General features: G+C 53.3%; 49 protein-coding genes, 4 tRNA genes, 1 rRNA gene and 1 pseudogene (1 of these 55 running past the window's edge). 21 read left to right on the top strand and 34 right to left on the bottom strand.

Annotated elements, in window-relative coordinates; all coding sequences use genetic code 11:
* Positions 1–171, top strand: partial view of a DUF1471 domain-containing protein gene (locus tag ACI2J2_RS13985; RefSeq protein ID WP_404760305.1) — the 3' portion only. 105 nt of this gene lie to the left of the window's left edge; 171 of the gene's 276 nt are visible here — the last part of the coding sequence; the start codon falls outside the window, past its left edge; its stop codon occupies positions 169–171.
* On the opposite strand, the gene ACI2J2_RS13980 is transcribed toward ACI2J2_RS13985, so the two are convergent.
* The 16 genes from ACI2J2_RS13980 to nnr all read right to left on the bottom strand — a co-directional run bounded on the left by ACI2J2_RS13980 (position 168) and on the right by nnr (position 18,959).
* Entirely contained in the window at positions 168–566 is a 399-nt protein-coding gene (locus tag ACI2J2_RS13980; protein ID WP_209634290.1) for a DUF350 domain-containing protein, read from the bottom strand. The genes ACI2J2_RS13985 and ACI2J2_RS13980 overlap by 4 nt on opposite strands.
* Before the next feature lie 87 nt (positions 567–653).
* The gene (locus ACI2J2_RS13975; protein WP_404760304.1) at positions 654–2,288 is read right to left on the bottom strand and encodes an isovaleryl-CoA dehydrogenase; all 1,635 of its coding nucleotides are present in this window, start codon (positions 2,286–2,288) and stop codon (positions 654–656) included.
* Positions 2,289–2,421: 133 nt separating this feature from the next.
* Positions 2,422–3,153 carry a 23S rRNA (guanosine(2251)-2'-O)-methyltransferase RlmB gene (rlmB, locus tag ACI2J2_RS13970; RefSeq protein ID WP_037422563.1) on the bottom strand — a complete coding sequence of 244 codons (732 nt, stop codon included), beginning with the start codon at positions 3,151–3,153 and terminating at the stop codon, positions 2,422–2,424.
* 59 nt (positions 3,154–3,212) lie between these two features.
* On the bottom strand, positions 3,213–5,696 hold the full coding sequence (gene rnr, locus ACI2J2_RS13965; RefSeq protein ID WP_209634286.1) for a ribonuclease R: 2,484 nt from the start codon (positions 5,694–5,696) through the stop codon (positions 3,213–3,215).
* 59 nt (positions 5,697–5,755) lie between these two features.
* Complete coding sequence (gene nsrR / locus ACI2J2_RS13960) at positions 5,756–6,181, bottom strand: nitric oxide-sensing transcriptional repressor NsrR (protein WP_061807511.1); 426 nt, start codon at positions 6,179–6,181, stop codon at positions 5,756–5,758.
* 224 nt (positions 6,182–6,405) lie between these two features.
* Positions 6,406–7,704, bottom strand: a complete 1,299-nt coding sequence (locus ACI2J2_RS13955; protein ID WP_209634285.1) for an adenylosuccinate synthase — start codon at positions 7,702–7,704, stop codon at positions 6,406–6,408.
* A gap of 97 nt (positions 7,705–7,801) precedes the next feature.
* Positions 7,802–8,002, bottom strand: coding sequence for a DUF2065 domain-containing protein (locus ACI2J2_RS13950; protein ID WP_020824909.1), 201 nt, complete (start codon positions 8,000–8,002; stop codon positions 7,802–7,804).
* Between the two features lie 63 nt (positions 8,003–8,065).
* Positions 8,066–9,073, bottom strand: coding sequence for a protease modulator HflC (gene hflC, locus ACI2J2_RS13945; RefSeq protein ID WP_037426474.1), 1,008 nt, complete (start codon positions 9,071–9,073; stop codon positions 8,066–8,068).
* A gap of 3 nt (positions 9,074–9,076) precedes the next feature.
* Positions 9,077–10,336, bottom strand: a complete 1,260-nt coding sequence (gene hflK, locus ACI2J2_RS13940) for an FtsH protease activity modulator HflK (protein WP_209634284.1) — start codon at positions 10,334–10,336, stop codon at positions 9,077–9,079.
* A 202-nt stretch (positions 10,337–10,538) separates the two neighbouring features.
* The gene (hflX, locus tag ACI2J2_RS13935) at positions 10,539–11,819 is read right to left on the bottom strand and encodes a ribosome rescue GTPase HflX (protein ID WP_037426478.1); all 1,281 of its coding nucleotides are present in this window, start codon (positions 11,817–11,819) and stop codon (positions 10,539–10,541) included.
* Positions 11,820–11,914: 95 nt separating this feature from the next.
* Positions 11,915–12,223: an RNA chaperone Hfq gene (gene hfq, locus ACI2J2_RS13930; protein ID WP_012004894.1), complete on the bottom strand. Its 309-nt coding sequence runs from the start codon at positions 12,221–12,223 to the stop codon at positions 11,915–11,917.
* A gap of 114 nt (positions 12,224–12,337) precedes the next feature.
* Positions 12,338–13,279, bottom strand: a complete 942-nt coding sequence (gene miaA / locus ACI2J2_RS13925) for a tRNA (adenosine(37)-N6)-dimethylallyltransferase MiaA (RefSeq protein ID WP_265556249.1) — start codon at positions 13,277–13,279, stop codon at positions 12,338–12,340.
* Positions 13,272–15,137, bottom strand: coding sequence for a DNA mismatch repair endonuclease MutL (gene mutL / locus ACI2J2_RS13920; RefSeq protein ID WP_209634282.1), 1,866 nt, complete (start codon positions 15,135–15,137; stop codon positions 13,272–13,274). Before mutL ends, miaA begins: the two co-directional genes overlap by 8 nt.
* Positions 15,138–15,159: 22 nt before the next feature.
* A complete protein-coding gene (gene amiB / locus ACI2J2_RS13915) occupies positions 15,160–16,956 on the bottom strand; it encodes an N-acetylmuramoyl-L-alanine amidase AmiB (RefSeq protein WP_404760303.1) in 1,797 nt (598 codons plus the stop codon).
* A gap of 7 nt (positions 16,957–16,963) precedes the next feature.
* On the bottom strand, positions 16,964–17,434 hold the full coding sequence (gene tsaE / locus ACI2J2_RS13910) for a tRNA (adenosine(37)-N6)-threonylcarbamoyltransferase complex ATPase subunit type 1 TsaE (protein ID WP_037426487.1): 471 nt from the start codon (positions 17,432–17,434) through the stop codon (positions 16,964–16,966).
* A 13-nt stretch (positions 17,435–17,447) separates the two neighbouring features.
* The gene (nnr, locus tag ACI2J2_RS13905; protein ID WP_404760302.1) at positions 17,448–18,959 is read right to left on the bottom strand and encodes a bifunctional ADP-dependent NAD(P)H-hydrate dehydratase/NAD(P)H-hydrate epimerase; all 1,512 of its coding nucleotides are present in this window, start codon (positions 18,957–18,959) and stop codon (positions 17,448–17,450) included.
* Here nnr and queG point away from each other — a divergent pair.
* Positions 18,958–20,097, top strand: a complete 1,140-nt coding sequence (queG, locus tag ACI2J2_RS13900) for a tRNA epoxyqueuosine(34) reductase QueG (RefSeq protein ID WP_209634279.1) — start codon at positions 18,958–18,960, stop codon at positions 20,095–20,097. The genes nnr and queG overlap by 2 nt on opposite strands.
* Positions 20,098–20,395: 298 nt before the next feature.
* Here queG and ACI2J2_RS13895 read toward each other — a convergent pair.
* From ACI2J2_RS13895 to orn, 6 genes and pseudogenes are all read right to left on the bottom strand, one after another.
* Positions 20,396–20,471: transfer RNA gene (locus tag ACI2J2_RS13895), tRNA-Gly, on the bottom strand.
* Between the two features lie 54 nt (positions 20,472–20,525).
* Positions 20,526–20,601, bottom strand: a tRNA-Gly gene (locus ACI2J2_RS13890).
* A gap of 317 nt (positions 20,602–20,918) precedes the next feature.
* Positions 20,919–24,254, bottom strand: coding sequence for an autotransporter outer membrane beta-barrel domain-containing protein (locus ACI2J2_RS13885; protein WP_404760428.1), 3,336 nt, complete (start codon positions 24,252–24,254; stop codon positions 20,919–20,921).
* Positions 24,255–24,329: 75 nt separating this feature from the next.
* Positions 24,330–24,410, bottom strand: a pseudogene (locus ACI2J2_RS13880) (ESPR-type extended signal peptide-containing protein); the annotation flags it as partial.
* 584 nt (positions 24,411–24,994) lie between these two features.
* Positions 24,995–25,070 (bottom strand) — tRNA-Gly (locus tag ACI2J2_RS13875).
* A gap of 201 nt (positions 25,071–25,271) precedes the next feature.
* Complete coding sequence (gene orn, locus ACI2J2_RS13870) at positions 25,272–25,817, bottom strand: oligoribonuclease (protein ID WP_061807516.1); 546 nt, start codon at positions 25,815–25,817, stop codon at positions 25,272–25,274.
* 183 nt (positions 25,818–26,000) lie between these two features.
* Here orn and rsgA point away from each other — a divergent pair, with 183 nt between their 5' ends.
* From rsgA to mscM, 3 genes are all read left to right on the top strand, one after another.
* On the top strand, positions 26,001–27,050 hold the full coding sequence (gene rsgA, locus ACI2J2_RS13865; protein WP_209634275.1) for a small ribosomal subunit biogenesis GTPase RsgA: 1,050 nt from the start codon (positions 26,001–26,003) through the stop codon (positions 27,048–27,050).
* Between the two features lie 76 nt (positions 27,051–27,126).
* Positions 27,127–28,023 (top strand): archaetidylserine decarboxylase, encoded by an 897-nt coding sequence (gene asd, locus ACI2J2_RS13860; RefSeq protein ID WP_209634273.1) that lies wholly within the window; start codon positions 27,127–27,129, stop codon positions 28,021–28,023.
* A gap of 13 nt (positions 28,024–28,036) precedes the next feature.
* Positions 28,037–31,384, top strand: coding sequence for a miniconductance mechanosensitive channel MscM (gene mscM, locus ACI2J2_RS13855; RefSeq protein ID WP_209634271.1), 3,348 nt, complete (start codon positions 28,037–28,039; stop codon positions 31,382–31,384).
* Between the two features lie 187 nt (positions 31,385–31,571).
* Here mscM and epmA read toward each other — a convergent pair whose 3' ends face one another.
* Positions 31,572–32,549 (bottom strand): elongation factor P--(R)-beta-lysine ligase, encoded by a 978-nt coding sequence (gene epmA / locus ACI2J2_RS13850; RefSeq protein ID WP_209634269.1) that lies wholly within the window; start codon positions 32,547–32,549, stop codon positions 31,572–31,574.
* Positions 32,550–32,934: 385 nt separating this feature from the next.
* Between epmA and frdA the strand changes: the two genes are divergently transcribed.
* The 5 genes from frdA (at position 32,935) to blc (ending at position 36,859) form a co-directional block, all read left to right on the top strand.
* Positions 32,935–34,731, top strand: a complete 1,797-nt coding sequence (frdA, locus tag ACI2J2_RS13845) for a fumarate reductase (quinol) flavoprotein subunit (RefSeq protein WP_209634267.1) — start codon at positions 32,935–32,937, stop codon at positions 34,729–34,731.
* Positions 34,724–35,458: a succinate dehydrogenase/fumarate reductase iron-sulfur subunit gene (locus tag ACI2J2_RS13840; protein WP_265556256.1), complete on the top strand. Its 735-nt coding sequence runs from the start codon at positions 34,724–34,726 to the stop codon at positions 35,456–35,458. The genes frdA and ACI2J2_RS13840 overlap by 8 nt, the downstream gene beginning before the upstream one ends.
* A gap of 15 nt (positions 35,459–35,473) precedes the next feature.
* A complete protein-coding gene (gene frdC, locus ACI2J2_RS13835; RefSeq protein WP_209634263.1) occupies positions 35,474–35,866 on the top strand; it encodes a fumarate reductase subunit FrdC in 393 nt (130 codons plus the stop codon).
* 12 nt (positions 35,867–35,878) lie between these two features.
* A complete protein-coding gene (gene frdD, locus ACI2J2_RS13830; protein WP_404760301.1) occupies positions 35,879–36,238 on the top strand; it encodes a fumarate reductase subunit FrdD in 360 nt (119 codons plus the stop codon).
* 87 nt (positions 36,239–36,325) lie between these two features.
* Positions 36,326–36,859, top strand: coding sequence for an outer membrane lipoprotein Blc (blc, locus tag ACI2J2_RS13825; RefSeq protein WP_209634261.1), 534 nt, complete (start codon positions 36,326–36,328; stop codon positions 36,857–36,859).
* On the opposite strand, the gene sugE is transcribed toward blc, so the two are convergent.
* The 4 genes from sugE to efp form a co-directional block, all read right to left on the bottom strand.
* Positions 36,853–37,170 (bottom strand): quaternary ammonium compound efflux SMR transporter SugE, encoded by a 318-nt coding sequence (gene sugE / locus ACI2J2_RS13820; protein ID WP_037425920.1) that lies wholly within the window; start codon positions 37,168–37,170, stop codon positions 36,853–36,855. The genes blc and sugE overlap by 7 nt on opposite strands.
* 195 nt (positions 37,171–37,365) lie before the next feature.
* The gene (locus ACI2J2_RS13815; protein ID WP_044553925.1) at positions 37,366–37,497 is read right to left on the bottom strand and encodes an entericidin A/B family lipoprotein; all 132 of its coding nucleotides are present in this window, start codon (positions 37,495–37,497) and stop codon (positions 37,366–37,368) included.
* A gap of 122 nt (positions 37,498–37,619) precedes the next feature.
* Positions 37,620–37,748, bottom strand: a complete 129-nt coding sequence (locus tag ACI2J2_RS13810) for an entericidin A/B family lipoprotein (protein WP_232103375.1) — start codon at positions 37,746–37,748, stop codon at positions 37,620–37,622.
* A 74-nt stretch (positions 37,749–37,822) separates the two neighbouring features.
* Entirely contained in the window at positions 37,823–38,389 is a 567-nt protein-coding gene (gene efp, locus ACI2J2_RS13805; RefSeq protein WP_209634259.1) for an elongation factor P, read from the bottom strand.
* Positions 38,390–38,431: 42 nt separating this feature from the next.
* Here efp and epmB point away from each other — a divergent pair, with 42 nt between their 5' ends.
* A complete protein-coding gene (epmB, locus tag ACI2J2_RS13800) occupies positions 38,432–39,460 on the top strand; it encodes an EF-P beta-lysylation protein EpmB (protein WP_209634257.1) in 1,029 nt (342 codons plus the stop codon).
* A gap of 78 nt (positions 39,461–39,538) precedes the next feature.
* On the opposite strand, the gene ACI2J2_RS13795 is transcribed toward epmB, so the two are convergent.
* The 4 genes from ACI2J2_RS13795 to ACI2J2_RS13780 form a co-directional block, all read right to left on the bottom strand.
* A complete protein-coding gene (locus tag ACI2J2_RS13795) occupies positions 39,539–39,883 on the bottom strand; it encodes a DUF4156 domain-containing protein (RefSeq protein ID WP_037425914.1) in 345 nt (114 codons plus the stop codon).
* Between the two features lie 238 nt (positions 39,884–40,121).
* Positions 40,122–41,768 (bottom strand): chaperonin GroEL, encoded by a 1,647-nt coding sequence (gene groL, locus ACI2J2_RS13790; RefSeq protein WP_037425911.1) that lies wholly within the window; start codon positions 41,766–41,768, stop codon positions 40,122–40,124.
* A gap of 45 nt (positions 41,769–41,813) precedes the next feature.
* On the bottom strand, positions 41,814–42,107 hold the full coding sequence (locus ACI2J2_RS13785) for a co-chaperone GroES (protein ID WP_004952634.1): 294 nt from the start codon (positions 42,105–42,107) through the stop codon (positions 41,814–41,816).
* A gap of 185 nt (positions 42,108–42,292) precedes the next feature.
* On the bottom strand, positions 42,293–42,784 hold the full coding sequence (locus ACI2J2_RS13780; RefSeq protein ID WP_037425908.1) for an FxsA family protein: 492 nt from the start codon (positions 42,782–42,784) through the stop codon (positions 42,293–42,295).
* 346 nt (positions 42,785–43,130) lie between these two features.
* Between ACI2J2_RS13780 and aspA the strand changes: the two genes are divergently transcribed.
* The 6 genes from aspA to ACI2J2_RS13750 all read left to right on the top strand — a co-directional run bounded on the left by aspA (position 43,131) and on the right by ACI2J2_RS13750 (position 49,098).
* Positions 43,131–44,567 carry an aspartate ammonia-lyase gene (gene aspA, locus ACI2J2_RS13775; RefSeq protein WP_209634255.1) on the top strand — a complete coding sequence of 479 codons (1,437 nt, stop codon included), beginning with the start codon at positions 43,131–43,133 and terminating at the stop codon, positions 44,565–44,567.
* Between the two features lie 247 nt (positions 44,568–44,814).
* Positions 44,815–46,116, top strand: a complete 1,302-nt coding sequence (locus ACI2J2_RS13770; RefSeq protein WP_209634253.1) for an anaerobic C4-dicarboxylate transporter — start codon at positions 44,815–44,817, stop codon at positions 46,114–46,116.
* 125 nt (positions 46,117–46,241) lie between these two features.
* On the top strand, positions 46,242–46,565 hold the full coding sequence (gene cutA / locus ACI2J2_RS13765) for a divalent cation tolerance protein CutA (protein ID WP_265556258.1): 324 nt from the start codon (positions 46,242–46,244) through the stop codon (positions 46,563–46,565).
* The gene (locus ACI2J2_RS13760; protein ID WP_404760300.1) at positions 46,541–48,247 is read left to right on the top strand and encodes a protein-disulfide reductase DsbD; all 1,707 of its coding nucleotides are present in this window, start codon (positions 46,541–46,543) and stop codon (positions 48,245–48,247) included. The genes cutA and ACI2J2_RS13760 overlap by 25 nt, the downstream gene beginning before the upstream one ends.
* A 40-nt stretch (positions 48,248–48,287) precedes the next feature.
* Complete coding sequence (locus ACI2J2_RS13755; RefSeq protein WP_209634249.1) at positions 48,288–48,863, top strand: transcriptional regulator; 576 nt, start codon at positions 48,288–48,290, stop codon at positions 48,861–48,863.
* A 159-nt stretch (positions 48,864–49,022) separates the two neighbouring features.
* A tRNA-Phe gene (locus tag ACI2J2_RS13750) sits at positions 49,023–49,098 on the top strand.
* 402 nt (positions 49,099–49,500) lie between these two features.
* Here the strand turns inward: ACI2J2_RS13750 and ACI2J2_RS13745 are convergent.
* Complete coding sequence (locus tag ACI2J2_RS13745; protein ID WP_209635255.1) at positions 49,501–50,247, bottom strand: sulfite exporter TauE/SafE family protein; 747 nt, start codon at positions 50,245–50,247, stop codon at positions 49,501–49,503.
* 189 nt (positions 50,248–50,436) lie between these two features.
* Between ACI2J2_RS13745 and actS the strand changes: the two genes are divergently transcribed.
* A complete protein-coding gene (actS, locus tag ACI2J2_RS13740; RefSeq protein ID WP_209634246.1) occupies positions 50,437–51,189 on the top strand; it encodes an amidase activator ActS in 753 nt (250 codons plus the stop codon).
* Positions 51,190–51,255: 66 nt separating this feature from the next.
* Here actS and gltP read toward each other — a convergent pair whose 3' ends face one another.
* The gene (gltP, locus tag ACI2J2_RS13735; protein WP_404760299.1) at positions 51,256–52,572 is read right to left on the bottom strand and encodes a glutamate/aspartate:proton symporter GltP; all 1,317 of its coding nucleotides are present in this window, start codon (positions 52,570–52,572) and stop codon (positions 51,256–51,258) included.
* 811 nt (positions 52,573–53,383) lie between these two features.
* Here gltP and acs point away from each other — a divergent pair.
* The 3 genes from acs to actP all read left to right on the top strand — a co-directional run bounded on the left by acs (position 53,384) and on the right by actP (position 57,395).
* Positions 53,384–55,342 carry an acetate--CoA ligase gene (acs, locus tag ACI2J2_RS13730; RefSeq protein ID WP_404760298.1) on the top strand — a complete coding sequence of 653 codons (1,959 nt, stop codon included), beginning with the start codon at positions 53,384–53,386 and terminating at the stop codon, positions 55,340–55,342.
* Positions 55,343–55,434: 92 nt separating this feature from the next.
* Positions 55,435–55,746 carry a DUF485 domain-containing protein gene (locus tag ACI2J2_RS13725; RefSeq protein ID WP_044553908.1) on the top strand — a complete coding sequence of 104 codons (312 nt, stop codon included), beginning with the start codon at positions 55,435–55,437 and terminating at the stop codon, positions 55,744–55,746.
* Positions 55,743–57,395 (top strand): cation/acetate symporter ActP, encoded by a 1,653-nt coding sequence (gene actP / locus ACI2J2_RS13720; RefSeq protein WP_265557188.1) that lies wholly within the window; start codon positions 55,743–55,745, stop codon positions 57,393–57,395. Before ACI2J2_RS13725 ends, actP begins: the two co-directional genes overlap by 4 nt.
* Before the next feature lie 190 nt (positions 57,396–57,585).
* Here actP and rrf read toward each other — a convergent pair.
* A 5S ribosomal RNA gene (gene rrf / locus ACI2J2_RS13715) occupies positions 57,586–57,671 on the bottom strand; the annotation flags it as partial.

Below are 57,671 nucleotides of genomic sequence, written 5' to 3'. Positions count from 1 at the left end.
AGCGAAATTGCTGAAATCACCCTAAATAACCTGTCCGGCTCACCTCAGGATGTAGAACAACTGATAGCCCGTAAGGCCGATGAACACGGGGCCAGCTATTATCGAATCCTGAAGATGGAAGAACAGGCGCACCAACCTGGCTGGCGCGCCTCGGCAATACTCTATCTTTAATAGGTCATGCAAGCCGCATTCAGTACGCCGCCGCTGATCGAAACGCCCCCCAGGAAAATCCCGGCGGCCACGTGATTAGATTCAATCTTGTCACTGATCCGCGGCATGTAAATTTTCACCGCCGCAAACAGCAGCAGTTGCACCACTAAAGCCACGACACCCCATAGCAAGTAGTCCAACAGACTGACAGAGTTGATCGCCGCACTGGCCAGCGGGATCACATAACCCAGGCAAGCACCAATGAAGCCGAAAGCAGCAGACTGATTGTCGGCCTTAATCAACGCCCATTCGTCGTGTGGTGTAATGCGGGTATAAACAAACAAGAACACCAGAACCATGGCAAAGCCACTGAAGAAATAAGAGGCGAATGCCGCCAACGCGCTAAGAATATCCATGTCATGCTTCCTGATCAGAGGTCAGTATCCCTTACGGGCCAAGTGCTGAATTAAAAAGCTTTTCTCGTTCTGGCGCCACTGTTTTCCCTAGCCTCCCATCGCTCGGGTAAACAGCGTTTCGCACAGCCGGTCTGGTAACGCCCTTTCACCACGGGCATCGAGCATCATTTGACACCAGGCCTCTGCCAACGGGGGGGAACTGTGTCGCAGAAGCTGTGCCGCAGCGAACAAATTGAATAATGTCCCAGTAACCGCGCGTCCTTGCTCTTCATGCGGTTTACGCATCAGCTGGAGCACCCGCCGCCACTGATGATCATAATGGCGGTTTTGTCCCTTCACTTCGCCAAGCTCGCGTTCCAAAGCCTCCTGCACCGCCGGCAGTTTTCCCCATGCCCGCATCACGTCCAGGCACATGATATTGCCTGACCCTTCCCAGATGCTGTTTACCGGCATTTCACGGTACAGTCGCGGCAACTCACTCTCTTCGCAGTAACCGATTCCTCCTAACGCCTCCATGGCTTCACCAACAAAAGGGATGCCTTGTCGGCAAACTTCAAATTTCGCTGCTGGGGTCATCACACGGCACAGCGCCTGCTCCAAAGGCGCACCGGTACCCACGCTGTCGTAGGCACGCGCCAGTCGCATCAAGGCCGCTGTCTGTCCCTCTAACCGCAACGCCATCCGCGCTAACACCTGGCGCATCATCGGCTGTTCGATCAGTGGCTTGCCAAACGCCTGTCGCTGCAAAACATGATATAGCGCTACCGATAAGCCACGCCGCATCAAACCGTGGCTGCCCAATGCACAGTCAAAACGGGTCAGCCCGCCCATTTTCAGGATATGCCGTACGCCATCGCCCTCCTCACCCACCAGCCAGGCGATGGCATCCTGGAATTCAACTTCACTGCTAGCATTGGAGCGGTTGCCGAGTTTGTCTTTGAGACGTTCCAGCCGTATTGCGTTGCGCGTACCGTCAGGCAGGATCCGCGGCAGAAAGAAGCAAGACAGCCCGCCTTCCGCCTGTGCCAGCACCAGGTGCGCATCACTCTGTGGCACCGAGAAAAACCATTTGTGCCCCACGAGCCGGTAAGCTTCACCCGGGCCACGTGCAGCCAGCGGCGTGGCCGTTGTGGTATTGCTTAATACATCGGACCCACCTTGTTTTTCGGTCATCCCCATACCAATCAGTAATCCGCGTTTTTGTCCGCCAGGCAACAAATGGGCGTCATATCGATCAGACAGCAGCGGCGTCAGCCAAGTCTGGAACTCCGCGGGTAATGAACGTTGCAGTAATGGAATTGCACCAAAAGTCATGGTCACCGGGCACAACGTGCCGGCTTCAACCTGGGCGTGTAACACAAAACGCGCGGCACGTGCCACAAATGACCCCATGCGCGCATCCTCTTCCCACGGCAGATTGTGCACGCGGTTAGCGATCAAGCCTTGCATCAGGATATGCCAGGCAGGATGAAAACGGACATCATCCAGCCGCTGGCCGGTGGTGTCATAGCGCAGCAGTTCGGGCGGGTTGACGTTGGCCAACCGCCCCAGTTCCAGCGACTCCTGAGTACCCAACTGTTGGCCTAACGAAGCCAGCACGTCGGCATCCCAACCGGCTTGCTCACGCTGTATTGCCTCAAGCAGCGGCGTGTCGGACAGGAAGAGATTACTGTTACCCAGTGGCTTCGGCTGATTAAAAACGGTGTGTGTATTCCAGACCATGAGCTTGCTCCCTGATAAAAGCGTCAGGAGTAATTATGGTCGTCAGGGCGATTTCTGCCGCAGGTGAGATCACAGGGTGGGAAATGAGAAGGTAATAAGGGCGCAATGCCTACATTGCGCCCTTATGGGTAAATCAACTGCGCTGACGTACTGCTTCGAACAAACAGATGCCGGTAGCAACAGACACGTTCAAGGAAGAAACCGTTCCTGCCATCGGGATACTGATCAACTCATCACAGTGTTCACGGGTCAGACGGCGCATACCTTCGCCTTCTGCCCCCATTACCAGCGCCATCGGGCCCGTCATTTTGCTCTGGAACAGCGTGTGATCGGCTTCACCAGCAGTACCAACCACCCAGACGTTCATCTCCTGCAACAAACGCAGCGTACGTGCCAGGTTGGTGACACGGATCAACGGGACATTTTCCGCCGCGCCGCAGGCCACTTTCTTGGCGGTTGCGTTCAATTGAGCGGAACGATCGCGAGGGACGATCACCGCATGTACACCGGCAGCGTCAGCACTGCGCAGACAGGCACCGAGGTTATGTGGGTCGGTCACGCCGTCCAATACCAACAGGAATGGCGTATCCACGCTTTCCAGCAGCGCCGGCAAATCATTTTCCTGATACTGACGCCCTTCACGCACCCGGGCAATAATCCCCTGATGCACTGCGCCTTCAACTTTATCGTCCAGCCACTGGCGGTTCGCCACCTGGATAACAATACCGGTCGCTTCCAGCTCAGCAATCAGCGGCTGCAAGCGGCGGTCATCTCGCCCTTTGAGGATAAACACTTCCAGGAAGCGTTGCGGATCGTTATCTAACAGGGCTTTGACGGCATGGATACCGTAAATAATTTCGCTCATGATGCTCTTTTAACTGTGCGGCTGGCGTTTGCCTGCCGGTGATAATAACGTGTGGCAGGTTAAGCCTGCTCAGCACCTTTCTTCTTGCCGGCGCGTTTGGCCTTAGTCGCCGCCGCTATTTTCCGGGTTTTATCGGACACTTTCTTGGCTTTCGCCTTTTTGTCTTTCTTCACCTTGTCGGCAGGCTTGGCGTCATCTTTACGGAAAGCGCTGTCAGGTTCGAAGTTAGCCGGTGTCTTGCCACCACGACGTTTACGCGGTGCTTGCGTACGGCCTGCGCCTGCGCCGCCACGTAGGGTGCGTTGGCCGCCCTTGGCACGATCGCGTTCAGTTTTGCCTTCACCGCGTGGTTTACGGGTGCTGGAGACCAACGCAAAGTCAATTTTGCGCTCATCCATATGCACTGCTTCCACGCGGATCTCCACGGTATCGCCCAAGCGATAAACCACACCTGAGGATTCGCCAATCAGTCGCTGGCCGATATTATCGTAGCGATAGTAATCATTATCCAGCGATGACACATGCACCAGGCCATCGATAAACAGATCGTTCAAACGGACGAAGAACCCAAAGCCCGTCACGCTGGCAATAATACCGCTGAACACTTCCCCGACGTGATCCTGCATAAAGTCGCATTTTAACCAGTCAGCGACATTACGTGTCGCTTCATCGGCGCGACGTTCAGCCATCGAACAGTGCTCGCCCAGTTGCAGCATCTCTTCGAACTCACTGTGCCAGCCGCCTGTCGGGGTCCAGCGCTCTTTCGGCTGACCATGCTCTTTAGCCAGCACATATTTAATCGCACGGTGCAGTGCCAGATCGGGGTAACGACGGATCGGCGAAGTGAAGTGACCATAAGAAGCCAACGCCAAACCAAAGTGGCCGCGGTTTTCAGGATCGTAGATCGCCTGCTTCATGGAGCGCAACAACATGGTTTGCAGCATTTCATGGTCAGGACGTTCGGACACTTCATCCATCAAGGTCGCGTAGTCTTTCGGTTGCGGCTTGTTGCCGCCACCCAGTGTCAGACCCAACTCACTCAAGACGCTTCGCAGTGCCGTAATGTGATCGTCGCTTGGACGGTCGTGCACACGGAACAGCGCCGGCTCGTTGTGCTTCTCAACAAAGCGCGCAGCGGCAACGTTCGCCATGATCATACACTCTTCGATCAGTTTATGAGCATCGTTACGTACCGTTGGCTCAACGCGCTCGATACGACGCTCGGCGTTGAAGATAAACTTGGCCTCTTCCGTTTCGAAAGCAATGCCCCCGCGTTCGGCACGCGCTTGATCCAACACCTTGTACATCGCATGCAGTTCCTGCAGGTGTTTGACCAACGGATGATAATGCTCACGCAGCTCCTGATCGCCCTGCAGAATGTGCCAGACTTTGTTGTATGTCAGGCGAGCATGCGAGCTCATCACCGCTTCATAGAACTTGGATGTCGACAGACGCCCCTGGGCGGAGATGGTCATCTCACACACCATACACAGGCGATCTACCTGCGGGTTAAGCGAACACAGGCCGTTGGACAGCACTTCCGGCAGCATAGGGATAACCTGCGACGGGAAGTATACCGACGTTGCACGGTTACGTGCTTCGTCATCCAGCGCTGTACGCGGACGAACATAATAGCTGACGTCGGCAATGGCGACCCACAGGCGCCAACCCCCGCCACGTTTTTTCTCACAGTAGACCGCATCATCAAAATCGCGCGCATCTTCACCGTCAATCGTTACCAGCGGCAGATGACGCAGGTCAACACGGCCTTTTTTGGCCGCTTCAGGCACCTGCTCGCTAAGATCGGCAACCTGTTTTTCCACCTGTGGTGGCCAAACATGCGGGATTTCGTGGGTACGCAGCGCGATATCCACCGCCATGCTGGTGCCCATTTTATCGCCGAGGATCTCAACGATCTTGCCAACCGCTTTAGTACGACGGGTCGGGCGTTGGGTCAGTTCAACCACCACCATAAAGCCCATGCGTGCACCACTCACCGCATCGGCTGGGATCAGGATATCAAAGCTCAGGCGACTGTCGTCTGGTACGACAAAGCCAGTTCCGGCATCCATAAAGAAACGGCCAACGATTTGGCTGGTTTTCGGTACCAATACCCGCACAATACGGGCTTCGCGGCGACCCTTGCGATCTGCGGCCATTGCCTGCGCCAGCACCACATCACCGTGGATCGCCATTTTCATCTGCTCGGCGGACAGATACAGGTCGTCTTTGCTGCCTTCAATGCGCAAGAAACCGAAGCCATCACGGTGGCCAATAACGGTACCCCGCAGCAGATCCAGGCGTTCCGGCAGCGCATAGCACTGGCGGCGGGTAAATATCAATTGGCCGTCACGTTCCATTGCACGCAGACGACGGCGTAATGCCTCTAAAGGCTCTTCCCCGGTTAAATTCAGTTCTTTGGCCAGCTCTTCGCGGCTGGCCGGCGTTTCTCTTTTCGCCAGATGGGCCAGAATGAATTCACGGCTCGGGATTGGGGATTCATATTTTTCTGCTTCTCGTTCCAGGAATGGATCTTGTGACATTGCGGTTCCTCCGTTGTCATCAGCAGGGTGTCGCTGAGCCTTGTCTTCTCAGCAACGCTTTATTCGACAAGCAATAGCTTGTAGAGCGATGGATTGTCTTCAACCATATCGGCAAGCGTGTGGCTGTCCAGCTCTTCAAGGAAATTCTGTACGCCCTGTTGCAGCACCTGCTTCAGGCGGCAGGCAGGGGTTATGTGGCAAAAGTCACTGTTGCAGTTAACCAGCGAGAGCGGTTCTAGCGCCCTTACCACGTCGCCAAGGCGAATGGTTTCGGCCGGTTTGCCCAAACGGATGCCACCGTTCTTACCGCGCACCGCGGTCACAAACCCAACCCTGCTTAACTGATTGATGATCTTTACCATATGGTTTCTGGACACGCCGTAGACCTCGGTGACTTCCGAGATACTGGTCATTTTGTCCGGTGGCAGCGAGGCCATGTAGATCAACGCCCGCAGGCCATAATCAGTAAAACTTGTTAACTGCACATCTACCTCTGGGTGTCATTTTACCCGTCTGATACGCCGATTTTCGGCATTATTCAAAAGATTACTTATTGGATAATAAACCAGCCGGAGAGTTCGCCGCTAATTATTTAGCGCATGTCAGGCTCTGGGGCAGGTTATGAAGGGATTTTTTGATGTGAAACCGCAACTGAGGAGAATAATGATAAAAATAAACCGGGACATGCCCGGTTTATCTTATTGCCAGATTATGCGTCGAACGGGTCGCGCAGAATCATGGTTTCGCTACGGTCAGGGCCAGTAGAGATAATGTCTACGGGTACGCCGGTCAGCTCTTCAATACGCTTGATGTAGTCCAGCGCCGCCTGTGGCAGTTTGCTGTATTCCTTCACACCAAAGGTGGTGTCGCTCCAGCCCGGCATGCTTTCGTAGATGGGTTCGATACCTTCCCAACCTTCAGCCGCCAGCGGAGTGGTGGTCATTTCGCGGCCATCTGGCATGCGATAGCCCACACAGATTTTCACTTCTTTCAGGCCATCCAACACGTCCAACTTGGTCAGACAGAAGCCGGACAGGGAGTTGATCTGCACTGAGCGACGAACAGCTACGGCGTCCAACCAGCCAGTACGACGACGACGGCCAGTGGTGGCGCCGAACTCGTTACCTTGTTTGCACAGGTATTCGCCGGTTTCATCGAACAGTTCAGTTGGGAATGGACCTGCACCCACGCGAGTGGAGTAGGCTTTAACGATACCCAGCACGTAATCTACGTAACGCGGACCAATACCAGAACCGGTAGCAACACCGCCAGCAGTGGTGTTAGAGGAGGTCACGTACGGATAGGTACCGTGGTCGATATCCAACAAGGTGCCTTGTGCGCCTTCGAACATGATCAGATCGCCACGCTTGCGCGCGCCGTCCAGCAGTTCAGAAACGTCAACAACCATTGCAGTCAGAATATCAGCGATAGACAGCACATAGTCCAGCGTTGCCTGATAATCAACGGCTTCAACTTTGTAATAGTTGACCAACTGGAAGTTATGATAATCAACAATTTCCTTCAGCTTAACAGCGAAGGTTTCTTTGTTGAACAAGTCGCTAACGCGCAGACCGCGGCGAGCCACTTTATCTTCGTAAGCCGGACCAATGCCACGACCGGTGGTACCGATAGCTTTCGCACCACGCGCTTTCTCACGCGCGTTATCCAGCGCAACGTGGTAAGGCAAGATCAGTGGACAAGCTTCAGACAGTAACAGACGTTCACGTACCGGGATGCCACGCGCTTCGAGTTCACCCATTTCTTTCATCAAAGCGTCTGGCGCCAGAACAACACCGTTGCCGATGATGCTGGTCACGTTTTCACGCAGAATGCCTGAAGGAATTAAATGAAGGACGGTTTTTTCACCGTTAATGACCAGAGTATGGCCAGCGTTGTGACCACCTTGATAGCGCACTACATATTGAGCCCGTTCGGTCAGCAGGTCTACGACCTTGCCCTTACCTTCGTCACCCCATTGAGTGCCCAGTACGACGACGTTCTTACCCATTTTAAAAATCACCGGTTGCTTAAAAATGGATTCTACCACCGTAATTCGTGAGTTTCAGCACTTTTAGCGCTGAGTTGCGTATTTTTTAGGCTAAACTTTAAACCCCCGTGCGACTACGCAACATGTAGTAGATCACACAGCCCGCAACCACTATTCCGCCGCCAAATCGCCGTAACGTAGAGTCAGGTAACTGGGTCATTGCCAGTATCATTTTACGCCAGGCTTGCGGAAACAGCATCGGCCCCAGGCCTTCCAGCACCAAAACCAGCCCTAACGCCAGCCAGATCGTTGAATTCATCAGACACTCCCAAAAAGAAAGGGCCCGCGTTTAAACGGGCCCTCGATCATTAACCTGTCGCGGTTACTTACGCGTGGAATCAGGCGACTTCATGTAGCGGAAGAAGTCGCTGTCCGGGCTCAGTACCATCACGTCCTGGTTATTGCTGCTGAAGCTGGTTTCATACGCACGCAGGCTACGGATAAAGGCGTAGAAGTCCGGGTCCTGGCTGAATGCGTTAGCAAACAGTTTGGCCGCTTCGGCATCGCCGTCACCACGAGTGATACGGGCTGTACGTTCGGCTTCTGCCAAAGTACGAGTTACTTCGTAGTCTGCAGTTGCACGCAACTTCTCAGCTTCTTCCTGACCCTGTGAACGGTGACGACGCGCGACAGCTTCACGCTCTGCACGCATACGCTGATAGATTGCGTCAGACACTTCTGCCGGCAGGTTAATCTGCTTAATACGTACGTCGATAACTTCGATACCCAGTGCCGCCATGCTGTTCGGGTTAACCTTCGGCAAGTTGCCAGTCGTTTCCTTTTCAACACGCGCCGCTGCAGAAGCGATAGCATCATCGGCTTCAGTAGTCGCAACTTCTTGGTCATCACCTACGGTACCGGTATTCAATGCATCACGGACGTCGGACATCAGCTTACCGCGCGAGTCGGTCACGATGTCTTTCACATCCAGACGACCAATCTCGGAACGCAGACGGTCACTGAACTTACGTTTCAGCAGAACTTCGGCTTGTGAAACATCACCACCGCCGGTTGCCAGGTAGTAACGGCTGAAATCACTGATGCGCCATTTCAGATAAGAATCGACAATCAGGTCTTTCTTCTCGCTGGTCACAAAGCGGTCTGCCTGGTTGTCCATAGTCTGGATACGTGCATCCAGCGTTTTCACTGATTCAATAAACGGAATCTTGAAGTGCAAACCCGGTGCATACACCAGCGGTTTGTTGTCGCTGTCACGCAATACCTTGCCGAAACGCAACACAATGCCACGCTGGCCTTCCTGAACCACGAACAGAGAGGCGTATAACGCCACCAGCACCGCGAGGACGATAACTATAAAAGACTTACGCATTGATTACTCTCTCCCTACGCGAGTGGTGTCGTCACGCTGCGCATTCGCCCGGCGCTGGTCCATGACCGAGCCGCTGCTTGTACGCTGGCTGCTAGAGCTGGCGCCACTGTTGACAGACGGAGCGGGGTTGAGACGAATCAGGCTGGTGTCTTTATTGCCGTCAGCCGCCGCGCCAGTTTGACCGCGCAGCATTTGATCCAGCGGCAGCACCATCAGATTGTTGCCTTTGTCATTCACCAATACTTTACGGGTATGGCTCAGGACTTTTTCCATGGTTTCGATATACAAACGCTCGCGGGTAATCTGCGGTGCGGACTTATATTCCGGTAACAGCTTGGCAAAGCGTGCAACCTCACCCTGAGCTTCCAGGACGGTACGGTCTTTATACGCTTTGGCATCTTCCAGCAAACGCTGCGCCTGGCCGTTCGCACGTGGCTGAACTTCGTTGGCGTAAGCTTCTGCTTCACGGATGTACTGCTGCTCGTTTTCACGTGCGGCAATCGCATCATCAAATGCGGCTTTCACCTCTTCCGGCGGACGAGCAGCCTGGAAGTTAACGTCCAGCAGTGTGATACCCATGTTGTACGGACGAATAGTCTCTTCCAGTACGCGTTGCGTATCGCTACGTACGATAGTACGGCCTTCGGTCAGGATTTTGTCCATGGTGTACTTGCCGATAACACCACGCAGGGCGCTGTCAGTCGCCTGGCTCAGGCTGTCGTCAGCATTTGTCACGCTAAACAGATACGCTTCCGGGTTGGTCACGCGATACTGTACGTTCATTTCTACACGTACCACGTTCTCATCAGAAGTCAGCATCACACCTGAGGCTGCCAGTTCACGCACTGACTCCACGTTGACCGGACGCACTTCATCGATAAAGGTTGGCTTCCAGTTCAGACCCGGCTGTACCAGGTGGCTGAACTTGCCAAAACGGGTGACAACACCACGCTCGGCTTCTTTGATGGTGTAGAAGCCGCTAGCGGCCCAAATCACCACGACTGCAACTGCAGCAATGCCGATAATACGACCACTAAAGCCCGGACCAGAAGTGCCGGTACCGCCGTTGTTATTGCTGTTGGAGCCTTTGCCTCCGCCCAAACCGCTCAATTTCTTGCTCAGCTTGCGGAAGATATCGTCCAAATCAGGTGGCCCTTGATCACGACCGCCTTTGTTATTACCGCCAGAGTTGCCGCCATTGTTATTGCTGCTCCCCCACGGGTCGCGGTCCTGTCCGTTATTACCGGGCTGATTCCACGCCATGTTTTAGCTCCATATTCTGTGATTGGGTACTTCAGGCTTACGCTTAGTTACAGCAGGCTATCTTACTTGCCCGTTTTCGCTTGGGCAGTGCTCAGAATCCTCACGTACTTGGTGTACGCTCTGGTTCCTGCGCGCTGGCCACCCAAAACTGGCTGAGCCGATAACGCCTGCGGACCGAGTGCTCAAATGTAACAGGATATGATCATACTATAAAGTTAATCAGTTCCTGTTCCTGTTTGCAGAGGCGACGCCATTCGACGATAGGCATACGCACCACCACGCCAATACTGCCGTCTTCTTCGTTCCACTCTTTTTCAATTGCCTGAAGCTGGTAAAAACGGCTACGAAGACGGCCTGCCTCTGGCGGTAAGCGCAGCTCATAATGCGCAATTTCCCCCGATAAGCGCTCCGTCAACGCCTGATACAGCAACGGGATACCTTCACCGCTGGCGGCGGACAGCCACACCCGGATCGGTAAGTTTTCATCGTTGCGGTCGATACGCGGGACAAAATCATCCAGCATATCTATTTTGTTCATCACGAGCAGTGTAGGGATCTCATCCGAGTCAATCTCAGCCAACACGGTATTTACCGCTTCAATGTTTTCATCGACGCGGGTATCCGCGGCGTCTATGACATGTAACAGCAAAGATGCCTGACGCGTTTCTTGCAGCGTTGCCTTAAAGGCGGCCACCAAATCATGCGGCAGGTGTCGGATAAACCCTACGGTATCCGCCAACACGGTATCGCCCACATCGGCGACGTCAATACGCCGCAGAGTCGGATCCAGGGTGGCAAATAGTTGGTCTGCCGCATACACATCAGCAGACGTTATTCGGTTAAACAGGGTTGATTTGCCGGCGTTGGTATATCCCACCAACGAAACGGTTGGCACATCAGCACGGGTACGCGCACGTCGGCCCTGTTCACGCTGCTTAGCTACGCGCTCCAGGCGGCGTAAAATCAAGCTAATGCGATCGCGTAACAGACGACGGTCGGTCTCTAACTGGGTTTCCCCTGGCCCGCGCAGGCCAATCCCCCCTTTTTGACGCTCAAGGTGCGTCCAGCCACGAACCAAACGCGTAGCAATGTGACGCAACTGCGCCAGCTCTACCTGCAGCTTACCTTCATGGGTACGGGCACGCTGGGCAAAGATGTCTAGAATCAACCCGGTGCGATCGATCACCCGGCATTCGCACAGGCGTTCAAGATTTCTCTCTTGCGCTGCGGAAAGGGAGTGATCAAACAGGACAACAGATGCGCCACTGGCTTTTACCGCATCTGCAATTTCTTCGGCCTTTCCTTCACCGACAAAGTACTTGGGATGCGGGGCTTTGCGGCTACCAGTCACCACTTGCAAAGCTTCGACACCGGCAGAGGACACCAGGGACTCGAATTCACTGAGATCTTCTGTATCTTTGTCTTGCGAGAAATAGATATGAACCAGGACGGCCTGCTCACCGGCTTCATAACGGTCAAACAAGCGTGCAACCTCTCAAACGGGAACCCGTGAGTTTGGGGGACATAAACAGCCCATGGCTGCTTATGCTCCCCGTCATGGTTGACTCGCAACGCGCTTTATTCAGCGTCATCGCTTTCCTGCTGCGGCTGTTGCGGCGCAGACGGGTTGTTACCATGGTGATAGTTACTGGTGCCGCCGCTCGGAGTATTGCTATGGTGCGAAACCGGACGTGACGGGACAACGGTAGAGATAGCGTGCTTATAAACCATCTGGCTCACCGTGTTTTTCAACAGGATGACAAACTGGTCAAAAGACTCAATCTGGCCTTGCAGCTTAATACCATTCACCAAATAAATAGAAACCGGAACACGTTCACGACGCAATGCGTTCAGGAACGGATCTTGCAAAGATTGCCCCTTAGCCATTCTATCTTTTCCTTATTTGCTTGTTGTTTTTAACTAAGAACCTGTCGGCTCTAAAATAAACGACCTAAAAAATTTGCGCGCTGAATACTCATCAATTGTACACAATCACTCAACCTATGCACTAACAACCTGTATTACCGAGTCCAAAGCCTCTCCCGGCTTCTCGCTGTCCAGCCAATGTACCGAGTTCCAGCCTCGTAACCAGGTCATTTGGCGCTTGGCCAACTGACGCGTTGCGCAAATACCACGATAAACCATCTCATCGTAACTAATCTCGCCAGATAAATATGACCACATCTGGCGATAACCGACACAGCGAATGGAAGGCAAATCCGTATGCAAATCACCCCGTGCAAAAAGTGCACGCGCTTCCGTCTCAAAACCCGCCGCCAACATTTGATGGTACCGCAGCTCAATGCGTTGATGGATCAACTCACGGCTGGTCGGTGCTATCGCAAATTGGTGAACATGATACGGCAACGATTCACCCGAAATTTTAGTCAGTTCCGTTAAAGTTTTACCCGAAATAAAAAAAACTTCCAGTGCTCTGGACAGTCTCTGCGGATCATTCGGATGAATTCTCAATGCCGCAACGGGGTCAATCTCTTGTAACTGACGGTGTAAAGCGTCCCACCCCAACTCTGCTGCCTGCTGTTCGATGCGTTCACGCACCGCAGGATCCGCTGAGGGTAACGGCGATAATCCTTCCAACAGTGCTTTGAAATAAAGCATGGTGCCACCCACCAGCAGCGGGATACGCCCGGCAGCGGTAATTTCAGCCATCTCTTTCAACGCATCAGCGCGAAAATCCGCTGCAGAATAGGCTTCAACGGGATCGCGAATATCAATCAACCGATGTGGCGCCTGCGCCAATTCCTCAGCGCTCGGTTTGGCAGTGCCGATATCCATGCCGCGATAAATCAGGGCGGAATCCACGCTGATCAATTCCACAGGCAGGCGTTCGCGCAGCGCGATCGCCAACGCGGTTTTGCCCGAGGCGGTCGGCCCCATAATAAAAATAGCCGGGGGACGTGGTGTCATTTCAGTTTCAATCATGCCTAAGGGCTGCCAGTGCAGCCTGTAAATCAACAGGTTGTAAAAGTCCGCTCGGTGGTGATTTGACCAGCTGCGGGCAAAGTCGTTCAACGTCGGTCAGTAATTGTATCGCTTGCGAGGTGTTCCATTGTTCATGCTCACTGCCTAAGTGGCGAGCAAACCACGTGGCCAACACCGCGGGCGACATCTCCTGATGCTCGGCCAAGTAGCCTAACAGTTCGGGTATCAGTTTTTGTAAATTTTGTTGGCGTAATGGTAAAGGTACTGCGCGCAGCGTCACACGCCCATGCTCAGACTGCAGGTCCAACCCCATTTTGACGAACAACGGCTGATGATGCACGCAAGCGGCCACCTCGTTTTTGCTCAGCGTCAGCTTGATAGGAATCAACAGCGGTTGCGGCCGTAACCCCTCTTCTGACGGGTTAAGCTGCGCCTGGCGCAACCAACGTTCAGCCACCGACAAATTAAGCAACATCAGTTGCTGACGATTTTCAATCAACGCATAGCAGGGGGGGTGGATCATCAACACACGCCCAAAACTATGTTGGCTACCGGCCAGCGGCGTTTCCTGCGCAATTTTAGCCGGCGGAAACAGCGGTTGCTTCTGCGTTTCTTGCTGAGGTTCAGCCGCGGTAGCCACCTGTAGCAGCTTGCCGTACAGCTCGCCTTCGCGTTTTTGATAACCACTGCCTGCATGATAGGCAGGTTGCGGAGCACGTTCACGCGCGACGGCAGGTTGCGGCTCGCGGTACGGCGCCGGTTGCGAGAAATGGTTCCCCCCGGCAGCGACGCGGTTTTCAGGCTGCCAAGCTGGCGCAGGTTCCTGCTCCTGCTCATCAGCCAGCGGTAGCTGCGCATTGCCGACCTGCTGCAACACGGTGGTTACCGCCTGATAAATAAAATCATGTACCAGCCGCGCCTGATGGAACCGCACCTCATGCTTGGCCGGATGAACATTCACATCAACCTGATGGGGGTCTACCTCGAGATACAGCACGTAAGCAGGCTGCTGATCGTCTTTCAATTGATCCTGGTAGGCCTGGCGGATGGCATGGTTGATCAGACGATCGCGCATCATTCGGCTATTGACGTAGCAATACTGCATTTCGCCCAGTTGCCGAGCGCCCGCGGGGTCGGCCACCCAACCACGAATGGTCAAGTCGCCATGCTGCCATGAGATATTCAGCGCATGCTGCAAAAAAGCCGGGCCACAGATGCTGCCTAATCGACGCTCATGCTGGCTCTCGTCTTTCGCTGCGCGGTATTGGCGGATAAGTTTGCCGTTGTGGCTGAGGTTGATCGCCACATCGAAACGCGCCAGCGCAATGCGCCGCACCACTTCATCAATATGGCCGAACTCCGTTTTCTCGGTGCGCATGAATTTACGCCGCGCGGGCGTGTTGTAGAACAAGTCCAGGACTTCCAGCGTGCTACCTATCGGGTGAGCCGCTGGCTTGACCGTCACCGCCTGATCGCGGCCCTCAGCGTAGGCCTGCCAGGCTTCGTGTTGTTCTGCGGTACGTGAGGTGAGTGTCAAACGCGAAACCGAGCTGATACTGGCCAGCGCTTCACCACGAAAACCGAGGCTAACAATGGCTTCTAAATCATCGAGCGTGCTGATTTTACTGGTGGCATGACGGGCCAAAGCCAACGCCAGATCGTTCTTGCCGATGCCACAGCCGTTATCGCGGATACGAATCAGCTTGGCGCCCCCGCGTTCGATATCGATATCGATACGCGTCGCCCCAGCATCCAGACTGTTTTCCACCAGTTCTTTGACCACTGATGCAGGCCGTTCAACCACTTCACCGGCGGCAATCTGGTTAGCAAGTTGGGGCGGTAACACCTGGATGGGCATGCTGACTCCTGTAATATTGGCGCTAGGCCTGCGGAATGGTCAACGTCCGGTCCAGCGGCGCGACGTCCGACTTCAGTTTATTTACACGTTTCAAGTCACTGACGCTGACGCCATAGCGAGTCGCAATGGATGTCAGCGTATCGCCGCGGGTCACTTTATGTTTTGACGCTTTCTTCACGCCAGGTTTAACCTTAGCGATGGTGCTGGTCGTGACGGCGGTGTTACCCGCTGGCACTTTAAGACGCTGGCCAACCCACACGCCATCCTTCTTCAGCTTGTTCAGATCACGCAACGCCGCCATGGTGGTGCCATAACTGTCTGCGATACCGGAGAGCGTCTCTGCACGTTTCACCACGTGAATCTGTGTTTTGCCGTTAATACGGCTACCACCGGCCGAACTAACGACCGGTGCAGGCTGACTGATGACGTCTGGTGTTGAGGATTTAACCGCCGCTGCGACGTCCAGCGGTCGGTTTTCCACCTTTGGGTCGGCTTGTAGCGGGTGCGCCAGGAAATAACTGCGCAGGCCATTGTGGATCGCCTTGGCAATTTTATCCTGATATGCGCTACTGCCGAGCAGCCGCTCCTCCGTGCTATTACTGATAAATCCTGTTTCCACCAGCAATGATGGAATGTCCGGCGAACGCAGTACGCCAAGGCTGGCGTGCTCTGGACGACGCTTATGCAATGCACCCACACTCTGTAGCTGCTGCAAGACTTTAACTGCGACATCGTAACCCACACGTTGCGAGTGACCGAATTGCAGATCCAGTACCGCTTGGCTCAAATAAGGATCCGCTTGGCTGTTGGCCAGCAAATCACCCGCACCACCCAGTAATTCAGATTGTTTCTCATGCTGTTCCAGCCAGCCCGCCATCTCACTGTTGGCACGGCGGTTGGACAACACCCAAACCGAAGCCCCATTGGCACTGCGATTTGGCGCAGCGTCAGCGTGAATGGACACCAACACGTTCGCGCCCTGCTTACGGGCCACATCCGAACGCCCCATCACAGAGATGAAGTAGTCGCCATTACGCGTTAACACCGGTTTGAACTGAGGATCGGCATCCAGCAGCGCCTGAAGGCGACGTGCGATGGCGATAGTGACATTTTTCTCTTTCAGTCCGTTCGGGCCGATCGCGCCCGGATCCTGCCCGCCATGACCTGCGTCAATCGCCACCACCACGCGATCGCCAGAACCTGCGGACACTCGGCTACTGCGCGGTGTAACCTCTGATGCGGTCCCTGCAACAACGGTAGGTTTATTGGTGAAAGGATTCGAACCGCTTGGCGCTTTACGCACCGGTTCCGGCTCAGACTCCTCCACAACCACCGGTGCTTTGCGCGCCGGCTGGCTCACAACCAGCGGCGCTGGTGCAGGGGCTTTACGCGCGGTGTTGGTATTAGCACTGCCCTCTGCAGCAATAGTGAACACCACGGTATAGACACTGCCATTTTGACGAGTAGCGACCCGGGTCTTCGAGCGCTGCGTTAAATCAAACACCAAACGCACGCTCTGGGCATCTTTCGGCGTACTGGAACGAATGCTTTTCACCAGATTCTGGCCGCTAAAATTCAGCGGCAGGCCACCCACCTTACCTTTCTGATTCACATCCAAAACCACGCGATCCGGGCCGTGTAGCGGGAAAAAGGCATAGTCTGGCGGGCCAGTGAAACTCACGGAGACCGTAGCTTCTCGCTGGGCATTGGTGACTTTAATATCTGATAGTGATGATGCAGCCAGCGCACTTGCCGCACCCAAAGGCCCCAATACGGCGATCAGAGCGATTACGAATAGTTTTCTCAACGCATACGTCATTGCGGCGTCATTCCTGTGGCCCGTGAATACGGTCTAAAAGCTGGCTGCCGTAGGCGGAAACCGCCTGAATTTTTGCCTCTCGGCCTTGATCCTGATAGCTGAGATGCAGCTCCAGATCTGGCTCTGGCAATACGCCCGTGCCCTGCTGTGGCCATTCCACCAGGCAAATGGCATCCTGCGCAAAATAATCGCGAATACCCATAAATTCGAGTTCTTCCGGATCGGCTAAGCGATACAGATCAAAATGGTATACCGCTAATGGCTGCAGCGCATAGGGCTCCACCAGCGTGTAGGTTGGGCTTTTAACATTGCCCTGATGGCCTAATGCCTGCAAGAAACCACGGCTGAAGGTGGTTTTACCGGCGCCCAGGTCACCGTAAAGATAAATTACGCTGGCGCGATCGCACGCCTTAGCCAAGGCGGCACCCAATGCGACAGTCGATGCCTCATCCGACAGAGGTAAAACGAGTTCTTTCATTCGATAGTTTCTATTATGCCAACTCAGGATTAACGTAATAAGGAATTTCCGGCAGCAAATCGCTTGCCAGCATTCCCCTTATTCCTTGTCTTGCCGCCACGCGATCGGCGGCTGCGCCATGCACCACACACCCGGCACAGGCAGCATCATACAGCGAGAGCTTTTGCCCCACCAAACCGCCGATTATGCCTGACAGTACATCCCCCATGCCACCGGAGGCCATGCCAGCATTGCCGACGTCAGCGATTGCCATCTGGCCCTGGTCGTCTGCGATCAGCGTGCCCGCGCCTTTGAGCACAGCAACGCCGCCATAGCGTGCAACCAGATTGCGCACTGCAAGTAAGCGGTCACTCTCAATATCAGCGGTACGGCACCCCAGTAGACGTGCTGCCTCCCCAGGATGCGGGGTCATTACACGATTCTGACGCTTCTCGGGATTTAATGCCAGCAAGTTCAACGCATCCGCGTCCCATAACGCCGGTTTATCACTGGCTTGCAATACTTTCAGCGCATTCCTAGCCCATTCTCCCTGACCCAACCCTGGCCCCACGACCAGTACGTCTGCCCAATCGAGCGCCTGCTGCAGCGTATCGTCCTTCAACGGCTGTACCATCAGCTCCGGCCTGGCGGTCAACAAGGGGCCGACATGCTCTATGTGAGTAAGCACTCGCACCAATCCCGCGCCGCTGCGTAACGCCGCCTCTGACGCCATACGTATTGCGCCACCAAAACCCTGATCGCCTCCTACCACCAACAGACGCCCCTGTTCACCTTTATGCGTGCAGGGGCGGCGTGGTTTTAACCACTGAGGCAACGATTTGTCAGTAAGCCGCTGAATCTGTGCCGGTTGCTTCGCCAACCAACCAGATAATCCTAGCGTACTCTGGTGAAGTTGCCCGACCCAATCACGTGCCTGGCCTGTCAACAAGCCAGGTTTGAGGGCAATAAAAGCCATCGTGTGCATCGCGCGGATGACCGCACCGGGCGCAGCACCGCTTTCGGCCAACAGGCCAGAAGGAATATCGAGTGCGATAACCGGCGCAAGACTGCGGTTAGCGGCTTCAATCAGAGCGTCGTACGGCGCCCGCGGTGCAGTGCTCAACCCCGTACCGAGCAAACCATCGATAATCAGATCAATGCCTGCTGGCCAACGGGCGTCAGCCGGATGGATTTCACCGCCGGCGGCCAGCCAGGCTTGCCTGGCTGCATCGGCTTCCGGCGGTAATGGACGCGTCCCCTCACAGGCGATCAAGCTAACCTTGACGCCAGTTGCCGCTGCCAGCCGAGCGACAACATAGCCGTCACCACCGTTATTACCATGGCCACACAGCACCAGCCAATGGTGGGCAGCCGGGTATTGGTCGCACGCCAGAGCGCAAGCCGCTTCACCAGCGCGCTGCATGAGTTGATAGAGTGAGATACCCAGCGAAGCAGCAGCACTCGCTTCCGAGCGCCGGATCCAGTCCGCAGACCAGACAGAGTGTGATAAACTGTCAGAGTATTGTTTTTCACTGTGGCCCGTCATGACTCACCCCCTCGATCTCAATCAACTCGCCCAACATATCAAGCAATGGGGGCAATCGCTAGGATTCCAGCAGGTAGGCATCTGCGACACCGATCTCAGCGCCGAAGAACCCAAATTGCAGGCATGGCTGGACAAGCAATACCACGGTGAAATGGAATGGATGGCGCGGCATGGCATGTTACGCGCCCGCCCTCATGAGCTACTGCCGGGGACATTGCGGGTGATCAGCGTACGCATGAACTACCTGCCAGCCAAAGCGGCCTTTGCCAGCACACTCCAAAATCCTAACCTGGGTTACATCAGCCGCTATGCGCTGGGCCGTGACTACCACAAACTCCTGCGCCAACGGCTCAAAAAGCTCGGCGATCAGATCCAGGCCTATTGCGGTGAACTTAATTTCCGCCCCTTTGTCGATTCCGCACCGGTAATGGAACGCGCCCTGGCCTCCAAGGCCGGGATTGGCTGGGTTGGTAAACACTCACTTATTTTGAATCGCGAGGCAGGCTCCTGGTTTTTTCTCGGTGAACTGCTTATCGACTTGCCGTTACCGGTGGATGAACCACAGCAGGAGCAATGTGGCCGTTGCGTTGCCTGCATCACCACTTGCCCAACGGGGGCCATCGTCGCCCCTTATACCGTCGATGCACGGCGCTGTATCTCCTACCTGACTATCGAACTGGAAGGGGCTATTCCGGAAGAATTCCGTCCATTATTGGGCAACCGCATTTACGGCTGTGACGATTGCCAGCTAATTTGCCCTTGGAACCGCTTCTCGCAACTCACCGACGAAGATGATTTCAGCCCACGCGCGGCCCTGCATGCACCACAACTTATCGATCTGTTTGGTTGGACGGAAGAAAAATTCCTGCGCATCACCGAAGGTTCCGCCATTCGGCGAATCGGCCATTTGCGCTGGCTGCGTAATATCGCCGTCGCGCTGGGCAATGCCCCTTATCAGGATACCGTCGTGATGGCATTACGTTCCCGCTTAGAACAGGACGCCATGCTAGACGAACATATCCATTGGGCGATTGAACAACAATTGGCACGGCGTGAGGCGCAAGGTGTAGACGTGCAAACAACGCAGAAAAAACGATTGGTACGTGCTGTGGAAAAAGGATTACCGAGGGATGCTTAAAAGCTTCCATGCTTACCAGAGAGTCACTCTGTGGATTTGTGTATAAAAATAAAAATGCTTTGTCTTTCAACTGCAACAAAAAGAGCAAGTGATCGACATAACGTTTTCTGATAAATAAATATACTTACGAATCAATAAGATAAATATTTCATTTGTGTGGCGTTGATTTTTTGAACTGAGGGTATTATGTACGCTACCTGTGGATAAGTCTGTTCACAACATTTCGACAGGATATGTATAACGAGGCAAAGAACCGCGCCAGCAAAGGCGTTGAACTGAGATAAACCGAAGAGAAAATTGGAGCGGGAAACGAGACTCGAACTCGCGACCCCGACCTTGGCAAGGTCGTGCTCTACCAACTGAGCTATTCCCGCATTGAGATGCTTTGTGCATCCGGCCATCAAACAAAACATGGCCTTTGAATTTTTTGGAGCGGGAAACGAGACTCGAACTCGCGACCCCGACCTTGGCAAGGTCGTGCTCTACCAACTGAGCTATTCCCGCGTCGCATGGGTACTGCTTAATACTCTTTTTATTCATCACACCGCTTACGCAGCATTGTTGAATAGACAATAGGAGATAAATTGCATTATTTATCCCTATCTTATTGATTTTTATGGGCTTTTTTGGCGACACTCAATCAATGGACTGCATTATGGACTAGTCATCGCGCCTTGGCAACCCCCCACATAGCGAAAAAATGCAAATTAGAGGGCGTTTGCTCAATTTGCAATCGAAGGTACCACAAGCTGACAATTTCTCAACATCTGCTGGAACGGCAGAATGATCGTGCCAGGCTGGCACGATCATTCTCATCTTAGCTAAAAATGATAACGTGCGTTCAGCATCCCGCCATATCCCTGCTGACCGTTGTTACCCGCTTGCCCAAACACATGCCCAGAAACTTGAAGCTTCTGTCCAACGTCCCCTGCGGCACCAAGCTTCATCTCTAGCATGCTGCGTGCCAATGAGGCATCCAACACGGAGCTTCCCATCTGCACAGATGCCTTTTCGCCATAATGCAGTAGGTTGGTTTCCAAAAACGGCCGAATGCCCGTTTCACGCTGCGGGTAAATGCGTAAACCGGTACGTGCAAACCAGGGATTATTCACATGACTCCTCATGCGCGTACCTTGCAGCACCGCATCCGAGGCACGGTAATCACTGTAGACAAACTGGGCATTTGGTTCCATCACCAGCCCCTCCAAGGCCGAGCCGGCGGCGAATGACGTCATCGCATAACCCGCTTCCAACGAGGCAGACCACACATTCGAATGATAATCGGCCCTCCCAAGCTCGCTGCCAATGTGGTTAGCATAGCGGCCATATTGCAACCAGGCGTCGGCATACCCCCCTTGACGCGTTGCTTCGTTTTCAAAAACAGTGGCATACATCCCTACCGCATACCCCGACATTTTCCCTTTTGCTTTCGCCTGTGCACGGGTGCCTTTGCCTGGCAATACAAGAGTGGAAACCGAATCCGTTCGCGCTGTACCGTACCCACTCATGATTCCCACGTGGGCCGTACCCTTGTTCAGCACCGAGATCTGAAGCACGTCCCCACCCAGTTGCAGGAGAGTACTGTCTGATTTCATATCGACCCGCCCCTCCGACATACTCATCCCTTTATCATGTCGGCCCTGAGTACGAAGCCATAGCCCACGTTCGTCTGGCACACTATTCCCTTCTGCGGAAATAGGCAGACGATCGCGCAGGTTATGAATAAACAGTCTGGTTCCAGCGAGTTGGTTGCCGATGTAAGCGCCGCTTTCCGGCGAAACATTACTCACGCTTGGGGCCACCGGGGGCGGCACAATTTCCTCTGGTGGCACTACTGTCGGCGGCTGTATGACCGGAGGTTCAACCGTTGGGGGTGTCACAGGCGGCTCTACCGTAGGGGGGACTACCGGTGGCTCCACCGTTGGGGGGATTACCGGGGGTTCAACGGGCGGCGTATAAGTCGAGGTCAGGTACCAGTCATCCGGCACACCCTGATTCCCACCGCGAACCAGACTGTAATCGTAACCATTGAGGGCCAGAGTGGCCGTTCCCGCGCGATAGCCCGTTGAGGCTGCATCAAGTCTAAAGGCATCCACACCCGTTGTACCGCCGTTAAGTGTTTCTACCAGGCGAATTCCACGCTGGGTATACCCGCCGGTGCCACCAGCGTTGATAACGCGCAACGCGGTTTTACCTTCAGCCGTTCCGCCATCAATGACCAGGCGATCTGTCAGCGAATTATCATCACCGAGCCGCGTATTTAACACTAGGGTCCCATTTCCCCGGTAGTGGTTAACTGTCACCGTTTTAAAACCGCTGTTGTCCGTTGGGGCCAGGAAGGCAACGGTGCCGTCATTTTCTAACGCCCCCAGCAATGAGCTATTTCGCACATACCAATAGCTGTCATTATCCAGCGCAAAACGGTTGACCAAGCCTTTCTCACGTTGGTTCACGGCCCCTACCAACTGGGAACCCTTGGCCAATAAAAGGTTTGCGGAACCGCTATCTATCAGAATATCGCCCGTCAGTTGGCTATTCTTCGCGTCCAACAGAATCGAGCCTGTTTCAATCTCTTTCGCTACCCCACCGGAGGTAATGTTAGCCGATTTTGAATACAGCAATATGCCCTGTTCTTCGGCCCCTTCAGTTCTTGCCGTGACGTTGGTGCTATCCAGGATAAACCGATGGTTGCCTCCGTTAGCAAACAAACCGACACCATCCTGCGTATCGATCCGCGAGCCGTTTGTAACAGAGACTTCATTGCTGAAGTCAGCGGAAGTCGCGTAGCTCCAAATACCCTGTGATTTCGCCCCCGTCGACGTTAATTGGACATTCTTCAGACTGACCGTTGGGCTGTTGCTGATAAACAAGCCAGCGGCAGACGCACCCGACGTGGTTATTGCTGAATTAAGTGCTGTAAGAGTCGCACCGCTTCCGGTGGCGTAAAGAGCATGGGAATTGTCACCGTAGGTATTGATAACCACATCTTCAAGACCGATTGTCGATCCGGCAAAGCGCGCCAAGGCCCCCACAGCACCGGAGCCAGACGTCTCAATTTTTACATTTTTGGCCGTGGTTGCTGCCTGATTCTTGGCTTCAGCCGCGACATAAAGCGCATGACCGCTGTTGCCCTCTGTCGCCAAGATACCCTCATCCAACAAGACCTTTCCTGCACGGTTATCTATGCCGACATAGAGGGTGCGAATATCGAAGCGACTTGCCGTCAGGCTAGTGCCCGCAGAGGGCAGCCACGCACCGGAGGTATAAGGGTCTGGTGCTCTGATTTGCACGTTCTCCATGACAACGCGCGCATTTTGCGAATTGATATTGAGGCCATAACTGAACTCTCCTCCCGCAACCAATTTGGCATTGCGAAGATAAACCACAGGCGAGGTTCCGTTATAAAGAGACATCAGCCGGATCGCATCGCCTTTGGCGGTTAGCGTGCCGCCATTCATGTCAAAGGCACCACTTCGCACGATCACTGCAGGCCCATTGACAGAAAGCACATCCGTGTCCTTTAAGGTTATCAACGCGTTTGTGCCCTCTGCATATACAGCGGCGTTAGCGCTACCTTTAACGGTTATTGTTGAATTATCTAGCCGAATAGAAGCCCCTGGCCCGGCAAATGCCCCTTTTCCCGCAGCCATGATGGTCACGTTTTTTGCAGTAATGCTGGCTTTTGCGTCTTTCGCATGCAGACCATCACTGTTGGTACCCGCCGTAGTGATAGTCCCACCATTCAGTATGATTTTCCCGCCCGCCTGAGCCATCGCGCCATGCGAGCTTGTCCCTTCTGTAGAAAGCGTCACCCCGGTACCGGCAATGCTGCTACCTGTATCTCTCGCGTACAGTGCATGGGTTTTAGAACCTGTACCAATGGTCTCAACGGTACTGTTGCTCAAGAACACAACACCGCCGTACCGCGTCAGCACGGCTGGCGTGTCGCCAGTGTCCGTGCCGTCTGCACGAATGGAGATATCCTCGCCAGTGAAGCTATTACCGACCTGGGAGACCAAAATGGCGGGCCCCCTGCCAATGTGATTCACCCTATCGCCAGGCGCCAGAATAATTTGGGTGTTGCCACTGGGATCATCCACGACAATTTGCCCGTATTCTTCCGCAAAGCTGGATCCAGAACTGAACAGCGCCAGCATAACGGCACTGTAACGGAAAGGAGCCCGTTTATAGGGCCGATGTAAAGCAGGTGTAACCCCCGCAGTTACGTTTTTGCTAAGTCCTGAAGTCAATTCAGATACGGCTTGATATACCCGCAAAGCTGAATTAAATACGATACGAAATACGTGATTCATTATAATTTGCTCCAGCCTTTATGGCCGCTGGCAGCAATTCAAAAACAATATACTTGCTGCACATCGGGCCAAAAAGTCGTCCGACAAAATCCATTTCATGACGCTCCGTGTGCCTGGCGCCTACGAAGCCTGGGTTGGGCATGCAATCCCCTGGTACATTGGCGGAGGCCCGGCAATATCTACGTGCACATATTTACCGATACCCTATTGCCTGCATTATTCGCACTAAAAATAACACACGGCATTTAACTTAAAGAAATTAAAGTTTCCAAAAAAATGAAAATTCAGAAAAACCTTTAACACATTGAATATAAATAATAAAAATTATTTATATATTGTAATTTTAGTATATTAATTTCTTATTAATTGGGCCTAAATGAGAAAGCACACCCCATTCTGTCGAAACAGAGATCGGGTGAGTATGACGTTGAAGCAGGGGGGCTTTGGGGAATACAAATATTGGGAGCAAGGAGTGACCCACTTGCATTGACCAGGAAAACGCGTGGTCAGAAAATACAAAAACGAAAAAAGGGGCAAAAGCCCCTTTCTTCGTCATCTGCAGAATGCTCTGCAGCGTATAATTTTGGAGCGGGAAACGAGACTCGAACTCGCGACCCCGACCTTGGCAAGGTCGTGCTCTACCAACTGAGCTATTCCCGCCCGGCGTATCGATGTCGGAACTAAACGAAATTCTTCATCGGTACGGGGTGCGCATTATACGAGAAATCCTTTTGGCCGCAAGCCCCTAAAAGCAAAAAAACACGATTTTTGTTTGATTGCTGATTAAATCGGCTGATTGAACAATTAAGCGGCGCAGCCGAGCACTTTTGGAATACGGCCCTGTCGAGGGCCCCACATCCATTACAACTGAATGAAATGCTCACGGTAATAGGCCAACTCGCCCACCGACTCACGGATGTCATCCATTGCCTGATGCGTCCCCTGCTTTTTAAAACCGCTCAGGATTTCCGGCTTCCAACGACGAGCCAACTCTTTTAGCGTACTGACATCCAGATAGCGGTAATGGAAGTAGGCTTCCAGCTCTGGCATATAACGGAACAGGAAGCGACGGTCCTGACCAACACTGTTGCCACAAATCGGTGATTTACCGGCAGGAACCCACTGCTGCAAAAAGGCAATGGTCGCCAGTTCAGCGGCATGGTCGTCGAACTGGCTGGCCTTCACACGCTCCACCAGCCCACTGCCGGTATGCGTGCGCACGTTCCAGTCATCCATAAGCCCCAGTTGTTCATCTGATTGATGTACGGCGATTACCGGGCCTTCTGCAAGGATGTTCAAATTGGCGTCAGTGACCAATGTGGCGATCTCGATAATGCGATCGCGTTCAGGATCCAACCCAGTCATTTCCAGATCGATCCAAATCAGGTTATTTTCGTTTCCTGTCATGATATTTCCTGCGTAAAAGCCAAAAGATAAACAAACTGTGGACAAGGCGGCGACCGACGCTGGCTGTTTGCTGGCAGAGGTACGCTGCGCGTGGCGGCTAACAACGGTTATTTAATATAAAATAGCGTGTATCATAGTCTTTTTGGTCGCCATGAGCGATAAAGCGGATTCAAGTGAGGCGCAGTGAGCAAGAACAAACTGTCCAAAGGTCAAGAACGCCGCGTGCAGGCGAACCATCAACGTCGCCTGAAGCGCACCGATAACAAACCGGAACTGGATGATTCCCAACTGGGCGAGCCGCAGGACGGCATCGTAATCAGCCGTTTTGGCATGCATGCTGACGTTGAAGCAGCGGACGGTACCCAGCATCGCTGTAATATCCGCCGTACGTTGCGTTCACTGGTCACCGGCGATCGTGTGGTATGGCGTCCCGGTGTTGGCACCCATGAAGGGGTCAAAGGGATTGTCGAGGCGGTATACGAACGCACCTCGGTACTGACACGCCCAGACTTCTATGACGGCGTGAAGCCGATCGCCGCTAATATCAACCAAATCGTTATTGTTTCGGCGATCTTACCCGAACTTTCGCTAAACATCATCGACCGTTACCTGGTCGCCTGTGAAACGCTGGAAGTTGAGCCACTGATCGTCCTGAACAAGATTGATCTGTTAGACGCCGAAGCGCGTAAACGGGTCGACGGTATGATGGATACCTATCGCAAGATTGGCTATCGGGTATTAGAAGTCTCCAGCCAGACGCGCGAAGGCATGGAAGCGTTTGAACAAGCGCTGGTTGGGCGCATCAGCATCTTTGCGGGCCAGTCAGGGGTCGGCAAGTCCAGCCTGCTGAACGCTCTGCTTCCTGCGTCCAAAGAGCAAATTCTGGTAAATCAGGTTTCCGATGTCTCTGGCCTCGGGCAACATACCACTACCGCTGCACGGCTGTATCATTTCCAGCACGGCGGCGACGTGATTGACTCCCCAGGGGTGCGCGAGTTTGGCTTGTGGCACCTGGAACCGGAACAAATCACCCAAGGTTTTGTCGAATTCCGTAATTATTTAGGCGGTTGCAAATTCCGTGATTGCCGCCACGATACCGATCCAGGCTGCGCGATCCGTGCCGCAATGGAGAAAGGCGACATCGCGAAAGAACGTTTTGACAACTACCACCGTATTCTGGAAAGCATGGCGCAAGTGAAGGTTCGCAAGAACTTTACTGATGCCGCAGACTGATCATACCGGGCGGCGTTGACTGTGGCGAAGCCACAGTTACAATGCGCGCCCTTTTACCCCGATTTACGAGGTTAACGTGCTGGATAGCATCAAAATTAAATTGCAGTATTGGTTGCCAAAGCTGGCACTGACCCGCCTGGCTGGCTGGGGTGCGGATAAAAACGCGGGCTGGCTAACCCAGCTTGTACTGAAGGCGTTCGCCCGCTATTACCGCGTGGACATGCAGGAAGCAAAAAATCCTGACCTGGCTTCTTATGCCACTTTTAACGATTTCTTTGTGCGACCGCTGCGTGACGGTGCGCGTCCGATCATCGACGACGCCCACTGGTTGGCGCTGCCTGCCGATGGTGCGATAAGCCAGCTCGGCCCGATCAACGACGATCAAATTTTCCAGGCTAAAGGCCATTACTACAGTCTGGAAGCGCTGCTTGCCGGCAACTATATGCTGGCGGAGCCATTCCGCAACGGCTTGTTTGCCACCACTTACCTGGCCCCGCGTGATTATCACCGCGTACATATGCCTTGCGCTGGCGTATTGCGCGAAATGATTTACGTGCCGGGCGACCTGTTTTCCGTCAACCCACTCACCGCCGCCAACGTGCCGAACCTGTTCGCACGCAACGAGCGTGTCATCTGCGTATTTGATACCGCCATCGGGCCAATGGTGCAGATTCTGGTCGGTGCCACTATCGTTGGCAGTATCGAAACTGTGTGGGCTGGTACGGTAACGCCACCACGCGAAGGCGTGATCAAGCGCTGGACCTATCCGGAAGAGGGTGCAGAAGGTGCCATCGCCTTGGAAAAAGGCGAAGAAATGGGCCGTTTCAAGCTCGGCTCTACCGTCATCAACCTGTTTACACCAGGCAGCGTAGCGTTTGCTCCGCAGCTCAATAACGGCACCGTGACCCGCATGGGTGAAGCCTACGCAGAAATACCAGCCGCGCCTGTCGCCGCTGAATCACCACAGATCTAAAGGAATTGACGCTGTGCGCCTGATTATCACGCTATTGCTCGGTTGTTTACTGTCTCAACCGGTGCTGGCCGCTACGGTGCCCACTGAAGCTCAGATTAAACAAGAGCTAAAGCAGGCCGAGGGCAACAAAAGCGCGCCTAATCAGGCGGAAACGACAGAGGCACTCCAAAGCGCCCTCAATTGGTTGTCAGAGCGGAAAGAGTCGTTAACGCGCGTTGAACAGTACCAACGCGTAATTGACGACTTCCCCAAGATGACGCAGGAACTGCGCCGTCAGTTAACGCTGGAAAACAGTAAAATCCTGCCAAACGGCGATAATCTGCCGGCCAGCGATCTGGAGCAGCAAATACTGCAGACCAGCAGCCTGCTGCTGGAACAGGCACGCCTGCTTCAACAAGAACAGGACCGTACGCGAGAGATCAGCGACTCTCTGGGCCAATTGCCACAGCAGCAGACCGATGCACGCCGTGCGTTGACGGAAGTACAGCGCCGCCTGCAGGCTCAACCCGCCAATCCAACCACGCCGCATGCGCAAGCAGCGCTGGCGTTATTGCAGGCAGAGGCCGCGGCGCGCAAAGCAAAGGTGGACGAGCTCGAGCTGGCGCAACTGTCCGCCAACAACCGTCAAGAGCTGGCGCGAATGCGCGCAGAAGTCTACAAAAAGCGCCATGAGAAGATTGACGTTCAACTGCAGGCGTTACGCAATAACCTCAACGCACAGCGGCAACGTGAAGCCGAGCTGGCGCTGGAAAAGACAGAGCAACTCGCCGAACAAAATGGCGATCTGCCAAAAAGCGTCAGTCAGCAGTTACAGATTAACCGCGAGCTTTCTGCCGCGTTGAATAATCAGGCCCAGCGTATGGACCTGATCTCATCCCAACAACGCCGGGCCGCCGCCCAAACGCTGCAGGTGCGTCAGGCACTAAGCACCATTATCGAACAGGCGCAATGGCTCGGCTCCTCGTCGGCGCTCGGCGAAACCCTGCGCGCTCAGGTGGCAACGCTACCGGAAATGCCCAAGCCACAGCAGCTCGATGGCGATATGGCCCAACTGCGCGTGCAACGGCTGCAGTTTGAAAGCCAGTTAGAGAAGCTGCCTCAGCGAGAATTCAAACGTGACGACGGCAGTGAACTGACCAGCGCGGAACGACGCATTGTCGACGCCCAATTGCGTACCCAACGTGAACTCCTGAATTCACTGCTTTCTGGCTGCGACACTCAAATCCTCGAACTGACCAAGCTTAAAGTAGCAAATACCCAGTTGATCGAGGCGCTGAACGAAATCAAGGACGCCACGCACCGCTATCTGTTCTGGGTCCCGGATGTTAATCCGATCACCCTGTCCTACCCGATTAACGTGGCGCACGATCTTACGCTCTTGCTGTCGCTGGATACGTTATCGCAGCTGGGCGGCGCCTTTATGATGATGGTAACCAGCCGCGAAACACTGATCCCCATCTTTGGCGCTCTGCTGCTGGTCATTTTCAGCATCAGTTCCCGTAAGCACTACCACGACTTCCTGGCTCGGGCCAGCAGCCGAGTTGGTAAGGTCACCCAAGACGAATTTTTCCTGACCGTACGCACCGTATTCTGGTCAATTCTGGTTGCACTGCCGCTACCTGTACTCTGGGCAGCACTCGGGTTTGGCCTGCAAAGCGCCTGGAATTATCCGGTCGCAGAAGCGATCGGCAAAGGGGTGACGGCCACACTGCCAATCCTCTGGGTATGTATGATTTGCGCCGCGTTTGCCCACCCGCAAGGGCTATTCATCGTGCATTTCCGCTGGCCGGCGAAGCAAGTTTCACGCGCCATGCGCTACTACAAAATGTCGATCTGGCTGATCGTGCCGCTGATCATGGCCCTGATCACCTTCGACAGCCTGAAAGAACGCGAATTTGCCAATACCCTTGGCCGGCTGTGCTTTATCCTGCTGTGTTTAGCGCTGGCTATCGTCACCAACAGCCTGAAACGTGCCGGCATTCCGCTGTATCTGGACAAGAAAGGCTCCGGTGAGAACATCATCAACACCGCACTCTGGGGGCTGCTGTTGTCAGCACCGGTGTTGGCGGCGCTCGCCTCCGCCGTCGGGTACCTGACCACGTCGCAGGCGCTGCTGGCACGATTGGAAACCTCCGTCGCAATCTGGTTCTTCCTGCTAGTGATCTACCATATTATTCGCCGGTGGATGCTTATCCAGCGCCGCCGTATCGCCTTCGACCGCGCCAAGCAGCGCCGTGCCGATATCCTGGCCCAGCGTGCGCGTGGTGAAGAGGAAACCTCACACGCCCCCAACAGCACCGAAGGTTCGATGGATCTGGATGACTCGGAGATCGATCTGGACACCATCAGTGCCCAATCCCTGCGGTTGGTGCGTTCGATCCTGACAATGATCGCGCTGGTGTCAGTGATCGTCCTGTGGTCAGAAATCCATTCCGCCTTTAGCTTCCTGGAAAACATCACCCTGTGGAACGTCAGCTCGACGGTCAATGGGGTGGATACCGCGCATCCAATCACCCTTGGTGCGGTATTGATCGCCATTCTGGTGCTGATCGTCACCATGCAACTGGTGCGTAACCTGCCAGCGCTGTTGGAACTGGCAGTGCTTCAACACCTGGATCTGGCACCGGGCACTGGCTATGCCATCACCACCATCACCAAGTATCTGCTGTTGCTGTTCGGCGCATTGCTCAGCTTTGCCTGGATCGGCATCGAGTGGTCGAAACTGCAATGGGTAGTGACTGCGCTCAGCGTGGGGTTGGGCTTTGGTATGCAGGAGATCTTCTCTAACTTTATCTCCGGCCTGATCATTTTGTTCGAGAAACCGATCCGCATCGGCGATACCGTGACGATCCGCAATCTGACCGGCAGCGTGACCAAGATTAACACCCGTGCCACGACAATTTCGGATTGGGATCGCAAAGAGATCATCGTGCCTAACAAGGCATTCATCACTGAACAGTTTATCAACTGGTCGCTGTCGGACAACCTGACCCGTGTGGTACTGACCGTGCCGGCACCTGCGGATGCCAACAGTGAAGAAGTGACCAAGATCCTGACCAACGCCGCAGAGCGCTGCTCACTGGTGCTGGATAACCCGGCGCCTGAAGTCTATCTGGTCGATCTACAGCAAGGCATCCAGATCTTTGAACTGCGTATCTATGCCGCAGAAATGGGCCACCGCATGCCGCTGCGTCACGAGATCCATCAGTTGATCCTGTCCGGTTACCGCGAGCATGGCATTACGCTGCCATACCCGCCGTTCCAGGTGCGCAGCGAAACGCTATCCCGCTTGACCAGCAACGGTCGCACGCCGCCTTCCACGCCGGCGCCTAACACCAAACGCGAATCGGGCAGTTTGTAACCTCAGCATGCAAAAAGGGTTCGGCGTGCAATGCAACACCGAACCCTTTTATCACCACAATATACCCTATGGATTTCACGTTGCGGCCAGCTCGCCGATCCCCAGACACTGACTTACTTCAGTAAGCCAGTGGGGTGAGCGACAAATCTGTCTGAACGCTGCGGCGTGAAAGACGACAGAGATACGCTTACGCGCGCCCAACCGGGAAGGCCAACACGTCGCTCAGGCTTTCTGCCCCCAGCGCTAGCATCACCAGCCGGTCAACCCCCAGGGCCACACCAGAACATTCCGGCATGCCATGCTGCAAAGCGTCCAATAAATTGTTATCAATCGGATGCTGCGGCAAACCGCGTTCCGCACGCTTGCGATTGTCCTGATCAAAACGCTGACGTTGTTCACGGCTGTCGGTCAGTTCACGGAAACCATTCGCCAGCTCAATCCCTTTGAAATAGACCTCGAAACGTTCCGCCACCCGGTGATCTTCAGTACTGATTTCCGCCAACGATGCCTGGCTGGCCGGGAAATGATAAACGAATGCCGGTTTATCACGGCCGATGTGCGGTTCCACACCCACGGTGAACAACAGTTGCAGCAGCGTGTCGCGATCTTCTTCAGTATCGGCGATGTTGCTCAGATCGAGCTTGGCTGCCGCTTCACGCAGTTGCACTTTCTCCGCCGACAACGGATCGATATCCAGATGGCGCAAGAAAGCCTGCTGATACGACAGCGTCTCCGCGCTGTCGCAATCCAATACCTGCTGCAACAGATCGTCCACTTCATTCATCAGCCGGTACATGTCGTAATGCGGACGGTACCACTCCAGCATGGTGAATTCCGGGTTGTGGTGCCGGCCCGCTTCTTCATTACGGAAACTGCGCCCCATCTGATAGATCGGTCCGCTGCCTGCCGCCAACAACCGTTTCATGTGGTATTCCGGGCTGGTCATCATGTACAGCGTCAGGCCATCCGCGGCACCGGGTCCGACAAAGCGAGTCTGGAACGGGAACAGGTGGATATCGGTGACCGTCGCCTGGCTCATGGTTGGCGTTTCAACTTCTAATACGCCACGATCGGCGAAGAAACGCCGGATCTCAGTCAGGATCGCTGCGCGTTTCAACAAATTGGCGATGGGTGCACTTGGCTGCCAGCTTGCCGTTTCGCTCATGGTAATTACTCCGAAATCAAACAGGGGATGCAGTCTACTCGTATCCAGGCATGCAAACAAATTCTTAACAGCCCGGCGCCTTTAATGGCGGTATTTCCTAATAAATAATTAGCAGAAAGGTTAATAAAAGGTGAATAAACGTTAAATACCCCTTGCAGGCAATTATCCTTCCGGCTTCGAGTTAAAAGGCAAAACAATCGATCACATCAAATTTCTTCTACTTATCTTTAGGTATAGTTAATTCCACATTATTGGTGGGAGATATCTATCCTTAGTCTTTATGCAACGACAATGAACTCAATTAGTTAGCACCCGAAGAATTTTTATAAATATTAAGCATAGATATTTAATTTGCCGTTCTTAACAAGAATATTGGAGGAATGCAGTGCAAACCTTTAACGCCGATCTTGCCATTATTGGGGCCGGGGGTGCTGGTTTACGTGCAGCAATAGCCGCAGCGGAAGCCAATCCCCAACTGAAAATCGCGCTGATCTCTAAAGTTTACCCGATGCGCAGCCATACCGTGGCCGCCGAAGGGGGCTCCGCCGCCGTTACTCAGGATCACGATACCTTTGACTACCACTTTAACGACACCGTTGCCGGTGGCGACTGGTTGTGTGAACAGGACGTAGTCGACCATTTCGTTCACAACTGCCCACGTGAAATGATCCAACTTGAACAGTGGGGTTGCCCGTGGAGCCGCAAACCAGACGGTTCAGTCAACGTGCGTCGCTTCGGCGGCATGAAGATTGAACGTACCTGGTTCGCCGCCGACAAAACCGGCTTCCATATGCTGCATACCCTGTTCCAGACGTCACTCAAATACCCGCAAATCCAGCGTTTTGACGAGCACTTTGTGCTGGATATTCTGGTGGATGACGGTCAGGCCCGTGGTTTGATAGCGATGAACATGATGGAAGGCACCCGCGTGCAGATCCGTGCCAATGCGGTGATCATGGCTACCGGCGGTGCTGGACGCGTATACCGCTACAACACCAACGGCGGCATCGTTACCGGTGATGGCATGGGTATGGCGTTCCATCACGGCATACCGCTGCGCGATATGGAATTCGTCCAATATCACCCGACCGGTTTGCCAGGCTCCGGCATTCTGATGACTGAAGGTTGCCGTGGTGAAGGCGGCATTCTGGTGAACAAAGACGGCTATCGCTATCTGCAAGACTACGGCATGGGGCCAGAAACCCCGCTGGGCGAACCGAAGAATAAATACATGGAACTGGGCCCGCGCGACAAAGTTTCTCAGGCCTTCTGGCACGAATGGCGTGCCGGCCGCACCATCCCGACACCTCGTGGTGACGTGGTCTATCTCGACCTGCGCCATTTGGGGGAAAAGAAACTGCTCGAACGCCTGCCGTTTATTTGTGAACTGGCCAAAGCCTATGTCGGCGTGGATCCGGTGAAAGACCCCATTCCGGTTCGTCCGACCGCGCACTACACCATGGGGGGTATTGAGACCGACCAAAACTGTGAGACACGCATCAAGGGGCTGTTTGCCGTTGGCGAATGTTCGTCTGTCGGTCTGCACGGCGCCAACCGACTGGGTTCCAACTCACTGGCAGAATTAGTGGTGTTTGGCCGAGTCGCCGGTGAGCACGCCGCACGTCGGGCATTGGAAAGCGGCCCGGCCAACGGCAGTGCTCTGGATGCACAGGGCCGCGACGTCGAGACCCGTCTGAGCAACCTGATGAAACAGGAAGGTAACGAGAACTGGGCCAAAATTCGCGACGAAATGGGCATGTCGATGGAAGAAGGCTGCGGCATTTACCGCACGCCAGAGTTGATGCAAAAGACTGTCGATAAGCTGGCTGAGCTGAAAGAACGTTTCAAACGCGTAAAAATCACCGACAGTTCCAGCGTGTTCAATACCGATTTGCTGTACACCATCGAGCTGGGTTACGGGCTGGACGTCGCAGAATGCATGGCACACTCTGCCCTGAACCGCAAAGAGTCCCGCGGTGCTCACCAGCGCCTGGATGAAGGCTGTACCGAACGTGACGACGTGAATTTCCTGAAGCATACCTTAGCGTTCCATAACCCGAACGGCGCACCACGCCTGGAATACAGCGACGTGAAGATCACCAAACTGCCACCGGCCAAACGCGTGTACGGTGCTGAAGCCGAAGCACAGGATAAAAAGGATAAGGAGCAGGCAAATGGCTGAGATGAAGACCCTGAAAATCGAGGTCATGCGCTATAACCCTGAACGCGATGCCGAACCGCATTTCGAAACCTTTGCAGTCCCTTATGACGAACAAACCTCGCTGCTCGATGCGCTGGGCTATATCAAGGATAACCTGGCGCCCGACCTGTCCTACCGCTGGTCATGCCGCATGGCGATTTGCGGTTCGTGCGGCATGATGGTCAACCGGGTTCCGAAATTGGCCTGTAAAACCTTCCTGCGCGAATACACCGACGGTATGAAAGTAGAGGCCTTGGGTAACTTCCCGATTGAACGTGATTTGGTGGTCGATATGACTCACTTTATCGAAAGTCTGGAAGCCATTAAGCCTTATATCATCGGCAATAACCGCAAACCGGAAGATGGCCCTAACGTACAAACCCCTGCGCAGATGGCCAAGTATCACCAGTTCTCTGGCTGCATCAACTGCGGTTTGTGTTACGCCGCTTGTCCGCAATTCGGCCTGAACCCAGAGTTTATTGGCCCTGCGGCGATTACTCTGGCGCATCGCTATAACCTGGATAACCGCGACCACGGCCAGAAACAGCGCATGGCGCAGCTCAACGGCCAGAACGGCGTATGGAGCTGTACCTTTGTTGGCTATTGTTCTGAAGTCTGTCCGAAGCACGTTGATCCAGCCGCTGCGATTCAGCAAGGCAAGGTAGAAAGCGCCAAAGACTTCATGATCGCCATGCTGAAGCCGCAATAAGGGAGATAAACAGCAATGACTACACAACGTAAGCCCTATGTGCGCACCATGACGCCGACCTGGTGGCAAAAACTCGGCTTTTACCGTTTCTATATGCTGCGTGAAGGGACTTCAGTACCGGCAGTCTGGTTCAGTATCGTGCTGATCTACGGCGTTTTTGCACTGAAAGGTGGAGCGGATAGTTGGGCAGGTTTCGTCGGTTTCCTGCAAAACCCACTGGTGCTGCTGATTAACATCATCGCCCTGCTGGCCGCACTGCTGCATACCAAAACCTGGTTCGACTTGGCACCGAAAGCCGCCAATATCGTGGTCAACAGCGAGAAAATGGGGCCTGGGCCTATCGTCAAAGCGCTATGGGCAGTAACGCTGCTCGCCAGCGTGGTCATCCTGGCCGTGGCCTTGCTGTAATCCGGAGGAAACATGATAAATCAATCACCTAAACGCTCAGACGAACCGGTTTTCTGGGGATTATTCGGCGCTGGCGGCATGTGGGGGGCGATCATCGCGCCCGCTATCGTACTGCTGGTCGGCATTCTGCTGCCGCTGGGGTGGTTCCCCGGCGATGCATTAGGCTATGACCGCGTGCTGGCTTTCTGTCAAAGCCTGATCGGCCGCTTGTTCCTGCTGCTGATGATCATCCTGCCACTGTGGTGCGGTCTGCATCGTATCCATCATGCGATGCACGATTTGAAAATCCACGTGCCGGCAGGTAAATGGGTGTTCTATGGCCTGGCAGCTATCCTCAGCGTCGTCACCGTTATCGGCGTAGTAACGCTATAAAACACCGCTGGCGGCCAACGCTTATTGGCCGCCAGCTTTGCCTTTCGGCTACACTGTTTATTCACATCAGGTAAACAGGAGTAACCCATGCGTCTTCGGTCAAAGCTATGCACGATTATTCCCGCCTTCCTTTCCGCCGCGTGCAGCGTTTCCCCTCCGCAGGATATCAAAGTAGTGAATGATTTCGACAGCCAACGCTACCTCGGTACCTGGTATGAAATCGCTCGCTTTGATCACCGTTTTGAACGGGGCCTCGAGCAGGTTACCGCCAGTTACAGCCCTCGCGAAGACGGTGGCCTAAAAGTGGTTAATCGGGGTTTTAATTCGCAAAAACAACAATGGCAGGAAAGCACGGGCAAGGCCTATTTTACGGGTTCACCGCAGGTTGCCGCACTTAAGGTGTCCTTTTTTGGGCCTTTCTACGGTGGATATAACGTGATTGAGCTGGATGCGAATTACCGCTACGCCCTGGTATGCGGCCCAAACCGGGGGTATTTGTGGATACTGTCGCGCACGCCGACACTGGACACCGCCACGCGCGACAGATTAGTACAAACCGCGAAAAACAACGGCTTTGATACGGATAAGCTAATCTGGGTGAAACAACAGCAACATCAGTGACTGCTGAACTTCAACCCAAGTATGCCGACAACGATCAGGCACAGGCTGATAATGCGCGCGATATTGGTCGACTCACCCAGCAATACCATCCCCATAATTGCTGCCCCTACAGCGCCGATGCCCGTCCAGACGGCATAAGCGGTGCCCGCAGGTAGCGTTTTCATCGCGTTCGCCAACAGCACCATACTGACCACCATGGCGACAACGGTAATGATGCTCGGCGTCAGGCGGGTAAACCCATGGGTGTATTTCAGGCCGATAGCCCACACAACTTCAAGTAAACCCGCGATAAGTAAAATAATCCAAGCCATGAGACGGCCTCCATAAGTGGGGTCGTCCCCGAACAATGACACGTAAACGGGTCGTCCCGTTCAGTTTGATGATGAATTGCGGGCAAGAAGAGCCGCCAGAGGCAGGATATCAGGCCCGTAAACGGGCAGGCAAGCAGGTTTGACGATGCGGTGGTATTCCACCGTGGGAAATACCACCGGGATCAGGAATGCGTGCTATTGCGCACTACGCTGGATGGCCTTACCGCCAGCCTGAATATCTTCGCCCACACCTTGAGTGGTATTGCATGCGGTCAATGAGGTCAAAATCATCAAAGAGAAAATCGCGATAATACTTTTCTTCAGCATAGGGAAGTCCTTATTTATCAGTGATGAAAAAATACGACTTTCTAAGCTTAGTAAATATTAGCGGGCGTTGCTGTTTAAAATGGTTTTATTTTGCACTATGACATTAGTGCATTTTATGTGTATTAGCTGGCCGTGCGCGAAATAGCGCCGCCGAGGTGCTGGACGTCCTCACCGAAGCCACGGAAAGTATTACAACCGCTAAGGGACATCAGTAACAACAGGGAGACAACGGCTAACAGAGTTTTCTTCATTATTCAGATTCTGCCAACAATATGCGGGAAGGGATAAAACAAAGGAGCCAAGTTTGGCTCCTTTGTGTTGAAACTTATTTAACGCGTGAAACGTATTCGCCAGAGCGAGTGTCAACGCGGACAACTTCGCCAATCTGTACGAACAGGGGAACCTTAACCACAGCGCCAGTGCTCAGGGTAGCAGGCTTGCCGCCGGTACCCGCAGTGTCGCCTTTCAGGCCTGGATCGGTATCAACGATTTCAGCTTCGATGAAGTTCGGCGGCTGAACCGCGATAGGACGACCGTCCCACAGGGTAACGATACATTCTGCGTTATCTTGCAGCCATTTTGCCGCATCAGATACAGTTTTTTCTTCAACACCGTGTTGCTCGAAAGTCTCAGGGTGCATGAAGTGGTAGAACTCACCGTCGTTGTACAGGTAGTTCATGTTGGTATCTACAACGTCTGCGCCTTCGCAAGAGTCAGTAGATTTGAAGGTTTTTTCAACGCGGCTGCCGGTCAGCAGACGACGCATCTTAACGCGTGCAAACGCCTGGCCTTTGCCCGGCTTGACGAACTCACTGGATTCGATGGCGTAAGGTTCACCCTCGAACATGATTTTAAGACCCGGACGGAAATCGTTGCTAGAATAAGTCGCCATGATGGCCCTCTGAATATTTAAACTGGTAGCTTAGCCAAAAAAATGGCACACATTATAACCCAAAGTACGGCATATAGAGAAGATTGGTTGCATCAACTCGCCGATGTTATTACCGATCCCGATGAATTACTGCAGCTTTTATCACTGAATACGCATCCAGAGCTGCCGCAGGGCCGCGAAGCCCGGCGCCTGTTCGCACTGCGCGTACCACGCGCCTTCGCCGCACGCATGCGTTCCGGCGATCCCGATGACCCGTTACTGCGCCAGGTTCTGACTGCCAGCGAAGAGTTCATCAATGCGCCTGGCTTCACAAACGACCCGCTGGATGAACAACGTAGTGTGGTGCCAGGCCTGCTGCATAAATACCGTAATCGTGCTTTGCTGTTGGTTAAAGGCGGCTGTGCGGTCAACTGCCGTTACTGCTTCCGCCGCCATTTCCCGTATCAGGACAACCAGGGCAACAAGGCCAACTGGCGTCAGGCGCTGGATTATATCCGCCAACACCCAGAACTGGATGAGATTATTTTCTCCGGTGGGGACCCGTTGATGGCGAAAGACCATGAGTTGGACTGGTTGATCGGTGAACTAGAAGCCATTACGCACCTGAAACGGCTGCGTATTCATACCCGCTTACCCGTCGTTATCCCTGCGCGCATTACGCCTGAGCTGTGTCAGCGGCTTTCAGTATCACGCCTACAGGTGTTGATGGTCACGCATATCAACCACGCCAATGAAATTGACCGCGAACTGCAAGCCAGCATGGCACAGCTGCGCCTGGCCGGTGTCACGTTGCTGAATCAAAGCGTGCTGCTGCGTGGTATTAATGATAATGCTGACACGCTGGCGGCACTGAGTAACGCGCTATTTGATGCAGGTATTCTACCGTACTACATCCACGTACTGGATAAGGTACAGGGAGCCGCGCACTTTATGGTCAGTGATGACGAGGCACGCGCAATCATGCAGTCTCTGCTGAGCAAAGTTTCCGGCTATATGGTGCCACGCCTCACCCGTGAAGTCGGTGGTAAGCCAAGCAAAACCCCTCTCGACCTGCACCTGATGCAAGACTGACGATGGCGGTTTATCGAGACAAAAAGAGGCATGCCTGAGCATGCCTCTTTTTTATGCCATCTTGTAAATCGTATTATGTTACGGGCACTTATAAACCTGGCCAACCATTTTGCTGTCTAATGGGGCAAAGCTTGACAGTAAGTTCTGGCTTGGGCTGGTTGCACCATAAATGACATTGCCACCCATTGCCGCCGCTTTATTACGCAGATCGTTTGCCGCACCGCGCATGGAACTACCTTCACCGCCATTACCTGACAACCAGTTGCTCTGAGTGCCGGTCACTTCGCCCACCAGCTGGCATTCTGCTGCCGGTTTGGTGTCGGTGAATTTAACCTGTTGGCCTGCAGCGGACAGTTCATTGGTGCTGCTGCAACCTGCCAGCAGTACCGCTGCCGAAAGACCCAGTAAGGCTTTAATCCGCATCTTGTTCCCCATCTATATTGAGAATTTCGCAAAAGCTTATCAGAAAGCGTTGCCATCTCTTAAGCATCCGTTGCCACTGGTGCTGGCCAACGTCTTGAGCGACAGCTGATGAAAGATCAGTTTACCAGCTAAATCAGTCCGGTCTGCAAAAATATCATCAAAAGCCGTACGACAAAGCACGCAAAAAAAACCCCGACCAATTGGCCGGGGCTTTTGCACACGCTAACGTGGGGGATGATTACATCATGCCGCCCATGCCGCCCATGCCACCCATACCGCCAGCGCCACCTAAATCAGGTGCATCACTTTTTGGCAGGTCGGTTACCATGCATTCGGTGGTGATCATCAGGCCAGCCACAGATGCCGCGTACTGCAGAGCAGAACGGGTTACTTTGGTTGGATCCAGGATACCCATCGCGATCATGTCGCCGTATTCTTCGGTGTAAGCGTTGTAGCCGTAGCTGCCTTCGCCTGCTTTCACGTTGTTCGCAATAACAGAAGCTTCTTCACCGGCGTTGATTACGATCTGACGCAGTGGGGATTCCATCGCGCGCAGTGCAACCTTGATACCGACGTTCTGGTCTTCGTTGTCGCCTTTCAGGTTAGCGATTTTGCTTGCTACACGGATCAGTGCAACACCACCACCCGCAACCACGCCTTCTTCAACCGCAGCACGGGTTGCGTGCAGGGCATCTTCAACGCGTGCTTTCTTCTCTTTCATTTCAACTTCAGTTGCTGCGCCAACTTTGATAACGGCAACGCCGCCAGCCAGTTTAGCGACACGCTCTTGCAGTTTTTCACGATCGTAGTCAGAGGTCGCTTCTTCGATCTGCTGACGGATCTGGGTAACGCGGCCTTTGATAGTCGCTTCGTCGCCCACGCCATCGATGATGATGGTGGTGTCTTTGTTGATAACAACACGCTTAGCTTGGCCCAGGTCTTCCAGGGTCGCTTTTTCCAGCTCCAGACCGATCTCTTCAGAGATAACGGTACCGGCAGTCAGGGTAGCGATGTCCTGCAGCATGGCTTTACGACGGTCACCGAAACCAGGTGCTTTAACCGCAGCCACTTTCACGATGCCGCGCATGGTGTTAACCACCAGGGTAGCCAGCGCTTCGCCTTCAACATCTTCAGCAATGATCAGCAGTGGTTTGCCCGCTTTCGCTACGGCTTCCAGTACTGGCAGCATTTCACGGATGTTGGAGATTTTCTTGTCAGCCAGCAGGATGAACGGGCTTTCCAGCTCAATAGAACCTGTTTCTGGTTTATTGATGAAGTATGGAGACAGGTAACCACGGTCGAACTGCATACCTTCAACCACGTCCAGCTCGTCTTGCAGGCCAGTGCCTTCTTCAACGGTAATGACGCCTTCTTTACCGACTTTTTCCATCGCTTCTGCAATCAGTTTACCCACGGTTTCGTCGGAGTTTGCAGAGATAGTGCCTACCTGAGCGATAGCTTTGGAGTCAGAGCAAGGTACGGACAGTTTTTTCAGCTCTTCAACAGCAGCGATAACCGCTTTGTCGATGCCGCGCTTCAGATCCATCGGGTTCATGCCGGCAGCGACTGCTTTCAGGCCTTCGGTGATGATGGATTGAGCCAGTACGGTTGCAGTGGTGGTACCGTCGCCTGCCGCGTCGTTCGCTTTAGAGGCAACTTCTTTCACCATTTGCGCACCCATGTTTTCAAACTTGTCTTCCAGTTCGATCTCACGAGCAACAGATACGCCATCTTTAGTGATGGTAGGAGCGCCGAAGGATTTATCCAGCACTACGTTACGGCCTTTCGGGCCCAGGGTCACTTTCACTGCATCAGCGAGAACATTCACACCGCGGAGCATTTTCACGCGAGCGTCATTGCCGAATTTTACGTCTTTAGCTGCCATTGGTATTTCCCTTCAACTCGTTCAGTTCAGAAGATAAAAGCGTAATTACGCTTCAACAATTGCCAGAATGTCGCTTTCGGACATGATCAACACTTCTTCATTGTCGATCTTCTCTGCTTTCACGCCGTAGCCGTCGTTGAAAATCACGATATCGCCAACTTTTACATCCAGCGGCTGGATGTTGCCGCTTTCCAGAACACGTCCTTTACCAACTGCAACTACTTCACCACGAGTAGATTTACCCGCTGCAGAGCCAGTCAGAACGATGCCGCCAGCAGATTTTGATTCAACTTCTTTGCGCTTGACGATAACGCGGTCATGCAATGGACGAATACTCATTGAACGCTCTCCTGTAAGAAGGTCTCTATCAGATTTAGGGTTGTCACCGGATTGTGATTACCGGCCTCGTGGAATTTGAAATGGGGGCATTCCATTCCCCTTCAAGGGGCCGGCCAAAAAAATTTTCGCTTTTAATGGCAATACTGGGCTACCGATACAAAAAACGCGGCCTGAGCCGCGTTTTTTCAGCGATCGTTACGCTTGTCATGATCGTCAGGTTGGTGATCCAACGTATAACGATCGTCATTCTTACGCTGAAACTCACCGTCGAAAGTGTTGCCATTAGCAGCGTCGCCCCCTTGCCCCCAACCGCCTGGGCGGTAGACGGACAGATGCGGCATCAACTTAAGCGTCAGCGACTTCTGCACGGGCGGCAGCAGCAACAACAGACCGAGGAAGTCGGTAAAAAACCCTGGGACAAGCAGCAGGAAACCCGCCAGCACCAGCGAAACACTCTTCACCATTTCCGCTGCCGGGCTTTCACCGGCAGCCAGTTTCTGTTGCATTTGCATGAAGGTTTTCATGCCCTGATTGCGTACCAGCGAAATGCCGACGCAGGAGGTGAACACCACCAGCAACAGAGTAATTGCCACACCCAATACGGCGGCAACTTTGATAAATAAAGATATTTCTATGTAAGCCAACAGAAATATCAGCAGTAACGGTAACCAGCGCACCTGGTTCTCCTCTGGTAGCGTTGCGGAGCCGCACACTGGCGACGACGCGGAAAAAGAGGCCGGTAAACGGCCGACCTCAATACAATGGGGTCAGCCGGTAGCCATTTCAACCAAAGACCCTTTTTTATTGCTAAAGTGAGTAAACGTGAATGAGATCACAGAACACGAAACACGTGATTTAAGAAGGCCCAGAAGGTGATCTGGATTCAGTCATTTATTACTAACCAGCATATGATCTGGGCAGCAACGGGCACTATGGTTAATCGTTTCACGCCTGAAGCCTTCGGCAACATAATTTGGTTACCTGACAATTAATTAATTCGGCAGCAATTTAAAGAAGGTTCTCATGTCAAATAACATTCGTATCGAAGAAGACCTGTTAGGAACACGTGAAGTCCCCGCAGAAGCCTATTACGGTGTTCACACTCTGCGTGCGATTGAAAACTTCTATATCAGCAACAGCAAAATCAGTGATGTGCCCGAATTTGTTCGTGGCATGGTGATGGTAAAAAAAGCCGCAGCGATGGCGAATAAAGAACTAAAAACCATTCCGCGCAAAATCGCTGATGTCATCATCCAGGCCTGTGATGAAGTGCTGGATAAAGGCAAATGCATGGACCAGTTCCCAGTAGACGTGTTCCAGGGCGGCGCCGGCACGTCTCTGAACATGAATACCAACGAAGTACTGGCGAACATCGGCCTGGAACTGATGGGGCATCAGAAAGGGGAATATCAATACCTGAACCCTAACGACCACCTCAACAAATGCCAATCCACTAACGACGCCTACCCAACCGGTTTCCGCATTGCCGTTTATGCCTCCAACCAAAAGCTGATCGACGCCATCAACCAACTGCGCGAAGGTTTTGACCATAAAGCCAAGGAATTTGAAAACATCCTGAAAATGGGGCGTACCCAACTGCAGGATGCCGTCCCTATGACGTTGGGTCAGGAATTCCACGCTTTCAGCGTTTTGCTGAAAGAAGAAACCCGCAACTTGCATCGCACTGCTGAGCTCTTGCTGGAAGTGAACCTGGGTGCCACCGCGATTGGTACGGCGCTCAACACGCCTGAAGGCTACCCACAATTGGCCGTACAGAAACTGGCAGAGGTCAGTAACTTGCCGGTCGTGCCCGCCGAAGATTTGATCGAAGCCACCTCAGACTGCGGCGCTTATGTGATGGTACACAGCGCACTGAAACGCCTGGCGGTTAAACTGTCTAAAATCTGTAATGACCTGCGCCTGCTATCTTCAGGCCCTCGTGCCGGCTTGAACGAGATCAACCTGCCGGAACTGCAGGCAGGCTCCTCAATCATGCCAGCCAAGGTGAACCCGGTTGTACCGGAAGTGGTCAATCAAGTGTGTTTCAAGGTGATTGGCAACGACACTTGCGTTACCATGGCGGCCGAAGCAGGCCAACTGCAGTTGAACGTGATGGAACCGGTCATTGGCCAGGCCATGTTCGAGTCTATCCATATACTGACCAACGCATGTTATAACCTGCTGGAAAAATGCATTAACGGCATCACCGCGAATAAAGAAGTGTGCGAACACTACGTCTTCAATTCTATCGGTATCGTCACCTATCTGAACCCGTTCATTGGCCACCATAATGGTGACATCGTCGGGAAGATCTGCGCCGAAACAGGTAAAACCGTACGTGAAGTCGTATTGGAACGCGGTCTGCTGACGGAAGCCGAGCTGGATGACATCTTCTCCGTGGAGAACTTGATGCACCCGGCCTATAAAGCCAAACGCTATACGGATGAAAATGAACAATAGCAGATACACCCGGTAGCCCAAAAAGGCACGCTAAATCCCCTGGATAGCGTGCCTTTTTACTTTCCATCGCCCACAAAAATTTAACTTTTTATTTTCAATTTACACCCAAAATAATTGGGGCTGCATCAAGGCGGCAAGAGGGAATCCCAAGAGCTTACTCAAATAAGTGACTGGGGTGAGTACTGACAGCCAACGCAGATGCGGCTTTAAAAATGCAGGGTATAGCTCACTTTAAGGAGTAGACACTATGTTAGCCGTAGAATTGGTTATCGTTCTGCTGGCCATTTTTTTAGGGGCCAGGCTGGGCGGTATCGGAATTGGATTTGCAGGCGGACTCGGGGTTTTGGTCTTGGCGCTGATTGGCGTGAAGCCAGGTAGCATCCCTTTCGACGTGATTTCCATCATCATGGCTGTGATTGCCGCGATCTCGGCAATGCAGGTCGCGGGCGGTATGGATTACCTGGTGCAGCAAACTGAAAAACTGCTGCGCAAGAATCCAAAACACATCACGATCTTAGCGCCGATCGTCACCTATTTTCTGACCATCTTCGCCGGTACCGGCAACATCTCTCTTTCTGCACTGCCCGTCATTGCAGAAGTGGCGAAAGAACAGGGCATTAAGCCTTGCCGCCCGCTGTCTACCGCAGTGGTTTCCGCTCAAATTGCCATCACCGCATCCCCCATTTCGGCGGCTGTAGTTTACATGTCTTCCGTGATGGAAGGCCACGGCGTCAGCTATCTGCACCTGCTGATGGTGGTCATGCCTTCAACTTTCTGTGCCGTACTGGTGATGTCGTTGCTGGTGAGTTGGCTGTTCGACTCTAAATTGTCTGACGACCCGGTTTACCTGAAACGCCTTGAAGAAGGCCTGGTGACACTGCGCGGCAACAAGGTAATGGAAATCAAACCGCGCGCCAAAGTCTCGGTATTGCTGTTCCTGCTGGGCGTGTTGTGCGTGGTAGCCTACGCCATCATCAACAGCCCAGGCTTGGGCCTGGTGGCAAAACCCTTGATGAACACCACCAATGCGATTTTGATCATCATGCTGAGCGTCGCCACCCTGACGACCCTGCTGTGTCGCGTCGATACTGATGCAGTGCTGAACTCCAGCACCTTCAAGGCCGGTATGAGCGCCTGTATCTGTATTCTGGGCGTAGCCTGGTTGGGCGATACTTTCGTGCAGGCCAATATTGATTGGATCAAAGAGACAGCGGGTAGCGTGATTCAGTCACACCCATGGCTGCTGGCAGTGATCTTCTTCTTCTGCTCTGCGCTGCTGTACTCTCAGGCCGCCACTGCCAAGGCATTGATGCCAATGGCGCTGGCGCTGAATGTATCCCCCTTGACCGCCGTGGCATCCTTCGCTGCCGTCTCGGGCCTGTTCATCCTGCCGACCTACCCTACGCTGGTCGCGGCAGTGCAGATGGATGACACCGGCACAACGCGCATTGGGCGCTTTGTCTTTAACCACCCGTTCTTTATCCCCGGCACCATCGGCGTGATATTGGCGGTGCTGTTCGGCTTCCTGCTGGGCGGCGTAATGCTGTAATGCTCTCACCGGGGCTTACCGCCCCGGTTTCCTCCAATCCTGCCCCACTGGCGATAAACTCGCCTTCTAGCCAACCGTCCTTCAAGGTATAGTGCCCACTGATAATTTGGATGAGAGGGCCGAAGATGTCTGACTGCGAAGCTATCGTCATACTCTGCACCGCACCCGATGAGGCCACGGCACAAGACCTGGCAGCCCGGGTATTGGGAGAAAAGCTGGCGGCCTGCGCCACACTGCTACCCGGCGCATCATCGTTGTACTACTGGGAAGGGAAACTGGAGCAGGAGTACGAAGTGCAAATGCTGTTCAAAAGCGATCGCCACCACCAAGACGCCCTGCTCAACTACGTGAAACAACATCACCCGTACCAAACGCCCGAGCTACTGGTACTGCCGGTGATGGCTGGAGATAAAGACTACCTGTTATGGATCAACGCCTCATTAAATTGATATTCCTGCTTTGCAGCCTGTTTTTTTTGCCACAGGCGGCTCAGGCCTCGTTGTTCACCCAAAAGGGTGGCAGCCAATTCGTGCCCGTCGATCAGGCATTTGCCTTTGATTTTAAGCAGCAAGGCCACCAGCTCACGCTAAACTGGCAAATCCGCCCCGGATATTACCTGTACCGCCAGCAGATCAAACTGGTACCACAGCAGGTGACGTTAGGCGCCTTTACGCTGCCTGCCGGGCTGAGCCATAAAGATGAGTTCTTCGGCGAAGTGGCCATTTTCAAGCAGCAGCTTACTCTGCCCATTCCCCTGCGGCAGGCTGCCAGTGGCGCCAGTGTGAGTGTGACTTATCAGGGCTGCGCCGAAGCGGGTTTCTGCTACCCACCGGAAACACGGGTGATCCCTTTGGATGCCGTAAGTGCCGTCACCGCGCCGCCTGCCGTTGCGCCTGAAGCACCTGCGCCGGCTGGTCTGCCATTTTCCCCGCTGTGGGCACTGCTGATTGGTATTGGTATTGCCTTTACCCCCTGTGTACTGCCGATGTACCCCTTGATTTCCGGCATCATCCTTGGGCGAGAAAAACCGCACAGCAGTGGACGCATACTGGCACTGGCGGTGGTGTATGTTCAGGGCATGGCGCTGACCTACACCCTGCTGGGTTTAGTGGTTGCGGCCGCCGGGCTACAGTTCCAGGCAGCACTGCAACACCCCTATGTTCTCATCGGCCTGTCGATACTGTTTATCGCTTTGGCTTTGTCGATGTTCGGTCTGTATTCGCTGCAGTTGCCGTCTTCACTGCAAACACGGCTGGCGGGCTGGAGCAACACCCAACAAGGCGGCTCTCTGCCTGGCGTGTTCCTGATGGGTGCGCTGGCTGGGCTGATTTGTTCTCCCTGCACTACCGCGCCGCTCAGCGCTATCCTGCTGTACATTGCCCAAAGCGGTAACATGTGGGCAGGCGGCGGTACGTTGTACCTCTATGCGTTAGGCATGGGTATCCCGCTGGTGCTGGTGACCCTGTTCGGCAATCGCCTGTTGCCGCGCAGCGGCCCATGGATGCAGTATGTCAAAGAAGCCTTTGGCTTTGTGATCCTGGCGCTGCCTGTATTCTTGCTGGAACGTGTCATTGGCGAGCCATGGGGGCTACGGTTGTGGAGCCTGCTCGGCCTGGCGTTCTTTGGTTGGGCATTCACGTTGAGTCTGAAAACCTCCCGCGGCTGGGGGCGTGCATTGCAATTACTCCTGCTGGCAGCGGCAGTGATTACTGCACGCCCGCTCCAAGACTGGGCGTTTGGTGCCAATAGCGCACAGCAAGCTGCAGTGCAACATTTGAAGTTCACACGTATTAGTAACGTAGAAGAGCTCAATCTTGCGCTGCAACAGGCGCAAGGGAAGCCAGTAATGCTGGATCTGTACGCTGATTGGTGTGTAGCCTGCAAGGAGTTCGAAAAGTACACATTCAGCGATACCGCGGTTCAGTCTACGCTTTCCAATACAGTGCTACTGCAGGCCGATGTGACCGCCAACAATACCGAGCAGGTCGCGCTTCTCAAACACCTAAAAGTCTTGGGATTACCGACAATTCTGTTCTTTAATGGTGTCGGGCAAGAGTTAACAAACCAACGAGTAACCGGATTTATGGATGCAACGGCATTCAACGCGCATTTGCAGAAAGTGGTGCAATAAATAACACTGAATTTCAGAACCGAATTTGGAGGGAGCACAAGTGCAACGTGAACACGTTCTTGATACGGCACTGGGGCTGTTAGAACAACAGGGCCTGGCGACCGCCACACTAGAAATGCTGGCAGATAAACTCGACGTGCAACCGGGTGACCTAAAGCGATTCTGGCCGGATCGCGAAGCATTGTTGTATGACTGCCTGCGTTATCACGGTCAGCAAATTGACACCTGGCGCCGCCAACTCTTGCTGGACGAAACCCTGAGCCCACAGCAAAAACTGCTGGCGCGATATGACGTTCTGGAAGAATACGTCAAACATGACCGCTACCCGGGTTGCCTGTTTATTGCCGCCTGCAGTTTCTTCCCAGAGGTGGACCACCCGATCCACCAGCTAGCGGAACAGCAGAAGCTGACATCGTTGGATCTGACCCGTGATCTACTCCGTGAAATGGACGCCGATGACGCCGACATGGTGGCACAGCAGATGGAGCTGATTCAGGAGGGTTGCCTGAGTAAACTGCTGGTAAAACGTCAGCTACAGGACGTATCTGTCGCTAAGCGACTGGCGGAAGACATCTTACAGGTGGCCCAGTGCCGCAGAAACGGGGCATTAAGCTGAATTCACTCCCGGCGGCACACAGCCGCCGCAGAGCGTCGACAGTTTTGGACCAAATTTCACGCCCTTTGACCGAAAAGCCAGCAACCAGACGCATTTTGGCTGATTTCGTTGAGAAAGCCGTTGACTGCCTTCGGCCAATACGGTTTAATGCTGCGCGTTGCCCGGATAGCTCAGTCGGTAGAGCAGGGGATTGAAAATCCCCGTGTCCTTGGTTCGATTCCGAGTCCGGGCACCACTATTTAGAAGAACCCGCCTATGGCGGGTTTTTTGCTTTCCGAGATACGGACTCTCCATCGAACTCCGTTCGATTATTCGGCCACAGGCCTCACCCTACGGGCCAACGCTAAAGCGTTGTTCAACACGGCGCCAGCGCCTGTTGTCCGAATCCGGGCACCACTATTTAGAAGAACCCGCCTATGGCGGTTTTTTTGCTTTCTGAGATACGGACTCTCCATCGAACTTCGTTCGATTATTCGGCCACAGGCCTCACCCTACGGGCCAACGCTAAAGCGTTGTTCAACACGGCGCCAGCGCCGGTTGTCCGAGTCCGGGCACCACTATTTAGAAGAACCCGCCTATGGCGGGTTTTTTGCTTTCTGAGATACGGACTCTCCATCGACCAGCCACGCGATCATTGTTAACTAAAGTACCTGACAATCAGCATGGTCCCCGAAGCCAGCAAAATAATATTGATAATCCTGAGGAACTGCTCACGCGACATTCTGAGGGTGAAATGCCGGCCCAAGGTAATACCCACCAACATTCCCGGCACCAGCGCTAATGCCAACAATAATAAGTCCACATCCAGATAAACACCGGCAACAGCAAAAATGATCACACGGGTCAGAGTGCTCAGACCAATCAGCGTGGTCTGAGTTATGCGAAAAGCCTCTTTTTTTTCAATTCGACCACTGAGATAGATCGCGTAAATAAAGCCGCCGCTCCCGAAAAGTGCGCTGAATATCCCCCCAATCAAACCAAAGGGCACTGAAGCCTTGGGCGACAATTGCCGAACCGGTTTTACGCCACTGAGAGAATAGACAGCGTAAAACACGACAAAAATCCCCAACGCCAGCAACAGTATCTCTGGCCGGGACTTCAGCAAGATAGCCGCCCCCAACAGGCTGCCGATGACCATTAATGGCACCAGCCGTTTCAATTCCGACCATTGCGCATTACGCCCATCACGACTGACATTGATAACAGCCGCACACATATCCAACAGCGCCAACAAAGGGACAATTTTCGCCACCGGAATATAAAGCGCCATCACAGGACTGGCGATCAGCGCAGAGCCAAAACCAGCGATGCCAAAGATGACATAAGCCACTAATAATGTGCCTGCCAGTACCAGATAACTCGAGAGCGTTAAGGTATCGTACATATTATTTTTTCCAATCCATGAAAATTCTTGAGCTGCACGAGAAATGCCGTGTCTTAGCGGGCTCAGCTCCCTGCAGCCCAAGTCCTGAAAAAACTTAGCCTATGGCGGCGTTTTTGACCACCTGACCGTTGGTGTTACTATATGTAGATCACTATGAAGCGCGACGACGTTTAAGGACGATATTTGAGTATGGGAAGCACATTCGCTGTATGGCGGCTGATCGCCGTGTGCGTGGTCAGTCTGGGATTATTGGGGTGCGGCTCCGGAAAAAAATCGAACAGCTACAACCGCGATTATGATCAATTAGCCAGAGGCAGCTATAACGGCAACACCTATACCGTCAAGCGCGGCGATACGCTGTTTTATATTGCCTGGATCACCAACAGCGAAGTCAGTGAGTTAGCCCGACGCAATAAAATTCCCAAACCTTACAACCTCGAGATTGGCCAAAAGCTGGCGTTAAATAACGCGACGGCGAAGAAAGGCAAATCGCGCAAAACACAGTCCACCAGCCAAATCGCAGCAGTGGCACCACCGCCAATCCGCAGCAGCATTAAATGCTGGCGTTGGCCAACTCAGGGCAATATCGTCAGTAAATATTCTACGGCAGACGGCGGTAACAAAGGCATTGATATTGCCGGTAACCGTGGCCAGCCCGTGTTTGCGGCAGCCAAAGGTCGCGTGGTGTACGTTGGCAATCAGCTGCGAGGTTATGGCAACCTGATTATGATCAAACACAATGATGAGTACATCAGTGCCTATGCCCATAACAATACCCTGCTGGTTAGCAACGCTCAGGAAGTAAAAGCCGGACAGAAAATTGCCACCATGGGGAGTACGGGCACCGACAAGGTGATGCTGCACTTCCAAATCCGTTATCGTGCCACCGCATTGGATCCGCTCCGCTTCTTGCCAGCTCAAGGCACTGCACCTGCCTGCTGATTCCTCACCGGAATAAAGACAAAAAACCCGCACAAGGCGGGTTTTTCATAGCAAACCAAGTGGCTGTTAAGACTCTTTGACCTGCTTGACGTCACCGGACAAGAACGCCTGCTCGTAAGCACGCGCCTTTTTACTGTCGAACTGGTGCTCCCATTTTGCGACCACCAGTACTGCCAATGCATTGCCCACTACATTCAGAGCCGTACGCGCCATATCCAGGATACGGTCAACGCCGGCAATAAATGCCAATCCTTCCAGTGGGATCCCCACACTGCCCAGTGTTGCCAGCAGCACCACAAAGGAAACGCCCGGCACGCCGGCAATGCCCTTCGAGGTCAGCATCAACGTCACCACCAAGACGACTTCCTGCCCCAGGGAGAGCTCAATTCCGTACAGCTGTGCAATAAAGATGGCCGCAATGCTTTGGTACAGCGTAGAACCGTCCAAATTGAAAGAGTAACCGGTCGGCACCACAAAGCTGGTGATGGCTTTCGGTGCGCCATACGCTTCCATCTTTTCAATGATACGCGGCAGTACCGTTTCCGAACTGGCGGTGGAGAAGGCCAGGATCAATTCATCTTTCAGGATGCGAATCAGCGTCCAAATACGCAGATTGCACAGCCGGGCCACTGCACCCAGCACTACCAAGGCGAAGAAGGCTATGGCGAAATACACCAGCAAGACCAACTTGGCCAACGGCAACAATGAGGCAAAGCCAAAGTTGGCGACCGTCACTGAGATCAGACCAAACACCCCGATCGGCGCATAGCGCATGATCATATGGGTCACTTTGAACATGCTTTCGGAAATGGCTTTAAATACCTTCAGCAACGGCTCTTTGGTTTCTTTGGGTAATGACGACAAACCAAGACCAAACAACACCGAGAAGAAGATAATCGGTAGCATGTCGCCTTTTGCCATTGAGGCAAAGACGTTTGAGGGAATCAACGACAAAATGGTCGCCACCAGGCTATGTGAACCACTTTGTACCTGTTCCGTGGTTTTTTCATATTGCGAGATATCGACCGCAGTCAGCGTCGACATATCGATGCCATGGCCGGGTTGAAAAACATTAGCTAACGTCAGCCCCACAACGATGGCAATCGTTGTGATCACTTCGAAGTAAATAATGGTTTTCAATCCGAGCCGACCTAACTTCTTCGCATCCCCTACCCCGGCGATGCCCAAAACCAATGTCGAAATAACAATCGGGACCACAATCATCTTAATCAAGCGAATAAATATATCACCAGCCGGACTAAGAATATTACTGACCAACCACTCACGTGACTCGCTTTGATTATGGAGCACCGCCCCGACAATAATACCCAGCACCAGTGCGATAAGGATTTGCCAAGCAAGACTGACTTTTACACTTTTCATACCCAAAAAGTCCTCAAAGGCTCTTTTCGTCGTATTTATCTTAACGCGACGAAAAAAGCACTTAATCATTTAATACAGGCTTATGTTAATAACCAAGAAGCGATCACCTGCCCTTAATGTGCCGCTATCTAAATCTGTACCATCTGAGTGGCATGGTCTGCAAGCCTTGTTTTATATGACTTTAGTGCAAAATTTAATCTAAAGTAAGTTTGGCATTCATTTCAAGCCACATAACTTGTTGTTATTAACAGCATAATTTTATGTGATAGGCATCACAAAATTATCGTGCGTCGAGATATTTAAAATCAGAAAATATGCGTTAATTTTGCATATTTAGTCCAACAATGATGTTTATATTATGTTGCGTAAAGGTTTTAAAAATGAGAATTATCCGGAATGGATAATAAGTATCGGTAATTAATAACGGCCCAAAAGTGATTGTTTGTTATAAATACCCTCTGACAAGCAAAACATTAATATCAACATCGAATATTAATGAAAATCTATGTTCCATAATGGTTTAAAAGAGCGTTAATTCAGTCGGTGGTATATCTACTATTCTCTATAGAAAGAATTTATCGCCGAAGTGTTTATTCTTTTTAGTTCTTTAGATCGTGTTTTCTGACTAAAAGCTCCTATCTAACCCTTTTCTCCCACCAAGCAGGCAGATGCCCAACGCAAATGAGGCAGAACTATTACAAATCAATATCTTCGTTGCGTGATCTGCCGCGCAAAAAAGAAACAAAGAATCGGAGCAAACTATACTTAACCTTCAGTTGACATATCATTAACAACTTCAAGGAGAAAAGCTATGAGCCAAGTGCATAAACACGCTATTCCTTCTGCAATTGCAGAACACGCCCTGATTAATCCGACACAATATCAACAATATTATCAACAGTCTGTGCAAGAGCCAGAAGCCTTCTGGGGCGAACAGGGAAAAATCCTGGATTGGATGAAACCCTATAGCCGGGTAAAGAATACTTCATTCGATCCGGGCCATATCAGCATCCGCTGGTTTGAGGACGGTACGCTAAACCTGGCGGCCAACTGCCTCGATCGCCATCTGGCCGAACGCGGTGACCAAACGGCGATTATCTGGGAAGGTGACGATCCTACTCAGTCAAAACAAGTGACATACAAACAACTGCATCACGATGTCTGCCAATTCGCCAACGTGCTGAAAAAGCTGGGTGTCAAAAAAGGCGACGTCGTAGCTATCTATATGCCAATGGTGCCTGAAGCCGCTGTCGCCATGCTGGCCTGTGCCCGAATAGGGGCCGTGCATTCGGTTATCTTTGGCGGTTTCTCACCGGAAGCGGTAGCCGGCCGTATTATCGACTCTAATTCCAAGTTGGTTATCACCGCTGATGAAGGTCTGCGCGCCGGACGTGCCGTGCCGCTGAAGAAAAATGTCGATGATGCGCTAAAGAATCCAGGTGTGAAAAGCATCACCAATGTCGTCGTGTTCCAGCGCACCGGCAAACCAGGCTACTGGCAGGAAGGGCGTGACCTGTGGTGGCATGAACTTACCCAAGGTGTTTCAGCCGATTGCCCACCAGAAGAGATGAACGCGGAAGATCCGCTGTTTATCCTTTATACCTCCGGCTCGACCGGTAAACCCAAGGGCGTGCTGCACACTACCGGCGGTTATCTGGTGTATGCCGCAATGACCTTTAAGTATGTGTTTGATTACCATGATGGCGACGTGTACTGGTGCACCGCCGATGTTGGCTGGGTCACTGGGCACAGTTATCTGTTATATGGCCCACTAGCCTGCGGTGCCATTACCCTGATGTTTGAAGGGGTCCCGAATTACCCTGGCGTAAACCGTCTGTCTCAGGTCATCGACAAACATCAGGTCAATATCCTGTACACCGCGCCGACGGCCATACGCGCCCTGATGGCTGAAGGTGACAAGGCGATTGAAGGCACCAAGCGCGACTCACTGCGCATCATGGGGTCGGTCGGTGAGCCAATCAACCCAGAAGCCTGGGAGTGGTATTACAATAAAATCGGCAACGGTAAATGCCCGATCGTCGACACCTGGTGGCAGACAGAAACCGGTGGTTTTATGATCACGCCACTGCCTGGAGCCACCGAGTTAAAAGCAGGGTCCGCGACGCGGCCATTCTTTGGCGTACAGCCCGCGCTGGTTGATAACATAGGTACACTGCAGGAAGGTGCCTGTGAAGGTAATCTGGTGATCACCGATTCCTGGCCTGGCCAGGCACGTACTCTGTTTGGTGATCACGATCGCTTCGAGCAAACTTACTTCTCCACCTTTAAAGGCATGTATTTCAGCGGGGACGGCGCACGCCGTGACGAGGATGGCTATTACTGGATCACCGGCCGCGTCGACGACGTGCTGAACGTATCCGGCCACCGTTTGGGCACTGCCGAGATCGAATCAGCTCTGGTCTCACACCCGAAAATCGCTGAAGCCGCAGTAGTGGGTATCCCCCATAACATTAAAGGCCAGGCGATTTACGCCTATATCACACTGAATCATGGCGAAGAACCTTCACCAGAGCTCTATACCGAAGTACGTAACTGGGTACGCAAAGAGATAGGGCCGATCGCCACGCCGGATGTACTGCACTGGACAGACTCCCTGCCCAAGACGCGTTCCGGCAAGATCATGCGCCGCATCCTGCGCAAAATTGCCGCTGGCGATACCAGCAACCTGGGGGACACCTCAACGCTGGCTGATCCGGCTGTAGTCGACAAGCTGTTGGAAGAAAAACAATCAATGAAAGTGCCGTCATAATTTACGCCGCCTCTGGCCGATCAAAGGGGAAATAACCCGATGATCGGCTTCAAGCGCGGCGCATTCGTTCAATACCTACTGGAGACACTCTGATGAATGACACCATTTATCAAGGGATTGAGGAAAACCCGCGCTTTATAGAGCTGGTGCGTAAACGTAGCCGATTTGCCTGGCTGCTCTCGTTGATTACGCTCGCGCTGTATGTTGGCTTTATTCTATTGATCGCTTTCGATCCTCAGTGGTTGGGTACACCGATCGCAGAAGGATCGACCATTACCCGTGGGATCCCGGTAGGCGTTGGCCTGATCGTAATCTCTTTTGTACTCACTGGGATCTACGTATTTCGCGCCAACGGCGAATTCGATCGCCTGACTGCAGAAGTCCTGCGTGAGGTGAAGAAATGAAGCGTTTACTGTCTGCCGCTACTCTGCTGGCCCTACCGGGCATGGCCTTTGCCGATGCCATTGGTGGTGAAGTAAAGCGCCAACCGTTGAACATACAGGCGATCGTCATGTTCGTGCTGTTTGTTGGCGCCACGCTTTACATCACCTATTGGGCTTCCAAACGCACCCGTTCGCGCCAGGATTACTACACCGCTGGCGGGAAAATTACCGGCCTGCAAAACGGCCTGGCTATTGCTGGCGACTTTATGTCGGCAGCCTCTTTCCTCGGTATTTCCGCACTGGTGTATACCTCAGGCTATGACGGGCTGATTTACTCCATCGGCTTCCTGATCGGTTGGCCAATCATTTTGTTCCTGATTGCAGAACGCCTGCGTAACCTGGGCCGTTATACTTTTGCGGATGTAGCATCCTACCGCCTGAAACAAAAACCGATCCGCACGCTCTCCGCCTGCGGCTCTTTGGTGGTGGTAGCGCTATACCTGATTGCGCAAATGGTGGGTGCCGGCAAACTGATCCAGTTGTTGTTCGGCCTGAACTACCATGTCGCCGTCATTCTGGTCGGCATTCTGATGGTGTTGTACGTACTGTTTGGCGGCATGCTGGCCACCACCTGGGTACAGATTATCAAAGCGGTATTATTGTTGGCAGGCGCCAGCTTTATGGCACTGATGGTAATGAAATCGGTTAATTTCGACTTCAATACCCTGTTCGCTGAAGCCGTGAAGGTACATCCGAAAGGTATCGCCATTATGAGCCCTGGAGGACTGGTCTCTGATCCTATTTCAGCGCTTTCTTTAGGGTTAGCTCTGATGTTTGGTACCGCCGGTCTGCCGCATATTCTGATGCGTTTCTTTACCGTCAGTGATGCAAAAGAGGCCCGTAAGAGCGTGTTCTATGCCACCGGCTTTATTGGTTATTTTTATATCCTGACCTTTATTATCGGCTTCGGTGCCATTCTGTTAGTTAGCCCTAACCCAGCGTTCAAAGACGCTACCGGGGCGCTGCTGGGCGGAACTAATATGGCAGCAGTGCATTTGGCTAATGCCGTGGGCGGCAACTTCTTCCTCGGCTTTATCTCAGCCGTCGCCTTTGCCACCATTCTGGCGGTAGTTGCCGGCCTGACCCTGGCGGGCGCCTCTGCGGTATCCCATGATTTGTACGCCAGCGTGATTAAAAACGGCAAAGCGACTGAACGTGACGAACTGCGGGTTTCCAAGATTACCGTGGTGGTCTTGGGTATCGTGGCAATAGCGCTGGGGATTTTGTTCGAGAAACAGAATATTGCCTTTATGGTCGGGTTGGCCTTCTCAATCGCGGCCAGTTGCAACTTCCCGATTATCATTCTTTCAATGTATTGGTCACGTCTGACGACCCGTGGCGCCATGATTGGCGGCTGGTTAGGGTTGTTGACGGCTGTGATCTTGATGATCCTCGGCCCAACGATCTGGGTGCAAATCCTCGGTCATGAGAAACCCATTTATCCGTATGAATATCCGGCATTGTTCTCGATGATCGTGGCCTTTGTCGGCACTTGGCTGTTCTCGGTTACCGACAGTTCTCTGGCCGGACAGCAAGAACGTGAGCGCTTCCGTGCCCAGTTTGTTCGTTCGCAAACCGGATTGGGGATCTCACAAGGTAGCTCGCATTAACGAATAATAAGTGAAAAAAGCAAACACACCCTAATCAAAGGCCCTTCGGGGCCTTTTCTCTTGGCGGATGATGACTGACGCGGCTACTGGAGAGGTATCTGTATCAGAGGCGCAGCGTAGCTGCGTAATCTTTTTCTTTCGCACACAGCAAAAAGGCCATCCTTGCGGATGGCCTCTTGGCTTAATTGATGCCTGGCAGTGTCCTACTCTCGCATGGGGAGACCCCACACTACCATCGGCGCTACGGCGTTTCACTTCTGAGTTCGGCATGGGGTC

It is taken from the genome of Serratia sp. NPDC087055, assembly GCF_044900985.1.
Lineage (GTDB): Bacteria > Pseudomonadota > Gammaproteobacteria > Enterobacterales > Enterobacteriaceae > Serratia.
Note: the sequence above shows the minus strand (reverse complement) of the source record. Positions and strands in the feature narration are given on the sequence as shown.

Bases quoted from the DNA above. Each gene is read 5' to 3' on its own strand.
- ACI2J2_RS13980 (WP_209634290.1), bottom strand. From the start codon at position 566: ATGGATATTCTTAGCGCGTTGGCGGCATTCGCCTCTTATTTCTTCAGT.
- ACI2J2_RS13975 (WP_404760304.1), bottom strand. From the start codon at position 2,288: ATGGTCTGGAATACACACACCGTTTTTAATCAGCCGAAGCCACTGGGT.
- rlmB (WP_037422563.1), bottom strand. From the start codon at position 3,153: ATGAGCGAAATTATTTACGGTATCCATGCCGTCAAAGCCCTGTTAGAT.
- rnr (WP_209634286.1), bottom strand. From the start codon at position 5,696: ATGTCACAAGATCCATTCCTGGAACGAGAAGCAGAAAAATATGAATCC.
- ACI2J2_RS13955 (WP_209634285.1), bottom strand. From the start codon at position 7,704: ATGGGTAAGAACGTCGTCGTACTGGGCACTCAATGGGGTGACGAAGGT.
- ACI2J2_RS13950 (WP_020824909.1), bottom strand. From the start codon at position 8,002: ATGAATTCAACGATCTGGCTGGCGTTAGGGCTGGTTTTGGTGCTGGAA.
- hflC (WP_037426474.1), bottom strand. From the start codon at position 9,073: ATGCGTAAGTCTTTTATAGTTATCGTCCTCGCGGTGCTGGTGGCGTTA.
- hflK (WP_209634284.1), bottom strand. From the start codon at position 10,336: ATGGCGTGGAATCAGCCCGGTAATAACGGACAGGACCGCGACCCGTGG.
- hfq (WP_012004894.1), bottom strand. From the start codon at position 12,223: ATGGCTAAGGGGCAATCTTTGCAAGATCCGTTCCTGAACGCATTGCGT.
- miaA (WP_265556249.1), bottom strand. From the start codon at position 13,279: ATGATTGAAACTGAAATGACACCACGTCCCCCGGCTATTTTTATTATG.
- mutL (WP_209634282.1), bottom strand. From the start codon at position 15,137: ATGCCCATCCAGGTGTTACCGCCCCAACTTGCTAACCAGATTGCCGCC.
- amiB (WP_404760303.1), bottom strand. From the start codon at position 16,956: ATGACGTATGCGTTGAGAAAACTATTCGTAATCGCTCTGATCGCCGTA.
- tsaE (WP_037426487.1), bottom strand. From the start codon at position 17,434: ATGAAAGAACTCGTTTTACCTCTGTCGGATGAGGCATCGACTGTCGCA.
- queG (WP_209634279.1), top strand. From the start codon at position 18,958: ATGACTCACCCCCTCGATCTCAATCAACTCGCCCAACATATCAAGCAA.
- nnr (WP_404760302.1), bottom strand. From the start codon at position 18,959: ATGACGGGCCACAGTGAAAAACAATACTCTGACAGTTTATCACACTCT.
- ACI2J2_RS13885 (WP_404760428.1), bottom strand. From the start codon at position 24,254: ATGCTGGCGCTGTTCAGTTCTGGATCCAGCTTTGCGGAAGAATACGGG.
- orn (WP_061807516.1), bottom strand. From the start codon at position 25,817: ATGACAGGAAACGAAAATAACCTGATTTGGATCGATCTGGAAATGACT.
- epmA (WP_209634269.1), bottom strand. From the start codon at position 32,549: ATGAGCGAAACGGCAAGCTGGCAGCCAAGTGCACCCATCGCCAATTTG.
- ACI2J2_RS13840 (WP_265556256.1), top strand. From the start codon at position 34,724: ATGGCTGAGATGAAGACCCTGAAAATCGAGGTCATGCGCTATAACCCT.
- frdC (WP_209634263.1), top strand. From the start codon at position 35,474: ATGACTACACAACGTAAGCCCTATGTGCGCACCATGACGCCGACCTGG.
- frdD (WP_404760301.1), top strand. From the start codon at position 35,879: ATGATAAATCAATCACCTAAACGCTCAGACGAACCGGTTTTCTGGGGA.
- blc (WP_209634261.1), top strand. From the start codon at position 36,326: ATGCGTCTTCGGTCAAAGCTATGCACGATTATTCCCGCCTTCCTTTCC.
- sugE (WP_037425920.1), bottom strand. From the start codon at position 37,170: ATGGCTTGGATTATTTTACTTATCGCGGGTTTACTTGAAGTTGTGTGG.
- ACI2J2_RS13815 (WP_044553925.1), bottom strand. From the start codon at position 37,497: ATGCTGAAGAAAAGTATTATCGCGATTTTCTCTTTGATGATTTTGACC.
- ACI2J2_RS13810 (WP_232103375.1), bottom strand. From the start codon at position 37,748: ATGAAGAAAACTCTGTTAGCCGTTGTCTCCCTGTTGTTACTGATGTCC.
- efp (WP_209634259.1), bottom strand. From the start codon at position 38,389: ATGGCGACTTATTCTAGCAACGATTTCCGTCCGGGTCTTAAAATCATG.
- epmB (WP_209634257.1), top strand. From the start codon at position 38,432: ATGGCACACATTATAACCCAAAGTACGGCATATAGAGAAGATTGGTTG.
- ACI2J2_RS13795 (WP_037425914.1), bottom strand. From the start codon at position 39,883: ATGCGGATTAAAGCCTTACTGGGTCTTTCGGCAGCGGTACTGCTGGCA.
- groL (WP_037425911.1), bottom strand. From the start codon at position 41,768: ATGGCAGCTAAAGACGTAAAATTCGGCAATGACGCTCGCGTGAAAATG.
- ACI2J2_RS13785 (WP_004952634.1), bottom strand. From the start codon at position 42,107: ATGAGTATTCGTCCATTGCATGACCGCGTTATCGTCAAGCGCAAAGAA.
- aspA (WP_209634255.1), top strand. From the start codon at position 43,131: ATGTCAAATAACATTCGTATCGAAGAAGACCTGTTAGGAACACGTGAA.
- ACI2J2_RS13770 (WP_209634253.1), top strand. From the start codon at position 44,815: ATGTTAGCCGTAGAATTGGTTATCGTTCTGCTGGCCATTTTTTTAGGG.
- cutA (WP_265556258.1), top strand. From the start codon at position 46,242: ATGTCTGACTGCGAAGCTATCGTCATACTCTGCACCGCACCCGATGAG.
- ACI2J2_RS13760 (WP_404760300.1), top strand. From the start codon at position 46,541: ATGGATCAACGCCTCATTAAATTGATATTCCTGCTTTGCAGCCTGTTT.
- ACI2J2_RS13745 (WP_209635255.1), bottom strand. From the start codon at position 50,247: ATGTACGATACCTTAACGCTCTCGAGTTATCTGGTACTGGCAGGCACA.
- actS (WP_209634246.1), top strand. From the start codon at position 50,437: ATGGGAAGCACATTCGCTGTATGGCGGCTGATCGCCGTGTGCGTGGTC.
- gltP (WP_404760299.1), bottom strand. From the start codon at position 52,572: ATGAAAAGTGTAAAAGTCAGTCTTGCTTGGCAAATCCTTATCGCACTG.
- acs (WP_404760298.1), top strand. From the start codon at position 53,384: ATGAGCCAAGTGCATAAACACGCTATTCCTTCTGCAATTGCAGAACAC.
- ACI2J2_RS13725 (WP_044553908.1), top strand. From the start codon at position 55,435: ATGAATGACACCATTTATCAAGGGATTGAGGAAAACCCGCGCTTTATA.
- actP (WP_265557188.1), top strand. From the start codon at position 55,743: ATGAAGCGTTTACTGTCTGCCGCTACTCTGCTGGCCCTACCGGGCATG.